Annotated in this window: 52 protein-coding genes (1 of these 52 only partly in view); 26 read left to right on the forward strand and 26 right to left on the reverse strand. The window is 63.6% G+C overall.

Going from position 1 to position 55,983, the window contains the following annotated elements; translation table 11 throughout:
• The first annotated feature begins 372 nt into the window (after nt 1-372).
• The 3 genes from parC to THIDRDRAFT_RS23980 all read left to right on the forward strand — a co-directional run bounded on the left by parC (nt 373) and on the right by THIDRDRAFT_RS23980 (nt 8,864).
• Entirely contained in the window at nt 373-2,625 is a 2,253-nt protein-coding gene (parC, locus tag THIDRDRAFT_RS16420; RefSeq protein WP_007042009.1) for a DNA topoisomerase IV subunit A, read from the forward strand.
• A 407-nt stretch (nt 2,626-3,032) separates the two neighbouring features.
• Nucleotides 3,033-4,142: a response regulator gene (locus THIDRDRAFT_RS16425; RefSeq protein ID WP_007042010.1), complete on the forward strand. Its 1,110-nt coding sequence runs from the start codon at nt 3,033-3,035 to the stop codon at nt 4,140-4,142.
• A gap of 78 nt (nt 4,143-4,220) precedes the next feature.
• The gene (locus THIDRDRAFT_RS23980; protein WP_007042011.1) at nt 4,221-8,864 is read left to right on the forward strand and encodes a PAS domain-containing sensor histidine kinase; all 4,644 of its coding nucleotides are present in this window, start codon (nt 4,221-4,223) and stop codon (nt 8,862-8,864) included.
• 38 nt (nt 8,865-8,902) lie between these two features.
• On the opposite strand, the gene THIDRDRAFT_RS16435 is transcribed toward THIDRDRAFT_RS23980, so the two are convergent.
• The 15 genes from THIDRDRAFT_RS16435 to THIDRDRAFT_RS16510 all read right to left on the reverse strand — a co-directional run bounded on the left by THIDRDRAFT_RS16435 (nt 8,903) and on the right by THIDRDRAFT_RS16510 (nt 21,989).
• Nucleotides 8,903-9,334: a DNA polymerase III subunit chi gene (locus tag THIDRDRAFT_RS16435; RefSeq protein ID WP_007042012.1), complete on the reverse strand. Its 432-nt coding sequence runs from the start codon at nt 9,332-9,334 to the stop codon at nt 8,903-8,905.
• Between the two features lie 151 nt (nt 9,335-9,485).
• A complete protein-coding gene (locus THIDRDRAFT_RS16440; RefSeq protein ID WP_007042013.1) occupies nt 9,486-10,166 on the reverse strand; it encodes a YdcF family protein in 681 nt (226 codons plus the stop codon).
• Nucleotides 10,163-10,954: a glycosyltransferase family 2 protein gene (locus THIDRDRAFT_RS16445; RefSeq protein WP_007042014.1), complete on the reverse strand. Its 792-nt coding sequence runs from the start codon at nt 10,952-10,954 to the stop codon at nt 10,163-10,165. The genes THIDRDRAFT_RS16440 and THIDRDRAFT_RS16445 overlap by 4 nt, the downstream gene beginning before the upstream one ends.
• Nucleotides 10,951-11,670 carry a 3-oxoacyl-ACP reductase FabG gene (gene fabG, locus THIDRDRAFT_RS16450; protein WP_007042015.1) on the reverse strand — a complete coding sequence of 240 codons (720 nt, stop codon included), beginning with the start codon at nt 11,668-11,670 and terminating at the stop codon, nt 10,951-10,953. Before fabG ends, THIDRDRAFT_RS16445 begins: the two co-directional genes overlap by 4 nt.
• Entirely contained in the window at nt 11,667-12,104 is a 438-nt protein-coding gene (locus THIDRDRAFT_RS16455; protein ID WP_007042016.1) for a hotdog family protein, read from the reverse strand. Before THIDRDRAFT_RS16455 ends, fabG begins: the two co-directional genes overlap by 4 nt.
• Entirely contained in the window at nt 12,098-12,934 is an 837-nt protein-coding gene (locus tag THIDRDRAFT_RS16460; protein WP_007042017.1) for a beta-ketoacyl synthase chain length factor, read from the reverse strand. Before THIDRDRAFT_RS16460 ends, THIDRDRAFT_RS16455 begins: the two co-directional genes overlap by 7 nt.
• On the reverse strand, nt 12,931-14,121 hold the full coding sequence (locus THIDRDRAFT_RS16465; protein WP_040845157.1) for a beta-ketoacyl-[acyl-carrier-protein] synthase family protein: 1,191 nt from the start codon (nt 14,119-14,121) through the stop codon (nt 12,931-12,933). Before THIDRDRAFT_RS16465 ends, THIDRDRAFT_RS16460 begins: the two co-directional genes overlap by 4 nt.
• A 67-nt stretch (nt 14,122-14,188) precedes the next feature.
• Nucleotides 14,189-16,543 (reverse strand): MMPL family transporter, encoded by a 2,355-nt coding sequence (locus THIDRDRAFT_RS16470; RefSeq protein WP_007042019.1) that lies wholly within the window; start codon nt 16,541-16,543, stop codon nt 14,189-14,191.
• A 103-nt stretch (nt 16,544-16,646) separates the two neighbouring features.
• A complete protein-coding gene (locus tag THIDRDRAFT_RS16475; RefSeq protein ID WP_139058781.1) occupies nt 16,647-17,339 on the reverse strand; it encodes an outer membrane lipoprotein carrier protein LolA in 693 nt (230 codons plus the stop codon).
• Nucleotides 17,329-18,222, reverse strand: coding sequence for a lysophospholipid acyltransferase family protein (locus THIDRDRAFT_RS16485; protein WP_007042021.1), 894 nt, complete (start codon nt 18,220-18,222; stop codon nt 17,329-17,331). Before THIDRDRAFT_RS16485 ends, THIDRDRAFT_RS16475 begins: the two co-directional genes overlap by 11 nt.
• Nucleotides 18,219-18,503, reverse strand: coding sequence for an ApeI family dehydratase (locus THIDRDRAFT_RS16490; RefSeq protein ID WP_007042022.1), 285 nt, complete (start codon nt 18,501-18,503; stop codon nt 18,219-18,221). The genes THIDRDRAFT_RS16485 and THIDRDRAFT_RS16490 overlap by 4 nt, the downstream gene beginning before the upstream one ends.
• Nucleotides 18,500-19,828: an AMP-binding protein gene (locus THIDRDRAFT_RS16495; RefSeq protein ID WP_159105425.1), complete on the reverse strand. Its 1,329-nt coding sequence runs from the start codon at nt 19,826-19,828 to the stop codon at nt 18,500-18,502. The genes THIDRDRAFT_RS16490 and THIDRDRAFT_RS16495 overlap by 4 nt, the downstream gene beginning before the upstream one ends.
• 14 nt (nt 19,829-19,842) lie before the next feature.
• Complete coding sequence (locus tag THIDRDRAFT_RS16500; RefSeq protein ID WP_007042024.1) at nt 19,843-20,112, reverse strand: phosphopantetheine-binding protein; 270 nt, start codon at nt 20,110-20,112, stop codon at nt 19,843-19,845.
• Nucleotides 20,113-20,140: 28 nt separating this feature from the next.
• The gene (locus tag THIDRDRAFT_RS16505; protein WP_007042025.1) at nt 20,141-20,905 is read right to left on the reverse strand and encodes a class I SAM-dependent methyltransferase; all 765 of its coding nucleotides are present in this window, start codon (nt 20,903-20,905) and stop codon (nt 20,141-20,143) included.
• A 118-nt stretch (nt 20,906-21,023) separates the two neighbouring features.
• Complete coding sequence (locus tag THIDRDRAFT_RS16510) at nt 21,024-21,989, reverse strand: chorismate transformation FkbO/Hyg5 family protein (protein WP_050984749.1); 966 nt, start codon at nt 21,987-21,989, stop codon at nt 21,024-21,026.
• A 205-nt stretch (nt 21,990-22,194) separates the two neighbouring features.
• Here THIDRDRAFT_RS16510 and THIDRDRAFT_RS16515 point away from each other — a divergent pair, with 205 nt between their 5' ends.
• A complete protein-coding gene (locus THIDRDRAFT_RS16515; RefSeq protein ID WP_007042027.1) occupies nt 22,195-23,100 on the forward strand; it encodes a MipA/OmpV family protein in 906 nt (301 codons plus the stop codon).
• 137 nt (nt 23,101-23,237) lie between these two features.
• On the opposite strand, the gene fabA is transcribed toward THIDRDRAFT_RS16515, so the two are convergent.
• Both fabA and THIDRDRAFT_RS16525 read right to left on the reverse strand, forming a co-directional pair.
• On the reverse strand, nt 23,238-23,753 hold the full coding sequence (fabA, locus tag THIDRDRAFT_RS16520; RefSeq protein ID WP_007042028.1) for a 3-hydroxyacyl-[acyl-carrier-protein] dehydratase FabA: 516 nt from the start codon (nt 23,751-23,753) through the stop codon (nt 23,238-23,240).
• 145 nt (nt 23,754-23,898) lie between these two features.
• Nucleotides 23,899-25,635 carry a proline--tRNA ligase gene (locus tag THIDRDRAFT_RS16525; protein WP_007042029.1) on the reverse strand — a complete coding sequence of 579 codons (1,737 nt, stop codon included), beginning with the start codon at nt 25,633-25,635 and terminating at the stop codon, nt 23,899-23,901.
• A gap of 219 nt (nt 25,636-25,854) precedes the next feature.
• On the opposite strand from THIDRDRAFT_RS16525, the gene THIDRDRAFT_RS16530 reads away from it, so the two are divergent.
• The 4 genes from THIDRDRAFT_RS16530 to ilvC all read left to right on the forward strand — a co-directional run bounded on the left by THIDRDRAFT_RS16530 (nt 25,855) and on the right by ilvC (nt 30,620).
• The gene (locus THIDRDRAFT_RS16530) at nt 25,855-26,925 is read left to right on the forward strand and encodes a PilZ domain-containing protein (RefSeq protein ID WP_007042030.1); all 1,071 of its coding nucleotides are present in this window, start codon (nt 25,855-25,857) and stop codon (nt 26,923-26,925) included.
• 296 nt (nt 26,926-27,221) lie between these two features.
• The gene (locus THIDRDRAFT_RS16535; protein ID WP_007042031.1) at nt 27,222-28,952 is read left to right on the forward strand and encodes an acetolactate synthase 3 large subunit; all 1,731 of its coding nucleotides are present in this window, start codon (nt 27,222-27,224) and stop codon (nt 28,950-28,952) included.
• 39 nt (nt 28,953-28,991) lie between these two features.
• On the forward strand, nt 28,992-29,483 hold the full coding sequence (gene ilvN, locus THIDRDRAFT_RS16540; RefSeq protein ID WP_007042032.1) for an acetolactate synthase small subunit: 492 nt from the start codon (nt 28,992-28,994) through the stop codon (nt 29,481-29,483).
• 120 nt (nt 29,484-29,603) lie between these two features.
• A complete protein-coding gene (gene ilvC / locus THIDRDRAFT_RS16545; protein WP_173364696.1) occupies nt 29,604-30,620 on the forward strand; it encodes a ketol-acid reductoisomerase in 1,017 nt (338 codons plus the stop codon).
• Between the two features lie 89 nt (nt 30,621-30,709).
• Here ilvC and THIDRDRAFT_RS25730 read toward each other — a convergent pair whose 3' ends face one another.
• The 4 genes from THIDRDRAFT_RS25730 to moaA all read right to left on the reverse strand — a co-directional run bounded on the left by THIDRDRAFT_RS25730 (nt 30,710) and on the right by moaA (nt 33,323).
• Complete coding sequence (locus THIDRDRAFT_RS25730; protein ID WP_159105426.1) at nt 30,710-30,862, reverse strand: hypothetical protein; 153 nt, start codon at nt 30,860-30,862, stop codon at nt 30,710-30,712.
• The gene (locus tag THIDRDRAFT_RS16550) at nt 30,859-31,338 is read right to left on the reverse strand and encodes a GGDEF domain-containing protein (RefSeq protein ID WP_007042035.1); all 480 of its coding nucleotides are present in this window, start codon (nt 31,336-31,338) and stop codon (nt 30,859-30,861) included. The genes THIDRDRAFT_RS25730 and THIDRDRAFT_RS16550 overlap by 4 nt, the downstream gene beginning before the upstream one ends.
• Before the next feature lie 155 nt (nt 31,339-31,493).
• Nucleotides 31,494-32,132 carry a GTP cyclohydrolase I FolE gene (gene folE, locus THIDRDRAFT_RS16555; RefSeq protein ID WP_007042036.1) on the reverse strand — a complete coding sequence of 213 codons (639 nt, stop codon included), beginning with the start codon at nt 32,130-32,132 and terminating at the stop codon, nt 31,494-31,496.
• Nucleotides 32,133-32,300: 168 nt separating this feature from the next.
• Entirely contained in the window at nt 32,301-33,323 is a 1,023-nt protein-coding gene (gene moaA, locus THIDRDRAFT_RS16560; RefSeq protein ID WP_007042037.1) for a GTP 3',8-cyclase MoaA, read from the reverse strand.
• Between the two features lie 275 nt (nt 33,324-33,598).
• Between moaA and THIDRDRAFT_RS16565 the strand changes: the two genes are divergently transcribed.
• Both THIDRDRAFT_RS16565 and THIDRDRAFT_RS16570 read left to right on the forward strand, forming a co-directional pair.
• Complete coding sequence (locus THIDRDRAFT_RS16565) at nt 33,599-34,663, forward strand: extracellular catalytic domain type 1 short-chain-length polyhydroxyalkanoate depolymerase (protein ID WP_007042038.1); 1,065 nt, start codon at nt 33,599-33,601, stop codon at nt 34,661-34,663.
• A gap of 95 nt (nt 34,664-34,758) precedes the next feature.
• The gene (locus tag THIDRDRAFT_RS16570; RefSeq protein ID WP_007042039.1) at nt 34,759-35,298 is read left to right on the forward strand and encodes a cytochrome b; all 540 of its coding nucleotides are present in this window, start codon (nt 34,759-34,761) and stop codon (nt 35,296-35,298) included.
• 172 nt (nt 35,299-35,470) lie between these two features.
• Here THIDRDRAFT_RS16570 and THIDRDRAFT_RS16575 read toward each other — a convergent pair whose 3' ends face one another.
• Entirely contained in the window at nt 35,471-36,904 is a 1,434-nt protein-coding gene (locus tag THIDRDRAFT_RS16575; protein WP_007042040.1) for a transglycosylase SLT domain-containing protein, read from the reverse strand.
• Nucleotides 36,905-37,082: 178 nt separating this feature from the next.
• Here THIDRDRAFT_RS16575 and THIDRDRAFT_RS16580 point away from each other — a divergent pair, with 178 nt between their 5' ends.
• Genes THIDRDRAFT_RS16580 through dnaQ form a run of 3 tightly spaced genes read left to right on the forward strand, consistent with a single transcriptional unit; the run spans nt 37,083 to nt 39,001 of the window.
• Nucleotides 37,083-37,847: a class I SAM-dependent methyltransferase gene (locus THIDRDRAFT_RS16580; protein ID WP_007042041.1), complete on the forward strand. Its 765-nt coding sequence runs from the start codon at nt 37,083-37,085 to the stop codon at nt 37,845-37,847.
• Complete coding sequence (gene rnhA / locus THIDRDRAFT_RS16585) at nt 37,840-38,301, forward strand: ribonuclease HI (RefSeq protein ID WP_007042042.1); 462 nt, start codon at nt 37,840-37,842, stop codon at nt 38,299-38,301. The genes THIDRDRAFT_RS16580 and rnhA overlap by 8 nt, the downstream gene beginning before the upstream one ends.
• Entirely contained in the window at nt 38,282-39,001 is a 720-nt protein-coding gene (dnaQ, locus tag THIDRDRAFT_RS16590) for a DNA polymerase III subunit epsilon (RefSeq protein WP_007042043.1), read from the forward strand. Before rnhA ends, dnaQ begins: the two co-directional genes overlap by 20 nt.
• A 33-nt stretch (nt 39,002-39,034) precedes the next feature.
• Here the strand turns inward: dnaQ and fnr are convergent, their stop codons facing one another.
• Nucleotides 39,035-39,796, reverse strand: a complete 762-nt coding sequence (gene fnr, locus THIDRDRAFT_RS16595; protein ID WP_040845165.1) for a fumarate/nitrate reduction transcriptional regulator Fnr — start codon at nt 39,794-39,796, stop codon at nt 39,035-39,037.
• 277 nt (nt 39,797-40,073) lie between these two features.
• Between fnr and THIDRDRAFT_RS16600 the strand changes: the two genes are divergently transcribed.
• The 13 genes from THIDRDRAFT_RS16600 (at nt 40,074) to THIDRDRAFT_RS16660 (ending at nt 53,699) form a co-directional block, all read left to right on the forward strand.
• On the forward strand, nt 40,074-41,717 hold the full coding sequence (locus tag THIDRDRAFT_RS16600) for a CTP synthase (RefSeq protein WP_007042045.1): 1,644 nt from the start codon (nt 40,074-40,076) through the stop codon (nt 41,715-41,717).
• Nucleotides 41,714-42,550 (forward strand): 3-deoxy-8-phosphooctulonate synthase, encoded by an 837-nt coding sequence (gene kdsA, locus THIDRDRAFT_RS16605; protein WP_007042046.1) that lies wholly within the window; start codon nt 41,714-41,716, stop codon nt 42,548-42,550. Before THIDRDRAFT_RS16600 ends, kdsA begins: the two co-directional genes overlap by 4 nt.
• A 292-nt stretch (nt 42,551-42,842) precedes the next feature.
• Nucleotides 42,843-44,183, forward strand: a complete 1,341-nt coding sequence (locus THIDRDRAFT_RS16610) for a GGDEF domain-containing protein (protein ID WP_007042047.1) — start codon at nt 42,843-42,845, stop codon at nt 44,181-44,183.
• Nucleotides 44,184-44,271: 88 nt separating this feature from the next.
• Nucleotides 44,272-45,066 carry a TIGR01458 family HAD-type hydrolase gene (locus THIDRDRAFT_RS16615; RefSeq protein WP_007042048.1) on the forward strand — a complete coding sequence of 265 codons (795 nt, stop codon included), beginning with the start codon at nt 44,272-44,274 and terminating at the stop codon, nt 45,064-45,066.
• A 160-nt stretch (nt 45,067-45,226) separates the two neighbouring features.
• Nucleotides 45,227-46,504 carry a phosphopyruvate hydratase gene (gene eno / locus THIDRDRAFT_RS16620; RefSeq protein ID WP_007042049.1) on the forward strand — a complete coding sequence of 426 codons (1,278 nt, stop codon included), beginning with the start codon at nt 45,227-45,229 and terminating at the stop codon, nt 46,502-46,504.
• Between the two features lie 64 nt (nt 46,505-46,568).
• A complete protein-coding gene (gene ftsB / locus THIDRDRAFT_RS16625; protein ID WP_007042050.1) occupies nt 46,569-46,862 on the forward strand; it encodes a cell division protein FtsB in 294 nt (97 codons plus the stop codon).
• The gene (gene ispD / locus THIDRDRAFT_RS16630; RefSeq protein ID WP_007042051.1) at nt 46,859-47,566 is read left to right on the forward strand and encodes a 2-C-methyl-D-erythritol 4-phosphate cytidylyltransferase; all 708 of its coding nucleotides are present in this window, start codon (nt 46,859-46,861) and stop codon (nt 47,564-47,566) included. Before ftsB ends, ispD begins: the two co-directional genes overlap by 4 nt.
• A 175-nt stretch (nt 47,567-47,741) precedes the next feature.
• A complete protein-coding gene (gene ispF, locus THIDRDRAFT_RS16635; RefSeq protein WP_007042052.1) occupies nt 47,742-48,221 on the forward strand; it encodes a 2-C-methyl-D-erythritol 2,4-cyclodiphosphate synthase in 480 nt (159 codons plus the stop codon).
• Nucleotides 48,214-49,278, forward strand: coding sequence for a tRNA pseudouridine(13) synthase TruD (gene truD, locus THIDRDRAFT_RS16640; RefSeq protein WP_007042053.1), 1,065 nt, complete (start codon nt 48,214-48,216; stop codon nt 49,276-49,278). The genes ispF and truD overlap by 8 nt, the downstream gene beginning before the upstream one ends.
• Before the next feature lie 133 nt (nt 49,279-49,411).
• Nucleotides 49,412-50,329: a response regulator gene (locus THIDRDRAFT_RS16645; RefSeq protein ID WP_007042054.1), complete on the forward strand. Its 918-nt coding sequence runs from the start codon at nt 49,412-49,414 to the stop codon at nt 50,327-50,329.
• Between the two features lie 65 nt (nt 50,330-50,394).
• Nucleotides 50,395-51,837 carry a TldD/PmbA family protein gene (locus THIDRDRAFT_RS16650; RefSeq protein WP_007042055.1) on the forward strand — a complete coding sequence of 481 codons (1,443 nt, stop codon included), beginning with the start codon at nt 50,395-50,397 and terminating at the stop codon, nt 51,835-51,837.
• Nucleotides 51,834-53,153, forward strand: coding sequence for a TldD/PmbA family protein (locus tag THIDRDRAFT_RS16655; protein WP_007042056.1), 1,320 nt, complete (start codon nt 51,834-51,836; stop codon nt 53,151-53,153). Before THIDRDRAFT_RS16650 ends, THIDRDRAFT_RS16655 begins: the two co-directional genes overlap by 4 nt.
• 90 nt (nt 53,154-53,243) lie before the next feature.
• Nucleotides 53,244-53,699: a BLUF domain-containing protein gene (locus tag THIDRDRAFT_RS16660; protein ID WP_007042057.1), complete on the forward strand. Its 456-nt coding sequence runs from the start codon at nt 53,244-53,246 to the stop codon at nt 53,697-53,699.
• 118 nt (nt 53,700-53,817) lie between these two features.
• On the opposite strand, the gene THIDRDRAFT_RS16665 is transcribed toward THIDRDRAFT_RS16660, so the two are convergent.
• The 3 genes from THIDRDRAFT_RS16665 to THIDRDRAFT_RS16675 all read right to left on the reverse strand — a co-directional run.
• Nucleotides 53,818-55,233, reverse strand: a complete 1,416-nt coding sequence (locus tag THIDRDRAFT_RS16665) for a PhoH family protein (RefSeq protein ID WP_007042058.1) — start codon at nt 55,231-55,233, stop codon at nt 53,818-53,820.
• Between the two features lie 97 nt (nt 55,234-55,330).
• Nucleotides 55,331-55,804, reverse strand: a complete 474-nt coding sequence (locus THIDRDRAFT_RS16670; protein WP_007042059.1) for a peroxiredoxin — start codon at nt 55,802-55,804, stop codon at nt 55,331-55,333.
• Nucleotides 55,805-55,903: 99 nt separating this feature from the next.
• Nucleotides 55,904-55,983: the 3' end of a glycine cleavage system transcriptional repressor gene (locus tag THIDRDRAFT_RS16675; RefSeq protein WP_040845148.1), read on the reverse strand. The gene runs 460 nt beyond the window's last position; the window shows 80 of its 540 coding nt (coding positions 461-540); the start codon falls outside the window, past its right edge; it ends in the stop codon at nt 55,904-55,906.

Below are 55,983 nucleotides of genomic sequence, written 5' to 3' on the forward strand. Positions count from 1 at the left end.
CCGATGCTGTGCTGTTCCTGGCCTCGCCGCAGGCGCGTCTGGTGACCGGTGCCACGTTGAGCGTGGATGCGGGATACGCCTTGGGTTGAAAGCGACCAGCGACCAGCGGCCAGCAATTATTTTTGCTCAATTTAACCGGGAACCCCGGTTAAATTCACACATTCCAAAGGCTGGTAGCTGGTAGCTGGTAGCTGGTAGCTGGTAGCTGGTAGCTGGTAGCTGGTAGCTGGTAGCTGGTAGCTGTAGCTGGTAGCTGGTAGCTGGTATCTGGTAGCTGGTAGCTGGTAGCTGGTAGCTACCCCACAGTTTGTCCTTCGCGGCGCCTTGCCGCATCATGCCCGCCCTGTTTGCGATCGGATCCATGAATCAACCATGACGGAAACCCTGACCTACAACGCCGAGGGTCTCGAACGACTCCCACTGAAGGATTTCACCGAGAAGGCCTACCTGGACTATTCCATGTACGTCATTCTCGATCGTGCCCTGCCGTATCTGGGCGATGGGCTTAAGCCGGTTCAACGGCGCATTCTCTACGCCATGTCCGAGTTGGGGCTGTCGGCGGCGGCCAAATTCAAGAAATCGGCCCGGACCGTCGGCGACGTGCTCGGCAAGTTTCATCCGCATGGCGATTCGGCCTGCTACGAGGCCATGGTGCTCATGGCCCAGTCCTTCAGCTATCGCTATCCGCTGGTCGACGGACAGGGCAACTGGGGTTCGTCCGACGATCCTAAGTCGTTCGCGGCCATGCGCTATACCGAATCGCGCCTGACGCCCTATGCCGAGCTTCTGCTCGGTGAGCTGGGGCAGGGCACGGTGGATTGGCAGCCGAACTTCGACGGCACCCTGAATGAGCCGCTGCTGCTACCAGCGCGTCTGCCCAATCTGCTGCTCAACGGCACCACCGGCATCGCGGTCGGCATGGCCACCGACATCCCATCGCACAACCTCAGAGAGATCGCGCGGGCCTGCATCCATCTGCTCGACCATCCAGAGGCGAGCGTGACCGATCTGATGCGTTTCGTGCCGGGGCCGGATTTTCCGACCTCGGGCGAGATCGTCACCCCGCCGGAGGATCTGCTCAAGCTCTACCAAACCGGCGGCGGCAGCGTGAAGCAGCGCGCCCGTTATGAGATGGAGCACGGCGATATCGTCATCACGGCCTTGCCCCATCAGGTTTCGGGCAGTCGTGTGCTGGAGCAGATCGCGGCCCAGTTCAATGCCAAGAAGCTGCCCATGATCGAGGACTTCCGCGACGAGTCCGACCATGAGTATCCGATCCGATTGGTTATCGTGCCGCGTTCGAACCGGGTGGACGTCGAGCGTCTTATGTCGCACCTGTTCGCGACCACCGACCTAGAGCGCAGCTATCGGGTCAACATGAATCTGATCGGGCTCAATGGCCGTCCGCGCGTTATGGATCTGCGCGAGATGCTGGCCGAGTGGCTCGTCTTCCGCACCCAGACCGTGCGCCGTCGTCTGCAGCACCGCCTGGAAAAGGTGCTGGAGCGCATGCACCTCCTGGAAGGGCTGTTGATCGCCTTCCTCAATCTCGACGAGGTGATCCGTATCGTCCGGACCGAGGACGAGCCCAAGCCGGTTTTGATGAAGCGTTTCGGTCTGAGCGACGACCAGGCCGAGTACATCCTCAATACCCGTCTGCGCCAGTTGGCGCGGCTTGAGGAGATGAAGATCCGGGGCGAACAGGATGCGCTGGCCGTCGAGCGAGCCGAACTGGAACGTCTACTGGGCGATGCTAAGGCGCTCAACCGCTTGATCCGCGACGAGATCGCCGCCGATGCCGAGAAGTATGGCGATGATCGTCGCTCGCCACTGATCGTCCGGACGGCCGCCAGCGCGATCGACGAGACCGAGCTGGCGCCGAGCGAGCCGGTGACGGTCGTGTTGTCCGAGAAGGGGTGGGTGCGCGCGGCCAAGGGGCACGACGTGGATGCCGAGGGGCTGAGCTATCGCTCGGGCGACCAATTCCTCGGGGCGGCGCGGCTGCGCAGCAATCAGACCGCCGTCTTCCTGGACTCCACCGGGCGTAGTTATTCGCTTGCGGCGCACACGCTGCCCTCGGCGCGCGGACAGGGTGAGCCCTTGACGGGCCGGCTCGATCCGCCACAGGGGGCGCGATTCGTCGCCGTGCTGGGCGACCGGCCCGAGGCGCGCTATCTGCTTGCCAGCGATGCCGGCTATGGCTTCATCGCCCGGTTCGAGGACCTGCTGGCCAAGCCCAAGGCTGGCAAGGCGGTGCTGACCTTGCCCAAGGGGGCGGGGGTCTTGATGCCGGTTTCGGTGGGCGACTCGGCCGGGGCGCGCTTGGCGGCCGTGACCAGCGGCGGACATCTGCTGGTCTTCCCGGTGACCGAGCTGCCCGAGATGGCGCGTGGCAAGGGTAACAAGATCCTCGCGCTTCCGGCCGCCGCCGACGAGCGGATGATCGCGCTCGCCGTGGTGCCCGAGGGAGGCAGTTTGGTCGTGCACTCGGGTAAACGCACCCTGACCCTCAAGCCGGCCGACCTGGAGACGTATCGGGGCGAGCGTGGGCGTCGCGGACGTCTGCTGTCGCGCGGATTTCAGCGGGTCGATGCATTGGAGACCGTCGCACTCCAGGATCCGTGATGTGGATCTCGCTTTCTGCGCGTTGCGCGAACAACAAGGCGCGATGCCTGTAGGCTGGCGTTCCATGCGTTCTCGCGCGGTCGGGCCTTGCCCCTTTGGGCTTCCGCGCTGGCCGCCTTTTCTATAATGGAGAGGATGCCTGAGGCGGTTTCATCGAAAGACTGTACCGACTCGTAGAACGTGGCGGGAACACACCGCATCGGTTGCGAAAGATGCGGTTCGCGCGCTCGCTGCATCCGCATCTACGGGGAGGTTCTTTTCTGGGGACTGTCTTGGTCCGGATTCGGGCCAGGGCGTTTCGGCACGGCTCCGGGGAAGCACGTTATGCGCGCGATCTTCACTCGGTGGCAGGGCTCTCGATCCAGCCGCGCGGACGCACAATGAGCGCATGCTCAGGAGCAATTCGGATGACGGATGCAGCATTGCCGACAATTCTGATCGTCGATGATTCGCCGGAGAACCTCACGGTCCTGAGCGAGCTTTTGCAACCCGAGTATCGAGTGCGTGCGGCGACCTCTGGCGAAAAGGCGTTGCGTGTCGTTGCCACTCCACCGCGACCGGACATCATCCTGCTCGACGTCATGATGCCCGGCATTGACGGCTACGAGGTCTTCTCGCGTTTGCGCAGCGACGAGCGCACCAGTGACATCCCCGTGATCTTCGTCACCGCCATGGATAGTACCGATGCCGAGATCCACGGCCTGGACGTCGGTGCCGTGGACTACATCGCCAAGCCGATCGTCCCGCCCATCCTGCGTGCACGCGTGCGTACTCAGCTCGAACTCAAGCAGGCCCGCGATTGGCTCAGGAATCAGAACAGCTATCTGGAGGGCGAGCTGCTGCGGCGCATGAAGGAGAATCTGCTGGTCCAGGATGTCAGTATTCATGCCTTGGCACATCTGGCCGAGATTCGCGATCCTGAGACGGGCAACCATCTGCGCCGCACCCAGGGCTATGTGCGCGCCTTGGCGAACCGGTTGCGTCATCATCCCAAGTTTGCCCATTTCCTCACCGACCACATCATCGAGCAATTGTTCAAATCGGCCCCCTTGCACGACATCGGCAAGGTTGGCATTCCGGATCATATCCTGCTGAAGCCCGGAAAGCTGACCCCGGAGGAGTGGACGATCATGAAGACCCACGCCAAGCTCGGCAGCGATGCCATCGAATACGCCGAGCGCGATGTCGACCGGCCGGTCGAATTCCTCGTGCTGGCCAAGGATATCGCGCATTATCATCATGAGCGCTGGGATGGAACCGGCTATCCAGACGGCTTGGCCGGCGACGATATCCCCATTTCGGCCCGACTGATGGCACTTGCCGATGTCTTCGATGCCCTCATCTCACCGCGTGTCTATAAGCCGCCCATGACATTTCAAGAGGCTCGGGACATCATCCTCGCCGGGCGCGGCAGCCATTTCGATCCGGACGTCACCGACGCCTTTTCTCAGGCCTACGACGAGTTCCGCGAGATCGCCAAACGCTACACTGAAACCGAGAAGGTCTCGCTGGGTTGATCGTCGCCGGTTCTTGCGTGCCGGCACAGGATGGGTACGCAAGAGCGTCTTGGTGCGGGATGAGCGCATGGAGAGTTCATGAGCAGCGATTCGGATTCGCAGATATCCCATATCCCCCGGGGCGGCATTGTCCTGGTCGTTCTCGTTTATGCCGTCTTCGCTGGCGCTTGGATCCTCTTTTCCGATCCGTTGCTGGGCTGGCTGCTCAAAACGCCGGGCCGCTTCATTTTGATTAGCAGCCTCAAGGGTGGCGTTTTCGTGATCGTCAGCAGCGGACTGCTCTATGTCGTCATGAGGCGTATGTTCCGGCGTCCTTTCGTCGGATCGGGAAACGAACCCCAGGGTTCTCTGACCCTGCCGATGGTCCTGCTCTCCGTCGCCGTCCTCTCCTTCACGGTGGGGGCCATCCTGCTCGATGTTCGGCAGCACAAGGAGAGCACGGCCGAGAACCTGAAAACGATTGCCGAGCTCAAGACCACGCAGCTGGCCGACTGGCTGGACGAGCGTCATGGAGACGCCGAGTTTCTACGCTCCAGCATGAGCGGATCTGATCGATCCCTCCTGCTGGGCCTGGAGCAGGGTGAGGCGGTGGTCGGTAACATGCATCTGCTCGACCGAATGCGCGAGTTTTCCCATCTGAACTCCATCTCCAATGTGGTGGTGACAGATCTGAAGGGCGAGGTACTCTTGGCCTCCGAACCGCTATCGCATCCGCTGTCGTCGCGTCTGGTGCGCGTTATCGGAGAGGCATCCACGTCTCAGGCCATCTCGCTGTTCGGACCCTATTGGGATCGGGAGGGTCGTGTGCATCTGGATTTCATCGTCCCGCTACCGGCTGAGTCCGCAGACACTCCGGGCCTGGTCGTGGTGTTGCATAGCGATCCGGCCGCCTATCTCTATCCCGCTCTTCAGATCTGGCCGCTGCCGACCCAAACCGGTGAGACGCTGCTGTTTCGGGTGGAGGGGGATCAGGTCCAGTTTCTCAATCCGCTGCGTCATCGGGACGATGACGCCGGTCTGTTTTATCTGCCCTTGAAGGACGAGCGACTGCTGGCGGCCAGGTACGGACGGAACGGTCGACTGTTGGGAACCGGTCTCGAGGGGTTGGACTATCGCGGCGCCCCCGCCATGGGCTATGCGATGGCGGTGCCTTGGACCGATTGGATCCTGCTGGTCAAGGTCGATCTCGCCGAGGTCTATGCCGATGCGGTCGGGAGTGGGATCTGGATCGCGCTCGCAGGTCTGTTGGCGCTTCTCATGGTCACCAGCGGTGCCTTCATGCTGCGCCAGCGTCAGCAGCTCGAATGGGCCGAGCGGCTGCACAGGTCCCAGAGCGAGCGACTGAACGCGCTGAATCTGCTCGACGCGATCGTCGACGGCTCCAGCGATGCCATCTTTGCGAAGGATCTTGAGGGTCGCTACATCCTCTTCAATCAGGCGGCGGCGGATTTCGTCGGTCGCGCCTCGGAAGAGGTCGTCGGTTTCACCGACGACGCGCTCTTTTCGTCCGAGCAGAGCGCCCGGATTCGTCAGCACGACCGTTCGGTGATCGAGGCCGGCTGCATCCAGAGCTTCCACGAATATCTGGACACGGCTCAGGGTCCACGCGCCTTTTTGGCCATCAAGGGGCCGTTGCTCGACGCCCAGGGAACCGTCATCGGGATGTTCGGCGTCTCGCGCGACATCACCGAACTCGACCGCATCAATCGTGAACTCTCCGAGGAGACGGCGCGTCGTCAGGCGCTGATCGAAAGCTCGCGCGATGGCATCCTGGTTCTGGATCAGTCCTATCGGATCATCGAGGCCAACGGACGTTTCGCCGAGATGCTGGGTTATGCGTCCCAGGAGGTGGTCGGTCTGGGAATTTGGGATATCGATACGCGTTTTTCGGAGCGGGAGATTCGTGAGCGGTTCGTCGACCACTCCAGTCCGCACGTCCAATTCGAATCCCGTCATCGTCGCAAGGACGGCTCGGAGTACGACGTCGAGGTCAGCACCAGCAGTGTCGTCTGGGGGGTGGATAACCTCGTCCTCTGTATCTGCCGCGATATCACCGATCGCAGACGTGCCGAACAGTTGCTGCGCGACACCAACCAGCTCCTGGCCGAGATGAGCTCCATCGCTCACATCGGTGCCTGGGAGTTCGATTTGGTGACCGGTGAGGGCACCTGGACGGACGAGGTTGCCCATATCCATGGCCTGGATCCCGATCATCCGACGAATTTGCAATTGGGATTGAGCTTTTTCGAGGGCGAGCAACGCGATCGGGTCGAGGCGGCGATCGAGGCGGTCGTGAGCCAGGGTCAAGCCTACGATCTGGAGCTGGAGCTGCACGCGGCGGACGGGCAGGTCAAATGGGTCCGGAACATCGGGCGTCCGGTCTATGAGGATGGACGGATGGTGAAGGTGCGTGGGTCCATACAGGATGTCACGGAGATGAAGCGCGCGAGCCAGGAGATCGAACGTTACCGGCATCATCTCGAGGAGTTGGTCGATACACGCACCGCCGAGCTGCGACGTCAGAGTCAGTCACTGCGCGCCATCATCGACAATATCCCACACATGATCTGGTTGAAGGACCGCGACGGACGTTTCCTGGCGGCGAACCGGGCGATGGGCGAGGCGATGGAGCGGCCCATCAATGAGCTTATCGGCAAGACAGACCTGGATCTCTGGCCGATTTCGTTTGCCGAGCGCTATCGAGCGGACGACGACAGGGTGATGGCATCGGGGCAGCGCATCACGGTCGAGGAGTCCTTTCCGAACCAGTCCGAATCCTTCAACGAGACCCTCAAGGCGCCCGTGCTCGATGACGACGGCAGCGTTTGGGGGACGGTCGGATTCTCGCGCGATATCCGTGCCCAGAAAGAGACCGAACGCGCGCGCGAGGCGGCGCGTGAGGAGGCCGAGGCGGCCAACCGCGCCAAGAGCACCTTCCTGGCCAATATGAGCCACGAGATTCGCACCCCCATGAACGCCATCGTGGGACTGACCTTTCTACTGCGTCAGGGCGGCGTCACGCACGAGCAGGCGGATCGTCTCGCCAAGATCGATTCGGCCGCCCAGCACCTGCTATCGATCGTGAACGATATCCTGGATCTCTCCAAGATCGAGTCCGGTCGGCTGGAACTGGAACAGACCGATTTCGCCCTGTCCAGCATCCTCGATAACGCCTGCTCCATGATCGCCGATCAGGCGCGCTCCAAGGGCGTGGCGATCGAGGTGGATCCGGGCGACGTACCCAAATGGCTGCGGGGCGACCCGACTCGACTGCGTCAGGCGCTGCTCAACTATGTCGGTAACGCCATCAAATTTACCGATCAGGGGCGTATTTTGCTGCGCTGTCGTCTGGTGGAGAAACGCGAATATGCGTGTCTGGTTCGGTTCGAAGTCAGCGATAGCGGGATCGGGATCGCTTCCTCGGAGCTGCCCCGTCTCTTCTCGCCCTTCGCTCAGGCCGACGTCTCGACCACGCGCAAGCATGGCGGAACCGGATTGGGGCTCGCCATCACGCGTCGTCTGGCGCTGCTCATGGGTGGCGATGCTGGTGTGGCCAGCGAGCAGGGACGTGGAAGTACGTTTTGGTTTACCGCTAGGCTCGGGCTGGGCCATGCCGTTTCTGCGGAGGCGAAGCCGAGCGAGCGGGACAACGCCGACGCCGTATTGCGAGCGCGCTATTCCGGGGCGCGTCTGCTGCTCGTGGAGGACAACTTCATTAACCAGGAGGTTGCGCTGGAGCTGCTCCATGCCGTCTCGCTCTCGGTGGACATCGCAGAGAACGGTCAGGAGGCGGTCGAACGGGTCGGGAGCGGTGACTATGCATTGGTGTTGATGGACGTTCAGATGCCTGTCATGGACGGCTTGGAGGCCACCCGTCGGATTCGTGCCGCAGGTACCCATGCTGGCCGACCGATTCTAGCGATGACGGCCAACGCCTTCGATGAGGATCGTCAGGCCTGTCTGCGCGCGGGCATGGACGACTTCGTCCCCAAGCCGGTCGAGCCGAGTGCGCTCTACGCGAGTCTAGTGAAATGGCTGAGTCAGGATGCCGGCGAGGCCGATGCATCCAATGGGATGCCGGTGGATGCTGAGTCAGCAGCGGCTGGTGCGGTCGACTCGTTCGTTGGCATCGAGGGGCTCGATACGGTGCGCGGACTGGCCGCAGTACGCGGACAGACGCGGGTCTATCGGCGTTTGCTCGGACTTTTTGCCCAGTCCCACGGCGCAGATATGGAGCGGCTCTCTGCATTCCTGGAGGCTGGAGAAATGCACGAGGCGCGCCGGCTTGCCCATGCGCTCAAGGGGGCCTCGGCGACCCTTGGGGCCGATCGGTTGTCGGGATTGGCCGCCGGGATCGAGACTGCGTTGCGCCAAGGCGCGGACAAGGAGGATCTCGAAGCGAGTATCCGCGAGGCGGATCTGGTCATGAAGCGGCTGGTGGAGTCGATCGAGACGTTCGGCGAGCGTTCGAGCACGTTCGAATCGGTCGTCGCCGATTCGGAGCGTCTGCATTCCGTTTTGAACGAACTGGAGACGCTCTTGTTGGAGGACGACAGCCGGGCTGTGCAGTTCGCTCGCGATTCGCGCCTGTTGCTGCGCGAGGGGCTCGGCGAGACCTTCGATGGTCTGATGAGCCAAATCGAGAGTTTCGATTTCGATTTCGCCCTGGCGGCCCTGCGCGCGGCACGGCATCTCGTCGATCCCGATCTGCCCGCCAAGTAGGTGCGAATTTATTCGCACTTCCGGCGTTGGCTCATGCGCTAGAGCTGAATCTGATGATGTCTCAGCGGATGTCCCTGGTCGCGGTAGTACCTGAATCGATCGCGACCGGCGGCGCGCAGGGTGGGGTCCAGATCGACCAGATCGCAGACCCGATCGAAGCGCGTGAAGAATCCGGGCACCTCTCGGCCCAGGTTGAGCAGTACCTGGACCTCCGTCTCGGGACGTCCGTCCTCGGCGATCAGAATGGGGGTCAGTTCCTGATCGACCTTGCCGACCAGTCCATGCGGCAGGAAGCTGTCCTCACGATAGGTCCAGAGCAGTCGGTCGAGATGGCGTGCCTCATCGCGGTTCGGGCAGTGGATGAGCAGGCGCAGATCCTGGGCGCGGATGCGTTCCGCCAGACGGCAGGCGACCTGGAAACGGTCGCCTCGGCTCGTGGGTTTCAGGCTGTAGAAGTCGATTTGGGGCATTGACGTCGCTCGTGGGTCGTGAGGATTGCTTGAGGGGAAGCTTTCAGCCTCCAGCGACCAGCTTCCAGCCAGACTTCACAGCTGCGGATGCGGCTCATATCTAGCCACTGCTGGAAGCTGAAGGCTGGAGGCTGGAAGCTTCCCCCCCCCATCATGTCACGCGCGCCAACATGCGCCGGTTGCGGGTTATGGTCGCCCATTCCTTCCCGACCACGAACCAGAGACAGAAGAAGCCCTCGCGCGCCAGTTGGACGAGGGTCGCTGCTCGATGGCTCAGTCGTGGCTCGGCCGGTTCCAGCCGATGGCGAAGTCCCAGGCTGGCGGCCATGAGCCCGAGCCGGGCCAGGTGGTAGCGGTTCGAGACGATCAGGAATCGCGCCTGACGGTCGTTTTCCCGGTTGGCCAGCTCGCGCAAATTGCGCAGGTTGGTGAGCGTGTTGCGCGATTGACCTTCCAGAATCAATGACAGGTCTGGATTTATCACGCTGAGTTCTAGATAGTCGGCCCCGGCCTGCGCCTCGCTGAGGGTAGCATTCGCCGTCCTGCCCCCAAGGATGGCCAGTCGTCCGGCGAACGGTGGGCGCGCGAGGGTTGCTGCACGATCGAGCCGTTGGCGGAAATCGGCGTCGGGTCGATTGCCGATCAGGCGCTTGCCCGGTACCACCAGCCAGCCGCTGTTTTCCGTACGTGAGGCGTGGACTGCTCGGGCGGTCCCGATCACGCGTTTCAGCCAGTAGAGATAGGCGAGTCCGAAGGTCGCAAGGACGACGGCGACGGTCAGTGTGATGGTGAAGAGTCCGTCCCAGTCGAGCTGGCGCGGATTGGGCGTCACGGTGAACTGCCCTCGCGCTGCTCTTCAAGTGGCTGCAGGTCCTGGCGTAGCTGTGGCGGAGGCAGGCGCATGAGCGAACGCCAGAGACCGAGCGGGTAGAAGCTGCGGCGCGCCAGCTTGGCGGCAACCATGCGTACGATGCTCGACGTGTCCTTGAAGGCGCGGTAATGGCTGGGACGGGCGTTCGGATGGTAGAGGGTCGCGATAGGGATGGCGAAGGTGAAATAGCCTTGGCGAGCGGCGTCGATCAGGATCTCGCTCTCGAAGGCGAATCCGGCGTCCGGGCGTGGGTTGGTGGCGAGTCGGTCGACGAGCGGTCCCGGATAGAGCCGGAATCCCGACTGGGTGTCGCGGATGGCCTGTCCGCAGGCCCAGGAGATCCAGAAGTCGGCGAATGCATTGGCGAAGCGGCGCAGCGGTGGTGCCTGCTCGCGACTGTGCAGACGCGCCGCGATCAGGATGCGCTCCGGGTACTCCTGCGCTCGGGCGGTGAGGCGGGGGATGTCCTCGGGTCGATGCTGTCCGTCGGCGTCGATGCTGATGATGTGGCTGGCACCAGCCGCCCGGGCGTGCCGCATTCCGCGCAGCAGGCTGGCGCCTTTGCCTTGATTGTCCGGGTTGTTCAGACGGATGAGCGGCAGGTCGGCGATGGCGGCGGCGGTGCCGTCGGTCGAACCGTCGTCGACCACGACCAGCCGTTCGATCGGTTGCTCCAGCACCCGCAGACAGATATCGCGGATGCTCGCGGCCTCGTTGAAGGCCGGTACCACCACCCAGATGCGGTTCATGTCATGGCTCCATCGAGACAGATGACCTGGCCCGATAGATAGCCCGAGTCGCCGCAGACCAGATAGGCGACCAGATCGGCAACCTCCTCGGGACGCCCCGCGCGGCGCATGGGGACCAGTCGCTCGATGGCGGCCCGGTCGAAGAGTGCTCGGGTCGATTCGCTGTCGATGATGCCGGGCGCGATGGCATTGACTGTGATCCCGCGCTTGGCCAGCTCGCGCGCGAGCGATTTGGTGGCACCGTGCAGACCGGCCTTGGCCGCGGCATAGTTGGTCTGTCCCTGGTTGCCGAGCACCCCGGAGATGGATGAGATGTTGACGATGCGTCCCCAGCGGGTGCCCATCATGGGCAGCAGCAGCGGCTGGGTGACGTTGAAGAAGCCGCTCAACGAGACGTCGACGACGGACTTCCAATGTATGAAGTCCATTCCGGCCATAGGGGCGTCGCGATGGATGCCTGCATTGTTGACCAGGACCTGAATCGGGCCTTCGCTCAACAGGTCGTCCAACGCACGCTTGCTGTCCTCCGGGTCGGTGACGTCGAAGCTCACGGTGGATGCGTTCCCGCCAGCGGCTGCGATTTCCTCGACCAATGCCTCTGCACGCTCCATCCGGCGATGGGTGTGGACATGGACTCGGAGCCCCTCGGCGGCCAGTCGGCGCGCGATGCGGGACCCGATCTCGCCGGTTGCGCCCGTGACCAGTGCCCGTTTCATTCTGTCTCCTGGCGTTGCGCCATGACGGTGAGGCGACCGCTGGACAGTCGCTGCTCGCCGTCCTGTATTTCGAAGCGATAGATAGCGTCCTGCTCCGATCCATGAAGCCGCGTCACCCGGATTTCCAGCGAGCCGTCCAGATCCGAGAGCGGATCGGACGGGAGCTCGACCTGGGATGCTGCGACCAATAGGGCTGGAGTCGGCGGGGCTCCCCGTGCGCGCGCTCGAAGCCCTCCGTGCAACGCGCAGGCCTGTCCGGCATATTCGATGACGTGGGCTACTGCAATGACCCCATCGGTTCGCAGCGGGTTGTCGGTTCCTCGGTGCGAGTGCGTTCGAGCGATCAGTCCATCGGCGTCCCAGGACAGCACCTCGTCGATGAGGCACATGTCGCCCGCGTGCGGGATGAGCGCGCGCAGCGCGTCGCTCAGCATGGAGCTTCACTCGGCATGGGTTGAAATCCAAGGTCGACAGACAGAACGGCACCGTCGAGATAGGGCAGCCGCACCTTGCCCGCGCGTTGCTGGGCGATGGCCTGTAGCAGCGGCAGAACGCGTGCGGCCGGATTGCCCGCACGCATGGACTCCAACGCCGGGGACAGTGCATGCGTTTCGTCCTCTCCTTGCGGATCGGGGGCCGTTATTGGATCGAGCGCCATGCGCGCCAGCGCGGTCTGGCTCCGGTCCCGTGCGAGCAGCAAGGCGCAGGCGAACGGTGTCTCGAAATGCCGATGGATGTCGAGCGTCGGCGGTCCGGGAAGGTCGTAGGCCACCAGCAGGATCTCGTCGCACTCGGTCGCGAGCTGTGTGGCGCACTCCAGAAGCCCGGCGGACAGTGTGGCGTCGCCCGCTGCCAGGCTGGTCGATGGGGACATACAGCCGCTGCCGATCGACCAGTATCCGGCTGCGGCGTTGTGCACCGAGTTGTGGAAGAGGGTCGGCGAGAGCGCGACCGGTTGTTGTGCGATGCCCTCACAGAGCCGGTCGATCAGGCTCAGGTCGCCATCCGAGGAGGCGAAGACGCTGGGCAGATGGGTGAGATCCGCCGCGATCGGCTCGATCGCCTGTCGCGCCGCCTCCATCGCCAGACGGGTCGGCGGCGTCGCGCGGCGGCGCTCGTTGGGCGGCAGCAGCAGGGGGGCGAGCGGCGGCAGTGGGGCCGGCTGGTACTGGATCTCGCCGCGCAGGATGGCCGCAGTCGTGGTCCAGTCGGTCAGGCCGGGTGCAATGACACCGATCGATCGGATCAAGATCGGGGGGATCATCGCGGATACCCCAGGACGAGCGAGGCGTTGGTGCCTCCGAAGCCGAACGCGTTGGTCATGACGATCTGGGGGCTGAATTCGAGGCCCGTCTCCAGGACGTCCAGTGCCAGATCCGGATCTTGGACGCCACGATTGAGGTTGGCGGGCAGGAAGCCCTGTTTCAGCGCCAGCAGACAGATGACCGCCTCGGTTACCCCGGCGGCACCCAGCGTGTGTCCGGTCCAGCCTTTGGTGCCGCTGGCGCGCGGCGGGCGGGTGAAACATTGGGCGATGGCCCGATCCTCGGCACGGTCGTTGGCCGGGGTTCCGGTCGCGTGCAGATTGAGATAGTCGATCGCCTCGGGGGGGAGGCCGGCACGATCGAGTGCGGCGCGCATGGCCAGCGCGGCGCCCAATCCGTTCGGATGGGGCGACGAGATGTGATGCGCGTCGCTGCTCTCGCCGTAGCCGAGCAGCGCGGGACGGCTCGGGCTGGGTGGGAGGCGTTCGAGCAGCACGAATCCGGCGCCCTCGCCGAGCGAGATGCCGCGCCGGTCGCGCCCCCAGGGCTGGCAGGGATGAGGCGAGAGCAGCTCCAGCGAGGCGAATCCATGGAGCGTGGTGGAACAGAGCGTGTCGGTGCCGCCGACGATGGCGGCATCGCAGAGTCCCGACAGCAGATGACGGCTGGCGGTTGCGAAGACCTTGGCGCTCGACGAGCAGGCGGTCGAGACGACCTGGGTCGGGCCGCTGATCCCCAGTCGGGTGCGGCAGAAGGCGCCGAGCGAGAAGTTGCTGTGGGTTTGATCGAAGCGCAGGTCGTCGCCCAGATCCTCGTTGCCGGACAGGGTGCGACGGCGGTAGGCCGCCTCGGTATGTTCCAGGCCCGAGGTGCTGGTGCCGAGAAAGAGACCGATGCGCTCGGGTCCGTAGCCCGCGCGGACACGCTCGACCTCGCGATCGAATCCGTCCTGTTGGAGCGTCAGGTTGGCGAGCCGGTTGTTGCGGCAGTCGAACGCCTGGAGTCCGTCTGGCAATGGGGCCGATTCGAGGTCGGGGACGCGTCCGATCCAGGTGTCGAGCGCAATGCCGGGGAGGTCGCAGTGCGTCAGGCCCGAACGCGCCTCGCGGAGCGCCTGCAGCGAGGCCGAGCATCCGAGTCCCAGTGCGTTGACGAGAGTGAAGGCGGTGACGCTGAGGGGCTCGATAGACATCTGACTCTGCACGGAAAGACAAACACGTTCGGCGCGCATCATAGCAGTTTGTGCTCGCGCCTCAACCGCTCAGACTCGGCCGTCGAGGGCGTGCCAACAGGAAGGTGGCCGGCAGCGCCAAGCCGATGCCGAGCGCGGTGGTGAGACCGATGGCGTGCAGCACCGGGATGCTGGACAGGGCGAGCAGTCCGAACATGAGCAGGCTCGAGAGTGCCGAGAGGGCGACGGCGAAGGCGGCCCGCGCGGATTCGGCCGGATCCGCGCATCGGCGGCTGAGAAAGAGGCTGTAATCGATGCTGAGTCCGAGCACCAACAGCAGAGAAACCAGATGGAAGAGGTTGATCGCGCCTTCGATGGCCAGCAGCAGGCCGTAGTCGAGGACGAGGGTCAGGGCGATGGGCAGGATCACCCTCAGTGTGCGTCCCTGACGGCGGACACCGAGCCAGATGAGTACGCCGATGAGCGCGGCGGCGAGCGTCAGACTGTTCAGCGTCTCCCGGATGAAACGGTCGATCAGTCCGGCGCTGGTCTCGCGCAGGTCGAGATAGCGCAATCCGCTGGCGGGATCGAGCGACTGGAGCGCGGCGATGGCCGCCGGATGATCGGCTCCGATCAACGGGATGAGTCCCACCCATTCAGCGTCGAAGGGCTGGAGCAGCGTCTCAAGTCGTTCGCCGATGGGCGTTCCTTTCAGGTCATCCGGTGTCAGCGGCGTCTGGGCGTGCGCCAGATCCAGGTCGTCCAGAAAGGGCGCGAAGGCACCGGTGCGAAATGGCAGCCCGGCGACGGCCTGATCGAGTCGCCGTTGCAGCTGGTCCCGGGTCGGTAGCTCGGATTGACGGGCGCGCTGGGTGGCTTGGCTGGGCAGGATCCGCGTGGGTGTGTCGAAGCCGGCGATGAGGCTGGCGTCGACCAGTCGATTCAGTTCGGTGCTCGATGACTCGATGCGTTGCAGCACCTGTTCGGGATTCGTGCCGACGACGAAGAGGATCTGCGCCACCTCGGGTGCGCCCAGCTCGGCGCGCAGACGTTGGTCCAGGGCGATCTCGGACCTGGGGACCGTGCTGAGACGCGAGAGATCGCTGCTCCAGGGATCTGGATGAAGCGCCAGCAGCGCGGTCAGGAGTCCGGTCAGGCCGAGCGCGATGAGACGGGCGGGGCAGCTGTCGAGGGTCGGTAGACGGTCGAGCAGGCCGGGCAGGGCACTGGGCGCCTTCCAACGGTAAGGCTCCGGGAGCAGGGCTGGCAGCAGAAACCTGGAGCAGGCAGCGGCGCTGGCCAGCCCGGCTCCGGCGAGCACCCCCAGCTGGGCCAGTCCCTCGAATTCGGCCAATGCCAGGGCCGCGTATCCGCAGACCGTGGTGACGACCGCGAGCAGCAGGCTCGGCCCGATCCCGCTCAGGCCTCCGATGTCCCCATCCCGGCGCTCGGTGTGCACGAAGATGTGCACCGGGTAGTCCATCGCCACACCCATGAGGGTTACGCCGAGTGCCAGGGTGATGCCCTGGATGGAGCCGAAGGTCAGGACGACGGCGGTGGTGCCGATCAGGATGCCGGTCGCCAGCGGCAAGGCGCCGATCAGCACCAGTCGCGGCGAGCGGAAGGCGGCGAACAGCAGGGTCGCAACCACCAGTGACGCGGCGGCGCTGAGCCAGGTCGTCTGGGTCTGGATGGTCTCCTGCGATCCGATGGCGAAATAGCCCGGTCCGCTGATCGCCAGATGCAGCTGCGCGCTGTCGGCGAGCGCGGCGAATCCGGTTCGAACGGCTGTGACGGCCTCGGCCTGGGCCGCCAGGTCCGATGCCTGGGCGCGCGTCTCGGCCAGCAGCAATGCCTCGCGACCGTCTTGTGAGACCCAGACGCCGTGCCGCTGGTGTGGTCTGGTGGGCGGTTTCAGTCCGAGCAGCAAGGCGCGCAAGCAGCCGGTCGGGTCTCGGGCGATGAGCGATGTGTCGATCGGCGGCATGGGACCGGCCAGCTCATCCAGGCGCCGTTCGAGCGCACGACGCAGACCTTCCGTGCCGAGATCCATCTGACAGGGTTCTCGCGGGCCGATCAGATAGCGGTGCGCGAGCGCCGGCGCCAGAGCGTCCGCCTCGAAGGTCTCCGAACCGTTGGCGACACGCCGAAAGCGCCCGCTGGCATCGAGCGCGGCGCTCAGTGCCCGGCTGGCGTCCGCCAGACGCTCCGGATCCAGATCGCCCTGGAGCGCGATCAGCAGGGTCCTGGCGGCGATCCCCTCGCGCAACTGGTTCAGCAACAGATGTTCCTGGAGGGTCGCCGTGCGCGGCAGGAACATGGAGAGGTCGCGATGCAGCGTCGTCTGGTTCAGGTTCCAGAGCATCAGAAGCAGCAGGCAGAGTAGCCAGACGGCGAGCAGAGGGCCGGTTCGCGGGAGGCGCATGCGGGGTGCCATCAAACCAGTCTCGAGGTCTTCGTCTCTTGCGAGAGCGCTTTGCAACCTGGGCAACGGATTGAAGCGTTTGGTGTCCCTTGCCAGTCGATGGCCGTTGGGGCGTTCACTGCGTGCTCCGGCAGTCCTTATCCGGCCCAGAGCACGCCAGCAGTCGCTGATTGCTCAGTCGCATGCTGCGTCGGTCGCCGTTGCCTTCCACGATCTCCAGCCGATCGATCCGGTTCTCGACTCCCGTGATGCGAATCGTTTGGACGATGTTGCCGATACCGCGCTCGCGCGGGGTGAGCGCGAGTGTCCAGCTGTCCGTTCGGGGTTGGTAGTCAAGTTCGAAGTGTCTGCGCAGTCGATCCAGGTTGCCGGCGAAGGTCGCCCTCAGTGCCAGCACGACACTGGCGAGAGCGGCCTGATCCGAGATCATGAACTGGGCTTTGCTGTCCCCTTCGATCACCTCCACGCGATCCCCATCGATATGGACGGCATCGCCCCGGTCGCTGGTCTTGCTCAAATGGTCGGGGGCCTGGTAGCGGAGATGGCCGCGCGATTCAAGTGGCTGGTCGAGCAGCGAGAGCTCGACCGTCTCGCGATACTCGGCCTCGACCTGGGTCACCTGGGCGAGCGAGCGCATCCGTGTCTCCAGGTCGATCGGCGCGGCGATCGGGTCCGCCGTGCACAGCAGGAGTCCGATGGCGGCCATGGCGACTGCGGCCAAGGGACGTTGGCGTCGGCGGCCAATGCTGGGTCGACACCAAGACGCTTGGCTGGATCTGGGTTGGTTCTCCAGCCGATCAGGTTTCATCCCAGAAGTCATAGAAGTTGAACCAGTTGTAGGGTGCCTGGCGGGCGTGGTGTTCGAGCCGCTCGGCATAGCGTTGGGTCCATCGCTCCACGGCCTGGGCGCGCTGACCGCGATTCGGGGCGATCACCTCGGTGAGGGGTTCGAAGATGACGTCGTAGCGGTTGCCGCCGCGATAGAGCCCGAAGAAGAGCACGACGGGTGCGCGGGTCGCGGCCGCGAGCGTCATGGGGCCGATCGGAAGGCGTGCCGGTCGGCCCATGAAGTGGTAGGTCAGGGTGCCTTCGTTCGTTCTGGCTCGGTCGCCGAGCAGTGCCACCATGCAGCCCAGGTCCAGACTCTCCTTGACCTGCAGCAGGCTTTCCGGGGTGCCGAGCGGGATGATGGTCGCGGCGGCCTGCGGATTGAGCGCGTGCAGGATCTCGGTGATGACCTGATTGTGCTCGGGGACCATGAGCACCTTGAGCGGCAGGTTGCGGCGTCCGATGGCCAGGGCGCGCACCACCTCGAAGCTGCCCAGATGCGAGCCGAGCAGCAGGAATCCCTGTCCCGCGTCGATGCGTTCCAGGACGCACTCGGGGTTGTGCAGCCGGATATCGAGCAGGTCCTCGCGGCCCGAGAGCAGAAACAGCCGGTCGAGGATGGTCGCCGCGAAGCAGTGGATGTGACGGGCGACGTCGAACAGGCTCGCCGCTCGGCCGAGCGCGCGGTTCAGATAGAGTCGGGAGGCGATGCGCTGCGGTCTGGCCTTGATGAGGAAATAGAGCGTGATGGGGTAAAGGAAGGCTCGGGCCACCGGGCGTCCGAGACGCAGTCCGATCCAGCGAATCAGCCGCAGCGATGCGCGCGATCCGCGCTCGTGTTGGGCGGTCCATTGCAGGCTCATGGCGTGATGGTCAGACGTCCGGCACAGATGCTTCGGCCGCTCTGGAGACAGCGGAAATCCAGTGCGCGCCCGTCGCGCGCCGGGCCGAATTCGACCTCTGCCTCGCGTCCCGGGATCAGAGGATGCTGGAATTTGATGAAATCCAGATGGCTAGAGCCGGTTGGGCAAAGGGCGAGGATGCGTTCGAGGATCACCGAGCCCGGAACCATGGGGGTCCCGGGGAAGTGTCCGGCCAGTGCCGGGTGATCTGCCGGGACGCTGAATCGGATCGCGCGTGTCATGTCTTCCGCCCCTCCTCGGATTTCAGGAGTGCGAGCAGCCATTGGTGGGGCGTCTTGCCGACCTCGTTGCGCGGCAAGGCATCGACGAAGAGGATGGGGCGCGGAATGAAGACCGGGTCGATCTGTTCGCGCAGCCGGGCGATGAGTTCGGCGCGATCGAGTCCGTGCGCGACCAGGATGGCGGCGAGACGGCTGGGCGATGGATCTCGGTCGTCCGGGACCAGGATCACGCCCTCGCGCACGCCTGGGATGGCGTTCAGCGTGCGGTTGAGATCGGCGAGCGAGGCGCGTTTGCCGCCGATATTGACCATGTCGCTGCCTCGGCCCAGGAGCCGGAAATGGGTCTCGTCGATCAGCTCCAGTCGGTCGTTGAGCGGGATGCTGCCGGGCAGGAAGTCGGCCTCGACCTGGGTCCGCTCGGCGTCCAGCTGGGTGGCCCGGACACCGTCGTACCACTGCCAGATCGGACCGGCGACGGTGCGGCGGCTGGCGATGGACCCGGCTTCGGTACAGCCGTAGATCTCGTTGACCTGGGTCGAGAACGTCGACTCGACCGATCGCGCCAGGTCGGTGTCGAGCGGGGCGGTGGCCGAGATGACGCGGTCGATCTCGGGCCATTTCAGCCCAGCCTTGAGGCAGGCGCGCAGATGGACGGGCGTGGTCACCAGGATGCGCGGACGGCGGGTTTCGGCGAGGGCGCGACGAACGTCCTCGGGGAAGAAGGGACGGCCGGCATGGGCGGAGGCGCCGGTCGCCAGCGGGATGAAGACCGAGAGTTCCAGGCCGTACATATGCTGCGGCGGTACGGTGGCGACGATGTTGGTCTCGGGTCCGATGCCGAAGCGTTCGGCTGCGCGCAGCGAGCAACGCATCTGGTCGCTCCAGCGCTTGGCGTGCGGCTGGGGCGTGCCGGTGCTGCCGGAGGTGAAGGCGATGATGGCGTCCGCTCGATCGGACAGATCGGGGACGCGAGCCGGTTTCAGATCCGCGGGGTCCGGTTCATGGATGTTGTGATGTGGCAGGCTCGGGTCCGTGGCCTCGCCGTCCGAGAGCGTCACGCAGCCCGGATAACGCTCGGCGATTCCACGCACGGTGGCGTCGAGCCGGTTGGGCGGCAAGAGTGTGGGGATGTCGCGCACCAGGGCCGCGCACAGCGACAGCATGAAGCGATAGCGATCCTCGCAGAGATTGATGAGGTGCGTCGCCGGCGGTAGTCGCTCTGCGATCAGTGCGACCTGGGAGAGGAATGTCTCGCGCGAAATGGTTCTGCCCTCTCGCCAGGCGATCGGTCCTCCCCGCCGGTGGGCGGGCATAAGCGCATTCACGCGAGGATCCCCCATCAATGCGTGCGGTTGGCCGCGATGTGGGCGCAGAGATCGCGTAGCGAGGCGAAGATGGAGCGGACGTTCGGGTCCTGGGAGCTGATGGTCACGCCGTATGTTTGGGTGACGGCCAGCGAGAGCTCCAGGGCATCGATCGAGTCCAGCCCCAGGCCGTCGCCGAACAAGGGGGCGGTGGGGGAGATCTCCGAGACCTGCATGCCATCGAGATGCAGGGTCTCGATGATCAGTTGAGCGACTTCTTGTTCGAGTGGTGCAAGCGTTTCCAAATTGACTTCCTTAAAGGCCTAATCCGAGTCAGAGCCCCGGTTTAAGCGCTGTGTATTCGTTCATGATGGCATGGAGGACCGATCGCTTGACGGCGGAGAACCCCGATGCCTTCAGGGCGGTCTCGATGGTTCTGGGAGGAACGCACCGATCGACCGTATCCCAATAGTATTGCATCAGGCGTCGCGCATCCGTGCGACCTGTCACCAGGACCGCCAGCGAGGGCACCAGATGCTTGAGATAGAGGCGTGTCATACGGTAGCCCAGCGGCGAATCGGGCGGCACCATCTCCAGCAGCAGGAGTCGCCCACCCGGCTTGAGCACGCGAAGATATTCGTCGAAGGCCACCCTCAGATCGCAGACATGGCGTAGCGCGTAGCCCATGGATATGAGGTCCACCGAGGCGTCTTCGAGCGGCAGCGATTCGGCGATACCGCAGGCGCGGTTCTCGACGCCCCGTTTGCCCGCCTGTTGGAGCATCGGCAGGCTGGGGTCGATGGCGATGACGGTGCCCTCGGGACCGACCAGTTCCGAGGCATGTCGGGCCAGGACCCCGGTGCCGGTGGCGATGTCGAGCACCCGGTCTCCGGTCCGAATGCCGGCGCGACGCAGTGCCTCCAGCCGGTAACGCTCGCCGGTGCCGAGGCTCATCCAGCGGTTGATGCGGTCGTAGCTCGGCGCGGTCTGGTCGAAGAGCTGGCGAATATAGGGAACGCGCTGCTCGCGGCCGGCGTAGTGTTCGTCCAGGACCGGGTGGGGCGGGAGCTCGGCGGATGGCGTCTTGGTGCGAGTCATGGCGATGGCTCTTGGCTTGGCGGACGCAGGCGGCGTATGGGGGCGCGTCGCATGGGAGTCGGTTCGGTTCGGCGGGACCCGGAGGCCATGCCTGGCCTGTCCGAGGAGGCTCGACGGTTCAGTTCGCTGCGACGCATGGCTCAAGCACGCCCTCGATCTCGATCGCGAGATCGCGCCGACAGATCGCGCCGCGCAGATACTGGATCGCGGTCGCCGGCCCGCACCAGTGGCGCAGGGTCGGCTCGATCCAGTCGATCTCGTGTGGGGCGCGGACATAGACGCGGAGCAGATCCGGGCGACGTCCTCCGGGTGCTCCGGTCGCCTCGATCAGCGTCTCCAGATTGCGCAGCGTCTCGGTCAGTTGCGCCTCGGGCTGATCCGGGTGGTTCGAGGCGTGTCCCACGACGCTCGCCGTGCCCGAGAGGAAGAGCCTGTCCGACAGGCCGCCGGCGCCCCGCATGGCGCGCGCAAAGTAGGGTGGTCGGATGCCGTACTCTGGTGGATAGCGATAGGCCGGGACCTGGCGAGGATTCTCGACCGCCGTCCCCGGCGAGCGTGCGAACAGCCCGTAGACCAGGAGCCCCCCGCAATGGGTGCCGATGGCGCTGGCGGCCGGGATGCGCTCGATTCCGAATCCGGCGCGGTCGAAGGCGTTGGCCCGACCGGTGCTGAACGCCCGGTAGCCGTCCTGTCCGTCGGCCGGGTCGTGGATCGCCTCGACGAGGTTCCAGAGGCGCAGCGGATGCGGATAGCCGCGCCGAGCCGTCAGGTCGAGCATCTCCGTATAGAGTGCCTCGGTCGTTGCGGCGAGTGCGTTGCGGTCGGTGTCCTCGATCAGTCGATGGGCCAGCATCAGGTCCTCGCCTTCCACAAAGCCCATGCCGCCCTCCCAGCCGAGATCCTCGATTCGCTCGACGCCCCAGTGCTCGAGCGGTTGGCTCGGCCCTAGTGGAGCGAGACCGACGGTCAGCGCGCGCGGATCCTCCGAGCGCAGATGTCGGTGGCCGAAGCGAATCTGGGCGAAGGTGCGTGCGTCGAGTGGAGTGGGCTCGACACTGTCCGCGATCCGATATGACAGTATCATCTGGTGCGGTGTCGCGGCCTTGGGGCGGGAGCTGTCGTTGGCATGATCGCGGTCTGTTCTGAGTGAGTTCGACAGGTTCCTTGGGCCGTCCGTCATTGCGCCAGGCCGCCTGACGGGGACGGCGGGAGTCTACGCATAGCGCTGATTCGCATCAAGGTAATCGGCGGTTGGGTTTTTGAATGCGGCTGTTGTCCGGGGGGATGGAATGCGCGTGTTGGTCGAGGTCGTTCGTAAGGCGAGGCGGACCGTTCGGGTCTCCTGGCATGGCTCTGGGAGGACGGTTGAAAGCGGGCTTTTGGTCCTGGTGCTGCTCGGTGCGGGTGCCGTCCAGGCCGCGCGCGAACCGCTGTGGGAGGTCGCGCTCGGTGGCGGCGCACTCACCTTGCCCGACTATCGCGGCGCGGGCCAGTCCAATGGCTACGTCTATCCATTCGTCCTGCCCTATTATCGCGGCGATGTGTTCAAGTCGGACGAGAACGGCATCCGTGGGCTCTTCTTCGAGTCCGAGCGCATCAAGCTGGATGTGAGTTTGGACGGGACCGTCCCGGCATCGAGCAGCGACGATCCGGCGCGTCGCGGTATGGACGATCTGGATCCGACCTTTCAGATCGGCCCTATGTTTCGCTATCTGTTATGGGATCGCGAGGATCGGAATCGTTCGTTGAGTCTCAACCTGCCGGTTCGCGCGGCCTTCGCCGTGGGGAGCGGGCTCCAGCACATCGGTTATACCTTCTATCCCCATCTCACCTATCGACAGGATCTGGACCTGCTTGGAGAGCGCTGGCGGGTGCGTCTGTCGGGCGGTCCCATGCTTGGGACCGAGAGCCATCACGACTATTTCTACCGCGTCTCCAGTCGGGACGCGACGCCCGGGCGCGCGGCCTACGATCCTGACGGCGGTTATGGGGGCGTGCGGATGATCGGGACCCTCTACCACCGTCACAAGGATTTTCTGGTCAATGTCTATGCCATGTACGACTCGGTCGATGGGGCCGTCTTCGACGACAGCCCGCTGGTCCGGCGCGACAGTGGTGTGACCTTCGGTTTCCTGGTGAGCTGGTTTCTGTTCAGGTCGGACCGGACGGTCGAGACGGGTGGTCTGGATTGGTGAGGCGCGGGCCAGAAGGGCCGCTCCCGAATCGCATCTGTTCGCCGCCTGAAGCCGAGCGCCGCTCGATGCGGAAACGCTCGGCAAGATTCGGTGCCCCCCGGAGTCGGCTCATGCCTCATCCGGGCTACGGGGCTCGATCAGAAGCCGTCGGTGGAGGTGAAGAGTCCGACGCGCAGGTCCTTGGTGGTGTAGATGGTACGTCCGTCGACCTGGACGACACCGTCGCCGATGCCGAGTACCAGCTTGCGGCTGATGACCCGCTTTATGTCGACGTGGTAGGTGACCTTCTTGGCGGTCGGAAGCACCTGGCCGGTGAATTTGACCTCGCCGACGCCGAGCGCGCGTCCATGTCCGGGGTTGCCGATCCAGCCTAGATAGAAGCCGACCATCTGCCAGAGCGCGTCGAGACCCAGGCAGCCGGGCATCACGGGGTCGCCGGGGAAGTGGCACTCGAAGAACCAGAGGTCGGGGCGGACGTCGAGTTCGGCGATGATTTCGCCCTTGCCGTTGGCGCCGCCGAAGTTCGCGATGCGCGCGATGCGGTCCATCATCAGCATGTTCGGGGTTGGCAATTGGGCATTGCCTGGGCCGAACATCTCGCCGTGGCCACAGGCCAGGAGTTGATCGCGGTCGAATGAGGCTTCTTTGTTCATGTGATCCTTGTGTTCTTCAAGTGGTTGGCGTTTGGCTTTCCATGCCCTTGCGTAGCGGAATCGCTGCCAGGTTGTGGGTCATTCGTCTCGAATTCCCGACCTCGTCTGCGCGGATGTCGCAGTCTCCGCGCAGGCGCAGCTCGTCTCAGGCGGCGGTGTTGTACGCGGCCTTCAGGCGTTCCTTGAGGAAATCGACGATCTCGGCGATGGGGATGAGCTGCATTTCGGCATCGGTGCGGCCTTTATATTCGATGACGCCATCGTCCAGCCCTTTGTCGCCGACAACGACCCGGTGCGGGATGCCGATGAGTTCCATATCCGCGAACATGAAGCCCGGGCGCGCATCGCGGTCGTCGAGAAGGACCTCGATGCCGGCCGCCTGGAGATCGGCGTAGAGTTGCTCGGTCGCCTCGCGCACCCGATAGGATTTGCCGAGCTTCATCGGCAGCAGCGCAACCTCGAAGGGGGCGATCGGGGCGGGCCAGCAGATACCGCGCTCGTCGTGATGCTGTTCGATGGCGGCGGCGACGACGCGCGAGACGCCGATGCCGTAGCAGCCCATGGTCAGTGTGGTGGCCTTGCCGTCCTCGCCCAGTACCGTGGCATTCAGTGCCTCGCTGTATGTGCGACCGAGTTGGAAGATGTGTCCCACCTCGATGCCGCGCGCGATGGTCAGGGTTCCCTTGCCGTCGGGGCTGGGGTCGCCTTCGACGACGTTGCGCAGATCGGCGATCTCTGGCAATGGCAGATCGCGTCCCCAATTGAGGCCGAACCAGTGCTTGCCGTCCTGGTTGGCTCCGGCGCTGAAGTCGGCGGTGACGGCGACAGTGCGATCGGCGATGCAGGGAATGGTCAGATCCTTGGGTCCGAGCGAGCCTGGTCCGGCTCCGATCGCGGCACGGATCTCCTCTTCGGTGGCCATGCGCAGGGGCGAGGCGACCTGGGGCAGCTTTTCGGCCTTGATCGGGTTGAGTTCGTGGTCGCCTCGCACCAGTAGGGCGATCAGATCGGCGTCGATAGCCTCCGAGGCTGCGACCACCAGCGTCTTGACCGTGTGCTCGATCGGCTGTTGGAATTGCTCGACCAGATCGGCGATGGTTCGGGCCTTGGGTGTATCGACCAGGCGAGCCTCTTCGTTTGCTGCGGGCAAGGCGTTCGCGAGGGCCACGGCCTCGGCCAGCTCGACGTTGGCGGCATAATCGCTCTCGGTCGAGAAGGCGATGGCATCTTCGCCCGAGGTTGCGAGTACGTGGAATTCGTGCGAGGCGTTGCCGCCGATGCTGCCCGTGTCCGCCTGCACCGGGCGGAAATCGAGTCCGCAACGGCTGAAGATGCGACAGTAGGTCTCGTGCATCTTGCGGTAGGTTTCGGACAGGGATGCCTCATCCAGATGGAAGGAATAGGCGTCCTTCATGAGGAACTCGCGTGCGCGCATGACGCCAAAGCGCGGGCGGATCTCGTCGCGGAATTTGGTCTGGATCTGATAGAAGTTAACCGGGAGTTGCTTATAACTTCTCAGTTCGTTACGCGCCAAGTCGGTAATGATCTCTTCGTGCGTCGGGCCGAAACAGAATTCGCGTTGGTGGCGGTCGCGCAGACGCAGCAGTTCCGGTCCATATTTCTCCCAGCGCCCGGATTCTTGCCATAATTCAGCTGGTTGGACCGCAGGCATGGCGACCTCGAGCCCGCCCGCCCGGTCCATCTCTTCGCGCACGATGCGCTCGACCTTGCGCAGGACACGCAGGCCCAGAGGTAGCCAGGTGTAGAGCCCGGCTGCTAGCTTGCGGATCATGCCCGCGCGCAGCATAAGCCGGTGGCTGGCGATTTCGGCGTCCGCAGGGGTTTCTTTGATGGTCTGTAGAGGAAACTGAGAGGTGCGCATGGCGACGGCCGTCGATCGGGGAAAACGCGAGAGTCTATTGTCCAACGCAGATGGACACAACTCTCTGACCTCTGCCAGTCCCTGTGACGCTCGGGTCGGGTCGGCGGGTTCGACCCGAAGAGGGCTTTTTTAGAAAATACTTGAAATTTTGGATGCGGTTAAGGTACACGCATTGGTTGAAACGCGATGAGGCATCTGGATCAAGGACACCACGCCATCATGCAACAGAGTATTCGCACTATGAACCATTCGGAGTCGGGTGAGGTCGCCCCAGATCGGCGTACGCAGGCGCGAATCGAGGTACGGATCCCGGTCAAGGTCACGCTTCCAGGACAGGAAGGCTCGATCACGGGAGTGAACGAGGATATTTCCTGGGGTGGGGCCTTGCTGCGGATTCCGGGTCCTCTCCCCAAGGTCGCGGGCAATATACGACTCGTTTATCCCTGGAAGCAGGGCGACAACATCACGATCGAGGGGAGGATGCTGCGCGCAACGCCGCTCGACGACGGTCGCCACTATGAGGTCGCGGTTCGGTTCGTCAGTCTCTCTCCCCGCAGTCAGTCGCGTCTGGTGAAGCTGCTCAAATTGCTGCGCAACGGTCGTCAGTCGACCGAGGGCTCGGATACGATAGATCTCGTCCGCGAACTCGAGGTCGAGGTGAACGATGCCGATAACCTACGCGGTATGCTCAAGCAGATTGCCAGGGGGCGGCATTCACTGACCGTGTTCGATGCCTACGAGCCCAATCAGAGCATCAGTCTATCGATCGTGGGAACCAAGAATCTGCCAGGTATCCGACTTCGGGCACGCGTGATCCAGGTGGAGAAATCTCACGCCAAAGGTTTCGAGTGGGCCGAGCTCTATACCTTGCTGCTTGGTTTCGAGCATCCAATAAAGGCGCTCAGGGCCAGCGTCAAGATGTTGCTCGAACAGCTTCCTGCGGAGCGCGAAAGCTCCCTGACGTCGGAGGCGGCGCCGGACTGGCTGAAGGCGACGCCTTTTGCGCATCCCACGGTTGCGGACCGAGCGCGCTTTTCGCTGCAAAGCAATGCCTTGAGCACCCTCGAAGCCGATTATCCGGAGGCGTTGAACCACCTCATCGTCGGTTGGGGTGACGTCGAGATGTTCGAGTCTCTGTTTCGGGATTTGACCTTGGGGGATCAAGGATTGCCCGGCGGTTGGCCGCCCGATGCTTGGGCCGAGTTGGAGATGCTTCAGGACGTGCACGACCTGTCCTATGGGAAGTCTTCCGACCGCAAGGCGCTCCTGAAAGGCGGCCGGATCACCTGAAATCCTGTGGTCTCCGTGGGGCTGGACGTTCGTAGGTCGCCTGGTGGCGCTTGACCCTCGGTTGCGATCGCGGTAAATTCGGACTCTTTTTCAATGTTTTTCCAAGCTCCTCCTCGACCGGAAAAACCGACTCTTCCTCCGCCGTCTTACGGGCCTCGCCGATCACCGGCTGGGCCGCTCGTGGTGTGTTGGAGGCATGAGCCGAAGAAGTCGCCGAGGGGGAGGCTGATCGGAGGTCGCGAAAGGTGGCACTGACTGGAGCGGAACCAGATGGGGCGAATGTGACGGCGGCTGGCATGGAGTTGAGCGGGGGCGAGATCGTCGTCCAAGCGCTGCTGGACGAAGGGGTCGAATACGTCTTCGGCTACCCGGGTGGTTCGGTCCTTCACATCTACGATGCCCTGTTCAATAAGGGTGGGGTCAAACATATCCTCGTCCGGCACGAGCAGGCGGCGGCGCATGCGGCCGACGGCTACGCGCGCTCGACCGGCAAGTGCGGCGTCTGTCTGGTCACCTCGGGGCCGGGCGCGACCAATGCCGTCACCGGCATTGCGACTGCCTATATGGATTCCGTCCCCATGGTGGTGCTCACCGGCCAGGTGCCGACGCCCTTCATCGGTAGCGACGCCTTCCAGGAGGTCGATACCGTCGGCATCACGCGTCCCTGCGTGAAGCACAACTTCCTGGTCAAGGATGTGCGCGATCTGGCGGAGACCATCCGCAAGGCCTTTTATATCGCGACCACGGGCCGTCCGGGTCCGGTGGTAGTCGATATCCCCAAGGATGTGACGGATCCCAACGTCAAGGTGCCCTACACCTATCCCAAGGACGTCAAGCTGCGCTCCTATAGTCCGGTCGAGCGCGGGCATCTTGGGCAGATCCGGCGGGCGGTGGATCTCATGCTCGAGGCGAAGCGCCCGATCTTCTATACCGGCGGTGGCGTGGTGCTGGGAGAGGGATCGGCCGAGCTGAGAGCCTTGGTCCAGGCGACAGGATTCCCCGTCACCAGTACGCTCATGGGGTTGGGGGCCGTTCCGGGAACGGACACGCAGTTCCTCGGCATGCTCGGCATGCACGGCACCTATGAGGCCAACATGGCGATGCACGAGACCGATGTGCTGATTGCCGTCGGTGCGCGCTTCGACGATCGAGTCACCGGCAAGATCGAGCATTTCTGTCCGCACGCAAAGATCGTCCACATCGACGTGGATCCCTCATCGATCTCCAAGAACGTCAAGGTGGACGTGCCCATCGTGGGGCAGGTGGCGAGCGTGTTGGCCGATATGTTGCGCCTGTATCAGGAGCAAGCCACGAGTCAGAGGGCCTCCCAGCTCGCTGACTGGTGGGCCAAGATCGCCGAATGGCGGCGTGTCGAGTGCCTTCGTTATGACCAGGATCCGGCGGCGGCCATCAAGCCGCAGTTCGCGGTCGAGACGCTCTACAAGGTGACTCAGGGCGAACTCTATCTGGCCTCCGACGTGGGTCAGCACCAGATGTTCGCGGCCCAGTTCTATCCCTTCGACGAGCCGCGCCGCTGGATCAATTCCGGCGGTCTGGGCACCATGGGATTCGGATTGCCGGCGGCGATCGGGGCCCAGCTCGCCCATCCTGAGGCGCAGGTCGCCTGCATTTCGGGCGATGCCAGCATTCTCATGTGCATCCAGGAGCTTGCGACCTGTCTGCAGTATTCGCTGCCGATCAAGGTGGTACTGCTCAACAATGGCTACATGGGCATGGTCCGTCAGTGGCAGGAGCTCTTCTACGAGAGCCGCTACTCTCAGTCCTACGTGGACGCCCTGCCGGATTTCGTGAAGCTCGCCGAGAGCTTCGGGCATGTTGGGATGCGGGTCGAACGCCCGGGCGATCTCGAGGGCGCTATGCGCGATGCCTTCGCCATGAAGGATCGTTTCGTGTTTATGGACGTCTTGGTCGATCCGACGGAAAACGTCTATCCCATGATCGTCGCGGGCAAGGGGCATCACGAGATGCAGTTGTCGCCTGGCCTGTCCGACCGCGAGTTGTCCTGAGCGTCATCCCCACATAGACCGAATACGAGATCTGAGCCAATGAGACACATCATTGCCGTGTTGCTTGAGAACGAAGCCGGTGCGCTCTCGCGCGTCGCCGGGCTTTTCTCGGCCCGTGGCTACAACATCGAATCTCTAACCGTCGCGCCTACCGACGATCCCACCCTGTCCCGCATGACGCTGGTGACGACCGGGAACGACGAGATCGTCGAGCAGATCAAGAAGCAGTTGAACAAGCTGATCGATACGGTGAAACTGCTCGACCTGTCCGAGGGGCCTCACATCGAGCGCGAGATGATGATGGTCAAGGTGCGTGCCGAGCGCGAGGACCGCGAGGAACTCAAGCGCCTTACAGACATCTTCCGTGCCAAGATCATCGATGTGACGGATACCAGCTACGTGATCGAGCTGACCGGTGCCTCCAGGAAACTCGATGCCTTCATCGATACGCTGCCCGGCGGGGCGATCATCGAGGTGGTTCGCTCCGGGCCGACCGGCATCGCGCGGGGCGAGAAGGGACTCGTCCTCTAAACATATCCATCGTCCGCAGACGCAAAGGTCCGACCCGCTCCCGTGGTATGTCAACGGGCATTGGGCAATGGCATCGATGCATGCGGATCGTTTCATTCCAATGGGATCCAGCAAATGACCATTAACGTGTATTACGACAAAGACGCCGATCTCTCCCTGATCCAAGGGAAGAAGGTGACCATCATCGGTTACGGCTCGCAGGGCCATGCCCACGCCAACAACCTCAAGGACTCCGGCGTCTCCGTCACGGTCGGTCTGCGTCCCGGCTCCACGTCAGCGGTCAAGGCGACCAATGCCGGTCTCACCGTCAAGTCGATCGAAGAGGCGGTCGCCGAGGCCGACGTCGTCATGATTCTGGCCCCTGACGAGCATCAGGGCGCGCTCTACCGCGATCAGGTGGCTCCCAACATCAAGCAGGGCGCCGCTCTCGCCTTCGCCCACGGCTTCAACGTCCACTTCGGCCAGATCGCTCCGCGAGAGGATCTCGACGTCATCATGATCGCGCCCAAGGGGCCTGGTCACCTGGTGCGTTCCACCTACACCCAGGGTGGCGGCGTGCCGAGCCTGATCGCCGTCTACCAGGATGCCAGCGGCCAGGCGCGCGACATCGCCATGGCCTATGCCTCGGCCAATGGTGGTGGCCGCGCCGGCATCATCGAGACCAGCTTCCGCGAGGAGTGCGAGACCGACCTCTTCGGCGAGCAGGTGGTGCTCTGCGGCGGTCTGACCTCCCTGATCCAGGCCGGTTTCGAGACCCTGGTCGAGGCCGGTTATGCGCCCGAGATGGCTTACTTCGAGTGTCTGCACGAAGTGAAGCTGATCGTCGACCTCATCTACGAGGGCGGCATCGCCAACATGCGCTATTCCATCTCCAACACCGCCGAGTACGGCGATCTGACCCGCGGTCCGCGCGTCATCACCGGCGAGACCAAGGCCGAGATGAAGCGCGTCCTGGGCGAGATCCAGTCCGGTCAGTTCGCCAAGGAATTCATCCTGGAGAATCAGGCTGGTGCCGCCTCCATGAAGGCCATGCGTCGTCTTGGTGCTGAGCACCAGATCGAAGAGGTCGGTGAGCGCCTGCGCGAGATGATGCCTTGGATTCGCGAGAAGAAGCTGGTCGACAAGACCCGCAACTGATCGCACCGGTTGCGCCGGCTCTGGTCGGCGCTCCGAGCATCCGAATGGCCGCCTTGCGCGGCCATTTGCGTTTTCAGGAGGGGGCAGGGTCAGGCGACGCGCGTGAGGCGTCGGGCGGGCCGCCGCTGGGGGTTCGGCGTGCGTTGACCGCGCGAGTCCTGCATGGCCTGGGTGGCGCGCTCGAAGATCGCTTGGGCCTCGATGCCCTCTTGCGGATAGAGGGCGTAACCCATATCGTTCAAGACCTGCAGCAGAGCTCCCTTCGCCATGATGGGTTTTTGGCGAGGCGCTTGGTGAGCCGGTCGGCGACACCCTGGGCCTTCGGCGGCTCCATGATCCCTTCCAGAATGACGGCGAACTGGTCGTCTCCGATCCGTGCGACCGTGTCGGTGCTGCGCACCCCGGTGCGGAGTTGTTCGGCGTACTTGCCGATGACCTGTTCCGCGACGCCGTTGCCGTAACGCTCACAGATGGACTCCAGATCGTCCATTTTCAGCAGGAGCAGGGCGAACGAGCCGCGATGGCTGCGGTGATACCTGATGGCATCGGTCAAGCGATCGAAAAAGGCCTTGCGGTTGATGAGGCCGGTCTGTACATCGTAATCGCTGGCGCTTGGTGTGCGGCGAGGTGTCAGGTTCCTCGTTGAGCGGTTGTCGCGCTGCGAATCGGGCGGTTCGGCCTGCATGCTGTCGGGATTGGGGGAATTCGGTCCAACCATCTTGTCCTCATCATCGTGGACGGCGTGTCGTTATGTGTTCGGCATCGGCCCAGGTTCAACTATTGTCGCATCGGTGGGCATCTGACAGAGTATATGAAAAAACCGATAGGATAATGAGATTCTTCCTCTCGCAAAGGTGCCGTCGATGATAACGATCAAGCCTTGATGAAGGACATGAATTCGGCGCGGGTGCGGGGGTCCTCGTCGAAGGCGCCTCGCATGGCGCTCGAGACCGTCGTGCTGCGCTGTTTCTGCACTCCGCGCATCATCATGCAGGTGTGGCTGGCCTCCAAGACGACCGCGACGCCGTGCGCTCCGAGATGCTCCATCAGGGCGTCGGCGACCTGATTGGTCAGGCGTTCCTGGACCTGCAGTCGGCGGGCGAAGACGTCGACCACGCGTGCGATCTTGCTCAGTCCGACGACCTTCCCGTTGGGCAGATAGCCGACGTGGGCGTGCCCGAAGAAGGGCAGCATGTGGTGCTCGCACATGGAATAGAACTCGATGTCCCGCACCACGACCATCTGTTTGACGTCTTCGGCGAAGACGGCTCCCTTGATGATGTCCTCGGCGGACAGGCCGTAGCCGCTGGTCAGGAAGTCCATCGCCTTCGCGACCCGTAAGGGTGTGCGTTTCAGTCCCTCGCGATCCGCGTCCTCGCCGATTTCGACGAGCATGCGCCGGACCAGATCCTCTTTCAGTGGGTCGTAGACCTCCTCGTTGGACTCGGGTTCGAAACTGGTTGCGTAATGGCTGTGTGCCAGTACCTGAGACAGCTTGGACTTCTCTGACATGCGATGGCCTCGATATCCTTTGCGCTCGCTACGGGGCGGCCTTGTCCGTCCCCGAACGGCTTCCGTTGAGTGCTCGAATGCAAAAATTGGGGCAATTCCGCAAAAGGGAATCGGACCTGACACTACGAATCGGCAAGGCGGGTCGGATTGGGTTGGGTCGGTTTTCGCTCATCCGCCGGTGGCGTTCATGTGGCGTAACACAAGGGGTTGACCGGAGAGGTTGAAGTCGTGGCCGCGCGGTTTCAGGTCCATCGCGGAGACGATGGTCTGTTTGACCGGCGCATCGTCGCAGGGGTTGGCCCGTAGCGCGCGTCGGAGGTCGACCGAGTGCTCTTGTCCCAGACAGAGCAGAAGCCGTCCCTCGGCGGTCACACGGACGCGATTGCAGTCGCCGCAGAAATTATGGCTGTGGGGCGAGATGAAGCCGACCCGGGTCTCGGTCCCGGCGATGCGGTAATACTTGGACGGACCGCCGGTGGTTTCGGTTGTAGGCAGCAGCTCGAATGCCCGTTCCAGATCGAGGCGGATCGCATCGCTCGGATAGTAGGCCTCGGCCCGGTCATGATCGGCGATAACGCCGAGGGGCATCTCCTCGATGAAGCTCAGATCGATGCCCTGGTCGATGGCGAAGCGGGTGAGGTCGAGAATCTCGTCGTGGTTGCGGTTCTTGAGGATGACGCTGTTGAGCTTGATACGCTCGAATCCGCAGCGGATAGCCGCTTCGATTCCGTCCAGTGTCTTGTCGATGTCTCCGAGCCGGGTAATGCGTCTGAAGCGCTCGGGCTTGAGCGAATCCAGGCTGATGTTGATGCGTTTGACCCCGGCGTTCTTCAGCGCCTGGGCGTGCTGGCGAAGCTGGCTTCCGTTGGTGGTCAGTGCCAGGTCGCGGATCCCCGGGGTTTCGCCGAGTCGCTCGAAGAGCCAGGTGGCGTTGCGGCGGACCAGGGGCTCGCCGCCGGTAATGCGGATGCGAGTGACGCCGAGTTCGCTGAAACAGCGGCCGAGTCGTGCCATCTCTTCGAGTGTGAGCAATTGGTTGCGCGGCAGGAATCTCATGTTCTCGGACATGCAATAGACGCAACGCAGATCGCATCGATCCGTGATGGATAGACGGACGTAGTGAATGCGCCGGCCGAAGCGGTCGGTCAGCTCGCCTCCCGCATCGATGCTCTTTCGGGTGGATGGGCTCATGTGCTCGGCGCTCCTCGTCCCGTCGGCTCGGATGGCCGATCATGCTTCTATTCGGTGTCGTTCAGGGCCGTTTACTCTCGCAGGACTTGAGGTCGGCAGCAACCCGAGGAAAGGGTGGTTTTGTCCGGCTCGCTCGGTTGGCTCTGCGCTGCGTCGATTGGGGCTCTCGTTGACCCGGTGAAGGCCATGCTCTAGCCTGCCGTTTCGTCCTCGGGCTTGGGCTCGGGATTTCTGGCGGGCGGCGAGCGATCGCCGTATCAATCGGACGCGTTCCCATGAAAGATTCCTGGAAGGCCGCGATGCAGGAGGCCGCTCGGTTGACTCGAGCCGGTCAGATTGCCGAGGCGACCGCGCTTATCGGACGTGCACTGAGCAAGGATTCGTCCACTCCCGAGCCTGGCGACGCTTCGGGTTCAGTGATCGATGGCGAGTTCGAGGTCGTTCAGGATGCGCGCGCGCCGGCATCGCCCGAATCTTCGGGTTGGTCGTCCGGGACCTTCGCGAACGCATCGGGTGCGCGCGACTATCGGCTTTTTGCGCCTCCGCCCGACTCGCGGGCAGAGGCTCCGCGTCCACTGTTGCTCATGCTTCATGGATGTACGCAGGATCCCGATGATTTCGTGGCATCGACCCGAATGCAGGCGCTGGCTTTGGAGCAGGGTGTGTATCTGCTGTGCCCGGCGCAGTCCGTTGCGGCCAATTCCAACCGCTGTTGGGGTTGGTTCGAAGAGACGAATCAATCGATCGATCAGGGGGAGCCGGGAATCATTGCCGGCCTGGTTCGCCAGATTCTCTCCACCCATCCGATCGATAGGCGCAGGGTCTATGTCGCGGGCTTTTCGGCCGGCGGGGCCATGGCGGCGACCCTGGCTGCGCTCTATCCGAACCTCTTTGCGGCAGCGGGCGTTCATTCGGGGGTGGCCCATGGTGCGGCACGCGATCTCATGTCCGCATTGGTCGTCATGCATCAGGGTGCGCCGGCGGTGGATGCAAGCCAGGGCTTGGGGGGCGAGCCCGTGCCCATGATCCTGTTCCAGGGCGACGCGGACGCAACGGTGCATCCGAACAACGCCGCGCGTTTGATCGCGCAGGCCGGTTTCGTCGTCGGCGGCCCCGATGAACGGCCGGCGGAGCAGGGGCGCGTGCCTGGCGGCTACGCGTATAGCCACTGGGTCTACGCCGATCCTGCTGGTCGTCGTTGCGCCGAACGCTGGTCGATCCATGGCGCCGGTCACGGCTGGTCGGGCGGCAGCGCCCTGCACGCCTTTACCGAGCCGCGAGGACCGGACGCCTCGCGCGAGATCCTGCGATTCTTTCTTGAGCACCCCAAGGGCGGTTGATCGCGCGCCGGGGAATCGAGTCGGGCCAAATAGTGTTTTGCACAATCCCATGTAAGAATCACGGTTTCCTGATACTCAACATGAGGTATTCGTCCGTGAGTCAAGATATTAAGGTCGCGCGTTATGGCCTGGTCGCACAGGGGTTTCACTGGCTAGTGGCCCTGCTTCTATTGGGCCTCTTCGTCACCAACAGTCTGCGGGAGGCAGCGCCCGAGGCGTCCGAGCTGTTCTGGCTCCGACTTCACATGTCGCTCGGTATCCTGGTCTTTCTGGTGACCATCGCCCGGATCGGCTGGCGCAAGATCGTCCCTCCGCCGGCGATGCTGGATGCGCCTAAGTGGAGCCAGTTCGCGGCCAATGCGGCCCACGTTCTGCTCAACCTCGCAACCTTGCTGGTTCCCATCTTTGGTTATTTGCGTGTCGCCTCGAAGGGCTATGCGGCTGATTTCTTCGGCGCTCAGATTCCGTCTATCACGGGTGAGATGCACGCTCTGCACGAGCTCATGGAGAACGTTTTCCATGGCGAGCCGATGGAACTCTTCCTCTATGCGCTGATCGCGCTGCACGTGGTCGCGGCGCTTTGGCATCAGTATGTTCTGAAGGACAACGGGCTTCGGCGCATGTTGCCTTGGTAGGCCGTTGCGGCGATGGGGTCTGTGGAGTCCGTTGCCGCGACAGCGTACGGATGTCTGGAGGCGGTGCGAGGCGAGCGCCGATGCGCCGTCGAGAGAAGGGAGTGAGGCCGATGGATCGCTTGACGAAGACGCGCCACTCTCGGCGTTTTCGTCAAGCGATCGCTCGGTCGGATTAGCTGGATCCGTTCGCGGTGCGGCGATAGATGCGTACCGTATCACCCGGGTTGAAGCGTTTCTCCACGACCGGGTTCCAGCGGCGGATATCGGCGGTCGTCACCCCGTAGCGACGGGCGATGGCCGAGATGGAGTCGCCCTTGCGCACGCGATGGGTGAGCACGGCGGAGGTCCGCTTCTGGGTTGGGATGCTCAGGGTCTGTCCGGGCAGTAGCGGGTCGCGAACCGACATGCCGTTCCGGTCGGCCAGGGTCTTGAGATCCAGTCCGTGTCGCAAGGCGACCGAGGCCAGTGTCTCGCCGTTACGCACGACGTGATCCTTGCTGTCGAGCATGGATTCGTCGACGAAGCTCGGTTGGCGCTGATGGACTCGGACCGCGACTCGCGAGGACATGGAGCCGGTCACCACCGGTATGACGTCGATCTTCGAGGACTTGGCGCTGATCTTGGATCCCATCCCGGCGGGAACCATCAGCTGACGTATCGATTGACCGCTCTTGATCTTGAGGGCTGGGTTGAGCTGACGCAGTACGGCGAGATCGACCCCGCTAGCGGTTGCCACCTTGACCAGATCCATGGGCTCGCGACTGCGGATGACCTCCATGCCCGGCCGGTCGGGGATGCTCGGCAGGTGCTGGCCATATTTGCGGGCCTCGGCGACCAGTCGTGCGTCTGCGAGGATCTTCGGGACGTAATTCTTGGTTTCGGCGGGCAGGTCGAGCGACCAGAAATCGGTGGGCTTGCCCTTGCGGCGGTTGGCGGCGATCGCCGATTCGACGCGTCCCGGGCCGCAGTTGTAGGCGGCCATCGCCAGTTCCCAGTCTCCATCGAAGCGACGGCTGAGCTGCTCGAGATATTTCAGCGCGGCACGCGTCGATGCGACGACGTCACGACGCTCGTCATAACCTCTATCCAGTCTCAGGCCCATCTCCCGCGCCGTGTAGGGCATGAACTGCCACATGCCACCAGCGGCCTTGGGTGAGGTTGCTGCGGGGTTGTAGCGGCTTTCCACATGCGGCAGAAGGGCGAGTTCCATCGGGAACCCGCGGCGCTCGATTTCGGCGACGATCTGAGGCAGATAGGGCGAGGCGCGTTTGGAGAGCTTTTCGAGATAGCGCGGATCGCGTCTGAATCGCTCCAGCGTGCTGTCGATGCGAGCGTTCGCGTGGAGGTTGAGCTGCATCCCTGCTCGAACCCGTGACCAGAGATCCCCTTTGCTGCCTCCCTGGGCCAACTTGGCGCGTCCGGAAACGGAGACGTCGCGAGCGGGCTTGACGAATCCGTATTCGCGAGCCGAAACGGTGCCGGCGTAACTGCCGTAAGGTTGTTCGATCGTTGAGACATCCGTTCGGTTCGCGCAGCCCAGCATCAGGGGCAGGGCAAGGACAGCCAGCGCGCAGGCTACGCGTCCGACAAGGCTGGCTTCAGTCATGGTAACCCCGACTTGAAATTATGTAACTACCTGTTTAAGCGAGTATTATGATTTTACGCGTGCCATCATACGCAAAGGGGCGGCCTAATTCCAGGTTTGCCGCATGGCTTGGGTCTCTTCGGCAGCACGACAGACGTGTCGATCCTGGGTACCATGTGCGGTCTCAAGAGGCATCCTCATGATCGTTTCCACTCGTCAGGAATCCCCGTTGGCCCGCTTGCCAGACTGGTATCGCTCCCCGCTCGGACAGGAGGTGGCGAGGCTTGAGTGTGCCTGCGTGCAGGGATTGCTCAACACCACCTTCGGCTACCATCTGGTGCAGATCGGCGCGACGGAGGTCTTTCGGGACGTCCTCGCCGCCAGCCGCATCCGGCACCGCGTTCTCATGCCGTTCGAGTCCGCGCCTGGTTCCGAGGGTTCTCGGGTCATCGGCTCGGTTCAGCGGCTTCCGTTCGCCTCCGACAGCATCGACGCCGTGCTCCTGCCGCACACGCTGGATTTCGCTTCCGATCCCCAGGGGGTTCTGGAAGAGGTCGAACGAATCCTCATTCCCGAGGGACGGGTCGTGATCGTGGGATTCAATGCCTTGAGCTCCTGGGGCGTCCGTCGTCTTCTCTGGCGCTCCAAGGGGCGGATGCCCTGGTGCGGCCGCTTTCATCGTCCCGGACAGGTTCGGGATTGGCTGTCGGCGCAGGGCTGCGATCTGGAATGCTGCGAATACAGGATGTTCCGCCCACCGTTGGCGAGTCTCCAGGGCCCTCGTTGCGGTGGGCTCGACCTTATGGGGCGACGCTTCTGGCCGATTCTGGGCGGCATCTATGTGATGCGCGCGGTCAAGCGAGTCGCCACCGTCACGCCTTTGCGCCCGCGTATGGCTCAGGCTTCCGCTTTGCTATCGGGCCGCGCGGTCCGTCCGACGACACGAGGAACAGGTCATGTCTGATTGCGTTCAGGCCTTCACCGACGGCGCCTGCAAGGGCAATCCCGGCCGGGGAGGTTGGGGTGTGCTGCTGCGCTGGGGCGAGGTGGAGAAGGAGCTGTTCGGCGGCGAGCGCGAGACCACCAACAATCGCATGGAGCTGATGGCCGTCATTGCCGCCCTGGAGTCGCTGACCCGTCCGACCTGTATCGAGATCACGACCGACTCCCAGTACGTCAAGCGTGGTGTCGGCGAGTGGATGCCGCGCTGGAAGCGCAACGGTTGGATGACCGCCGGTCGCCAGCCGGTCAAGAACCGCGACCTCTGGGAGCGCCTGGATCGGGCGCTGGGCGCGCATCAGGTCGGCTGGCACTGGGTCAAGGGGCATGCTGGGCATGCCGAAAACGAGCGCGCCGACCGTCTCGCCAACCGAGGCGTCATCGATCAGGAGGGCAGTCGTGCGTCAGATCGTTCTTGATACCGAAACCACCGGTCTGGATCCGAAAGAGGGGCACCGCATCATCGAGATCGGCTGTGTCGAGGTGGTCGACCGCCGCCTGACCCGCAACAGCTTCCATCAGTACATTCAGCCCGACCGCGAGATCGACGCCGAGGCGATCGAGGTGCATGGGATCACCAACGAGTTCCTCGCCGACAAACCGCGCTTCGCCGAGGTGGCCGAGTCCTTCGTGCGTTTCGTCGCGGGCGCCGAACTCATCATCCACAACGCACCCTTCGACGTCGGCTTCCTCGATCACGAATTCAGGCGCTGGCGCCCGGATGCGCCCTGCGTCGCCGATCTGTGCGCGGTGACGGATACCCTCGCGATGGCGCGGCGGCTCCATCCCGGGCAGCGCAACGGCCTGGATGCGCTCTGCAAGCGCTACTCGGTCGACAACTCGCACCGCGAACTGCACGGGGCTCTGCTCGACGCCGAGATCCTCGCCGATGTCTATCTCGCTATGACGGGGGGGCAGGTGGCGCTGCACCTGGGGAGCGAATCGCGGGAAGAGGATGGTGGCGGCTCAGGCGTGGTGCATCGCGGCCGCATCGACCTAGGGCGTCCGTCGCTGCGGGTGGTGCGTGCCGACGATGTGGCCCTGGAGGCGCACGCGCGGCGCCTGTCGGCCATTCAGTCGGCCTGCTCCGATGGCTGTCTCTGGCTCAAGGACGCCTGAGTCTTTGCCCTGAACGTTGCGCCCAGGCGCCCCTCAGGTCTGCTGTTGCTGCTGGCGGCGTCCCTGTCCCGAGCCGCCGACCAGGGATTCGAGCGCGGTGAGATCGAGCAATTGGATATGCTTGCGGTCGACACGCATCAGGCCGTCTTCCTGAAAGCGCGTGAAGAGTCGACTGACGGTTTCGACCGCAAGACCGAGATAGTTGCCGATCTCGTGCCGTGACATGCTGAGATAGAAGTCGGACGGCGACAGTCCGCGCTTGTGCAGACGTTGCGACAGGCTCAGCAGGAAGGCGGCCAGGCGTTCCTCGGCGTTCTTCTTGCCGAGTAGCAGCAGCATGTCCGTGTCCTGTGCGATTTCCTTGCTCAACAGCCGGTACATCTGATGCTGAAGGCTCGGGATGATCGAGGTGAGTTCTTCGAGACGGCTGAAGGGAATCTCGCAGATCGCGGAGGTTTCGAGTACCTTGGCCGAACAGGCATGGGCATCCTTGTCGATGGCGTCCATGCCGATGATCTCGCCCGGCAGGTGGAAGCCGAGTACCTGCTCCCCGCCCTCCGGGCTGGGCGCGAAGGTCTTGACCGATCCGGTCTTGACGACATACAGAGAGCGGAAGCGATCGCCCTCGCGAAACAGGAAGTCGCCCCGATGCAGGGGCCGGGTTCGTTTGACGATGTCGTCCAAACGCTCGACGTCCTCTGCAACCAGGCCCATGGGCAGGCATAGAGAGGACAGCGTACAATTTTTACAGGCGACACGGATGGTTTCTAGAGAGATCACTTTTCGCTGATTCAATGCGCCGCCCCTTAGACTGACATCGACGGTAGGGTTTTCATTCTGCTGTTTGATCTGGATCAAATATTAGCATTTTGTAACCTGATCCACGTCAGAATACAAGGGCGGCATTCCGTGTACGAAGGCTTTTCGGCTCCAGATACCTTTCGTCGCTCGGCGCCTGATCGCGGCGATTCCAGGCCTCAGTTGATCGCGCGCTCGATTGAGCCGATGCGGCGATTTTGGTAGTTTGTCCGGGCATTCGGGCTATCACCCTCGACCCTCCTTTTGTTTCCCTATGACTAAGTATATTTTTATCACCGGCGGTGTCGTTTCATCGCTGGGTAAAGGCATTGCATCGGCTTCGCTCGGGGCATTGCTCGAAGCGCGTGGCCTCAAGGTCACCATGATCAAGCTGGATCCCTACATCAACGTGGATCCGGGCACCATGAGCCCCTTTCAGCATGGCGAGGTCTATGTCACGGACGATGGCGCCGAGACCGACCTCGATCTGGGCCACTACGAGCGTTTTCTGCGCACCCGCATGGGTCGCAACAACAATTTCACCACGGGCCAGATCTATGACAGCGTGCTCCGCAAGGAGCGGCGCGGCGACTATCTGGGCCGTACCGTGCAGGTCATTCCGCACATCACCGACGAGATCAAGCAGAGCATCCGTCTCGGAGCCGAGGGCGCGGATGTCGCCATGGTCGAGATCGGCGGCACCGTCGGCGACATCGAATCGCTGCCCTTCCTGGAGGCGATCCGTCAGATGCGCGTCGAGGAGGGTCGCGAGAACGCGCTCTTCATGCACCTGACCTTGGTGCCCTTCATCCGTACCGCCGGCGAGATCAAGACCAAGCCGACCCAGCACTCGGTGAAGGAGCTACGCTCCATCGGTATCCAACCCGATATCCTCTTGTGCCGCTCCGAGACGCTGTTGCCGGACGAGGAACGGCGCAAGATCGCGCTCTTCACCAACGTCCCCGAGAACGCCGTCATCTCGGCGGTCGACGCCGACAATATCTACCGCATTCCGCGCTTGCTGCACGCCCAGCAGCTCGACGATCTGGTCGTGCGTCAATGTCATCTCGACGTGCCCGAGGCGGATCTCTCCGAGTGGGACCGGGTCATGGAGGGCTTCGACCATCCAACCCGCAAGGTTCGCATCGGGATGGTCGGCAAATACATGAACAACACCGAGGCCTACAAGTCGTTGTCCGAGGCACTCGCCCATGCCGGCGTGCGCACCGGAAGCAAGGTCGAGGTGCTCTATGTCGACTCCGAGGAGATCGAACAGCACGGGAGCGACTGTCTGGAGGGGCTCGATGCCATCCTGGTTCCCGGCGGATTCGGCGAGCGTGGGATCGAGGGCAAGATCGCGGCCGCCCAGTATGCCCGCGAGAAGCGCATTCCCTATCTCGGTATCTGTCTCGGCATGCAGATCGCGGTGATCGAATACGCTCGCCATGTCGCGAATCTGGAAGGTGCCCACAGCACCGAGTTCGATCGCCAGACCCCGCATCCCATCATCGGGCTCATCACCGAATGGCGCGATGAGACCGGCAAGGTCGAGACCCGCAGCGAGACGACCGATCTCGGTGGAACGATGCGGCTTGGCGGACAGAACTGTCGTCTCGAGCCCGGCAGCCTGGCGCGTTCCGTCTATCACATGCCTCAGGTGCGCGAGCGCCATCGGCATCGTTACGAGTTCAACAATCGCTATCTCCACCAGATGCAGGATGCCGGCATGCGCTTTTCCGGCTGGTCGCTGGATAGCCGTCTGGTCGAGATCATTGAGATCCCGGATCACCCCTGGTTCATCGCCTGCCAGTTCCATCCCGAGTTCACATCGACGCCGCGTGACGGACATCCGCTGTTCGAGGGCTTCGTCCGTGCGGCATTGGTCCACCAGGAGAAGACCGGAGGCATGGCGGCATGATGCAACTGGCCGGCTTTGAGGTCGGGCTCGACAAGCCCCTGTTTCTGATCGCCGGCCCTTGCGTCATCGAAAGCGAGACGCTGGCCCAAGAGACCGCCGGCGCGTTGAAGGAGATGACCGATGCGCTCGGCATCCCCTTCATCTTCAAATCCTCCTTCGACAAGGCCAACCGCTCCTCGGTCGGCAGCTTTCGCGGGCCGGGTCTGGACGAGGGGCTGCGCATTCTGGAGTCGGTCCGGGACCGTATCGGTGTCCCCGTGTTGACCGACGTCCACGAGGACACCCCGTTGGCGGAGGTCGCGGACGTTGTCGACGTGCTCCAAACGCCGGCCTTTCTCTGTCGTCAGACCAACTTCATCCGCGCCGTGGCGAGCCAGGGCAAGCCGGTCAACATCAAGAAGGGGCAGTTCCTGGCGCCTTGGGACATGCGCCATGTGGTCGAGAAGGCGCGCTCGACCGGTAATGCGCACATCATGGTCTGCGAGCGCGGGGCCTCCTTCGGTTACAACAATCTGGTCTCCGACATGCGTGCGCTTGCCGTGATGCGCGAGACCGGTTGTCCGGTCGTCTTCGACGCGACCCATTCGGTGCAATTGCCGGGCGGGCAGGGCGATCGCTCGGGCGGGCAGCGCGAGTTCGTGCCGGTTCTGGCGCGTGCGGCCGTCGCCGCCGGGGTCTCCGGTGTCTTCATGGAGACCCATCCCGACCCCGACCGGGCTCTGAGCGACGGACCCAATGCCTGGCCGCTGGGGCGCATGCGCGAGTTGCTCGTGACCCTGATCGAGATCGACCGTTTGGTGAAGTCTGCCGAGTTTGCCGAGTCGACCCTCTAAAGCAGCATCTGTTGCCGCTTTGGGGGGAATCGCGGGCACGCGATATTTCGGCTCGGTGAGGTCGAGCCTCGAACACTCTAGGTGATGATCCTTGCGCACAAGCGCCTGGGAGTGGTGATGTGACTTTCCGGGACGGCCTTAACAGATACGCTGGTGCGTTTCCTGATAGTGTCGTGCCGTTGGCTAGTATCGGGAATGCGTTGCTGAATGTCTTGGTCCGTGCGGATCGACTCCCGATTTTCTCTTCAGCTCCGTATCGATTTGGAGCACTGATCATCGAGAGCCGTTTCAGATGCCATCGCCATCTGCTCGAACCCTCGTGTCGACCGGTCGTCACTTCCTCGGGTTGATTCCCGGCGTTCAATCCGCCGGCGCCTGCGAGCCGGACCTGGGCGCGCGTATTCGCGCCGAACGGATCGCCGTGCTCTTCGCTAACACGGGCGCGGCACTGACCGGCAACCTGCTGGTGGCCGTGTTGGCGCTGGTTGTCGCATTTCCGCTGATGCCGGCGAGCTTATTGGTGTCTTGGTTCGCTGTTTTCATGCTGATCGCTCTGGTTCGCGGTTGGATGGCTTGGCGGTACAACCGATGGTCGGGCGATCGGCGGCCCTCTGCGGATGTCTGGGTGCGCGCCCTGTTTTTCGTTCTGGCCTTCCAGAGTGTCTGGTGGGGCGTCTTCTGCGTCTTGCTGATACATTACGCCAATCCATTTCAGGCCGTTTTCGCGCCCTTCATTATCGGTGGAATGGTGGCTGCTGCGGTGGCGACCCTGGGCTCAGTGAGGTCGGCCTACCTGGCGTTCACGCTGCCGATGGCCGTCTCCTTGGTCGGTGTGCTGATTTGGCAGGGAGATCATGATGCCCTGTTCATGGCTGGATTTTCGATCGCCTTCGAGATCACCATGATCGTGACGGTCTGGCAGGTGAGCGCGATCGTCAGTCGCAATATCGAGCTGAGGATTCAGAACGAGCATCTGGCCGGCTCATTGGCCGCGACCAACGAGGAATTGAGCGAGGTCAACCGGGATCTCGCCCGCGAAATCGAGGAGCGTAAGCGCGCGGAGGCGCGTAGCGACTTCCTGGCGACCCATGATGTGCTCACGGGGCTTCCCAATCGTCGCACCCAGTCGGACCGCTTTGCCCAGGCCGCTGCGCGGGTTTCGCGCTCGGGGGGGCTGGTCGCGATACTCTTCGTCGATCTCGATCGCTTTAAACAGGTGAACGATGCTCTGGGGCATGCGGCTGGAGATCGTCTCCTGTGCTTGGTCTCCGAGCGGTTGCGTCATGCTCTGAGAGGTGGCGATTCGGTCTGTCGGCATGGCGGGGATGAGTTCCTGGTTCTGGTCGGCGAGGCGGCCGATCGCGCCACGATCGTTCAGGTTGCGGAGCGCATTCTGGAGGCGGTCTGCGCGCCGATCGATCTGGACGGGCAGTTGGTGCAGATCGGCTGCAGCATCGGGATCAGTCTCTATCCGGATGACGACGACGCGTTCGAGCGCCTGGTCGTTCATGCCGATCAGGCGCTCTATCGCGCGAAGGGTCAGGGTGGATACGCCTATCGCTTCTTCGCGCCCGAGCCGATCCTGTCCACGGGGTTCGGATTGGCTGCGGGCGGCGGCGAAACGGTGGTCTGAACGCGCGCGCGTCCGTTGGGCTTGAAGGCAGTCCGCTTCGCCCTACAGTCTTGACTTCAGATCCAGGGTTTGAGGCGAGGTGAAGACGATGGCAACTCACATTCGTGCATTCCTGATCGATATGGACGGCGTCCTCTACGAGGGCGAGCGCGCCATTCCCGGCGCGGCCGAGGCGCTCGATTGGTTGAGGCGCGAAGGGCTTCCGTACCTCTTCGTGACCAATACCAGCTCGCGTCCGCGTTCCATGCTGGTCGAGAAGCTCGCCGGTCTCGGGATCGCGGCCGAGCCCGGCCAGATCCTGACCCCACCAGTCGCCGCTGCAGGCTGGCTGGCCGCTCATGTCGAAGGTCCAATCGCGCTCTTCGTCGCGGAGGGGACCGTCTCGGATTTCGCCGAACTGCCGCTGGCCGATCCGCAAGGCGAGGCACCAGTCGGCGCGGTGGTGATCGGGGATCTCGGCGAGGGTTGGAGCTTTGCCAGGCTCAATCGGGCCTTCCGTTGTCTGATGCGCTCGAATGAGTCTCGTTTGGTCGCACTCGGTATGACCCGCTACTGGAAGGCCGAGGACGGTCTGCGGCTCGACACGGGGCCCTTCGTCGCCGCGCTGGAGCAGGCGACCGGGCGGTCCGCCGTGGTGCTGGGCAAACCCGCCGCGCCCTTCTTCGAGACCGCGCTCTCGGTGCTCGGGGTCGGTGCCGATGAGACCTGCATGATCGGTGACGATCTGAGGGGCGACATCGGCGGCGCCCAAGGCGCGGGTATGCGCGCTCTGTTGGTCAGAACCGGAAAGTTCCAACCGAGCGATCTCGGGCAGCCGATTCGTCCCACGGCCGTGATCGATTCATTCGCCGATCTGCCGACCTGGTTCGCGGCTTCGCGGTGATTGGGGGCGGCTGCCAGCCGCCAGCGAATGCGTGGCTCTCCGGTGACGGCCGCGCTGATGCGCTAATCTGTCCGCTGGGGCCCTTATCTCCGCTGAAACGGCGCACGTCACCCCAGGGCGGGTTAGAATCCTCCTCTCGAATCTTGAGGAGTCATCAAACATGTCTGAAATCGTCGATGTCCGTGCCCGTGAAGTGTTGGATTCCCGTGGAAACCCGACCGTCGAGGCCGACGTCATCACCGCAGACGGGGCTATCGGGCGCGCCATCGTTCCGTCCGGCGCCTCCACCGGTTCGCGCGAGGCGCTGGAGCTTCGCGACGGCGACAAATCCCGCTTTGGCGGCAAGGGCGTGCAGACAGCGGTCGCCAATATCCAGGGCGAGCTGCGCGATGCCATCATCGGCATGGAGGTTGCGGACCAGAAGGGACTCGATCAACGCATGATCGAGCTCGACGGTACCGACAACAAAGGTCGACTCGGGGCGAACGCGCTGCTCGGTATCTCCTTGGCGTCGGCCCATGCGGCGGCTCAGGAGAAGGCGCTGCCACTGTTCCAGTCGCTGTCCGCCGGCCCCTACCGTCTGCCGGTCCCCATGATGAATATCATCAATGGCGGCGAGCATGCCGATAACAGCGTCGACTTCCAGGAATTCATGATCCTGCCGGTGGGCGCTGGAAGCATTCGCGAAGCGGTTCGCTACGGTGCTGAAATCTTCCATGCCCTCAAATCCGTGCTGCACGGTCGTGGCTTGGCCACCTCGGTGGGCGACGAGGGCGGCTTTGCCCCTGATCTTGCCTCCAACGAGGCGGCGATCGAGGCAATCCTGGAGGCGATCGAAAAGACGGGCTTCAAGGTCGGCTCCGACATCTATCTGGGTCTGGACGTGGCCGCCTCCGAGTTCTACGAGGACGGCAAGTACGTGCTCAAGGGTGAGGGCCGCACGCTCGATTCGGACGGCATGATCGACCTGCTCGACGCCTGGGTTTCCCAGTATCCCATCCTCTCGATCGAGGACGGTCTGGCCGAGGGCGACTGGGACGGCTGGAAGCGCATGACCGACCGCCTGGGCGGCAAGGTGCAGATCGTCGGCGACGATCTCTTCGTCACCAACACCCGCATCCTTCAGGAGGGCATCGACAAGGGCGTCGCCAACTCCATCCTCATCAAGGTCAATCAGATCGGTACCTTGACCGAGACCCTGGAGGCCATCGCCATGGCGCACAACGCCGGCTATACCGCCGTCGTCTCGCACCGCTCGGGTGAGACCGAGGACACCACGATCGCCGATCTGGTGGTCGCGACCAGTGCTGGGCAGATCAAGACGGGCTCGCTGTCGCGTTCCGACCGCGTCGCCAAGTACAACCAGCTGATGCGCATCGAAGATCAGTTGGCCGGTGAGGCCCTGTATGCGGGTCGCTCTGCCTTTAAATGGCTCTGATACCCTGTCATGGGGGATCGCGTTGTCTCGCTGATCCCTTTCTCTGATCGCCATAGGCCTGGATATGCGTTGGCTGATCGCCATTTTGGTCGTCCTTCTGGTCGCCCTCCAGTACCGGCTCTGGGTCGGCGAGGGTAGCCTCGCCGAATTGCACGCCCTCAAACAGGAGATCGCTCTCCAAGAGGACGAGAGCAAGCGCCTGATTGCACGCAACCAGGAGCTACAGGCCGAGGTCGAGGATCTCGGCGACGGATTGGATGCGGTGGAAGAACGGGCGCGTAGCGAACTCGGTATGATCAAACCCGGAGAGATCTTCATTCAGGTCATTGAGGCGCCCACGCCGGAGGTCGCCAAATGACGGGGCATCCTGCACTCTGGGCGGTGTTGCCCGCTGCCGGCGTCGGACGCCGCATGGGCAGCGCAGTCCCCAAGCAGTATCTCGATCTGGCCGGTCGCGCGGTGATCGATCACACCCTGGATCTCTTCGTTGCGGATGAGCGGATTCGCGGTGTCGTGGTCGCGCTGGGGCTGGAGGATGCCTATTGGGGCGATACCTGCTACGCCGATCACCCCAAGGTGATGCGCGCCCCCGGCGGGGCGGAGCGTTGTCATTCGGTACTCAATGCGCTGGCTGCGCTCGACGGCCGCGCCGACGATGCCGATTGGGTTCTGGTGCACGATGCCGCTCGGCCCTGTCTGCGGGTCGCCGATCTGGATCGTCTGATCGACGCCCTGATCGACGACCCGGTGGGCGGTCTGCTCGGCATCCAGGTGCGCGATACCATGAAGCGTGCCGGGGATGGTGGGCGTATCGCGTCCACCGTCGACCGCTCCAGTCTCTGGCATGCCTACACGCCGCAGATGTTTCGCCTCGGATTGCTGCGGCATGCACTGCGGGATGCCCTGGAGGCCAACGACCTGGTGACGGACGACGCCTCGGCCATCGAGCGTCTCGGCCAGGCACCGCGTCTGATCGAGGGGCATGCGGACAACATTAAAATCACCCGGGCCGAGGATCTTCCCCTGGCCCGTTTCTACCTGCAGCAGCAGGGACGTATTTGACGGAGCCTCCAGCTTCCAGCTTCTAGCTGCCAGCTTCCAGCCATCAGCTTCGGGGTGCCCTCTCCTCAGCGCTTCATTGCCCGGCTTCGGTCATGGACAAGGGCAATGGGCGAGTCCCCGATGACGGTTGGAGACTGCAGCTGAAGGCTGGGGGCTGGCGGCTGGAGGCTGACACATGCTTATCGGACAGGGCTTCGATGCCCATCGTTTCGCGCCGGATCGTCCGCTCATTCTGGGCGGTGTCGAGATTCCTCACGACCAGGGGATGCTGGCCCATTCGGACGGCGACGTCCTCATCCATGCGCTTTGCGACGCCTTACTCGGTGCCGCTGGACTGGGCGACATCGGGCGTCATTTCCCCGATACCGACGCGGCCTTCGCGGGAATCGACAGCCGTATCCTGCTGCGTCGCGTCATGGAAAGCCTTGTCGAGCGTGGTCTTTCGGTGCGCAATGCTGACCTGACGCTCATCGCTCAGCAGCCCAAGCTGTCCCCCTATATCGACGCCATGCGCGAGGTCCTGGCCGGCGATCTTGGCTGTTCGGTCGCGCGGGTCAACGTCAAGGCGACGACCATGGAGAAGATGGGATTCACCGGGCGTGGCGAGGGGATTGCGGCCTCGGCGGCCGTGCTCCTGAATGAATCCGATGACTGAGATCCCGTCTCCACGCTGGACGCGTTTCACGGCCCTGCCAAGGGTCTATGGCGGCCCACTCGGAAGCGGTCGGTTGCGCGCGCTCCCCGAGGATTTTCAGGTCGAGGAGCGCCTCGGTTTCGAGCCGGACGGCGAGGGCGATCATCTCCTGCTCTGGGTGCGCAAGACTGGCGCCAATACCGAGTGGGTGGCACGCAAGCTGGCCGCCTTGGCCGGGGCGACCCCGTCGGCGGTCGGTTATGCCGGACTCAAGGATCGCCACGCGGTCACCTGTCAGTGGTTCTCGTTGCCGCGTCCGCGTGAGTCGCTGCCGGATTGGTCCGAGCTGGCGCCTCTGGGGATCGAGGTGCTGGAGGTGCATGCCCATCGGCGTAAGCTGCGTCGAGGGGCGTTGCAGGGGAACCGCTTTCGGATCCGGGTTCGCGACTGCCACCTCGACGCGGCTCGGCTGTCCGAGCGGATCGCGGCGATCGTCGAGCGTGGCGTTCCCAACTATTTCGGCGAGCAGCGGTTCGGACGCGAGGATGGAAATCTAGTCCGTGCGGGTGAGCTCTTTTCCGGTGCGGCACGGCGTGTTCCGCGTCATCTACGTAGCCTCTGGCTGTCTGCGGCGCGTTCTCAGATCTTCAACGAGGTGTTGGCCAGACGCGTCGAGCGCGGCGATTGGGATCGTCCGCTGGACGGCGACTGTCTCCAGCTCGACGCCAGCCATTCTTTCTTCGTTGCGGAGCTGATCGACGAGACGCTCGACGAGCGCGCACGGCGCATGGACGTACATCCGACCGGTCCCCTTTGGGGTGCGGCGATGCCGCCGAGCCTCGGTATTACGCGCACGCTCGAAGAGTCGGTCGCCCGTGAATTCGACGATTGGGCGCTGGGGCTCGCGACCTTCGGCATGGAGCAGGAGCGCCGTGCGCTGCGTCTTGGTGTGACGGATCTTCTGGGCGAGCTGCAAGGCGACGATTTGGTGCTTGAATTCTCCCTGACCTCTGGTGCCTATGCCACGGCCGTGCTGCGCGAATTGATCGATTGGACGCAGGATCGATCCGAGGACTGATCGAGAAAGCCTTGCTGCGTGCGCCATGTTGTCTGCTGGATTTTATCGTGTGGTGTCCCAATTCACGGTTCGAGGGAACGCGAAGGAGGGCTAAGGTTTTGCGTGGAAAATCCAAAACGAAAGGGCGTGTGACATGGCTAGGTTGTTGATCGTCGATGACGAGCCCATCAATCTCGAAATCATTGCGCATTGTCTCGGTGACGATCACGCCTTGAGCTTTGCCCATGACGGACTGGAGGCCTGGCAGATACTGCAATCGGAGCCGGACGTCTTCGATGGCGTCATCCTCGATCGCATGATGCCGCGCATGGATGGTATCGACGTGCTGCGTCGACTCAAAGCCGATCAGCGCTTCAGGGATGTCCCGGTCATCATGCAGAGCGCGGCCGACAGCTCGGAGGAAGTCGCCGAGGGATTGGCGGCCGGTGCCTGGTATTACCTTGCGAAGCCCTATTCGACCAAGGCGCTGACCAGCATCCTCGCCGCCGCGCTGGACGACCGGCGCAGCCGGCGCGATCTCGCGCGCCTGGGCTCGGAGATGAAGGGCATGCTCTCCATGACCCGACAGGCGACCTATACCTTCCGCGATCTCGATGATGTCTCGATGCTGGCATCCGTGCTGGCACAGGCCTGCTCTCATGCGGAGACGGTTTCGATGGGCCTCTCTGAGCTCATGCTCAATGCCGTGGAACACGGCAATCTGGGCATCGACTATGCCGAGAAGGGCCGGCTGATCGAGGCCGGGGACTGGCAGGCGGAGGTGGAGCGGCGTTTGGCCGACCCGGCTCAGGCCGATCGTGTTGCAACCATCGAGTTCCGTCGCGAGCCCGACCATCTTTCCTTCCTCATTACCGATCAGGGAGCTGGATTCGAGTGGGGCAGCTATCTGGATCTGGACACCGCGCGCGCCTTCGACAGCCACGGGCGCGGGATTGCGATGGCGCGCCATCTGGCCTTCAGCTCGCTCGAATACCTCGGCTGCGGCAGCCAGGTCAGGGTCACGGTCGTCCCGGTCGAGGAGGGTGAAGAGGGCGGCCAACCTGACCCCTAGGTTGACAAGCGGGGCGCGTCTGACGAAAGTCGGTTCATTACAAGCCAGACGGACGCGCTCGAACCATGGAACTACTCGACGACATCGCTGAACGTTTTCGTTCGCGGGCACCCTCCTGCGATTACTGGACCCTGCGTCTGGTCGCCGAGGAGTCCGACCATCTGGAGGTGCGACAGGGCGTGGTCGAGCCCAGCGTCATCGCCTCCACGCTGGGCGCGATGGTCACGATCGTCACCGCTGGCGGGGTCGGTTATGGCGCCACCAGCGATCTCAGCCCCTCTGGCCTAAGCAGTGCCGCCGAGCGCGCGGCAGACTGGGCTCGCATGCACGCGAGTCACGGTCTCTTCGAGGCCGATCTCTTTCCGCGCAGCGCGACGGTGGCCGATTATCGCTCCCCGGTCTCCGAGCCGTGGAAAGGAATGTCGGTCGCGGACAAGCTCGATCTGCTGCAGCGGGCCGACGCGGCGCTCGACATCGACGAGCGGATCCTCGACTGCTCGGCCTGGATCACCCGCAGCCGGCTCAAACAGCTCCTGGTGACCAGCGACGGCGGGCGTATCGCGCAGCGATTCGAATACGTCTTTCCCGGACTGCTGGCCGTCGCCAATGCCGGCTCTCAGACGCAGCGCCGCCACGGTGGCGGTGCGGACAGCGTGCAACAGGGCGGGCTGGAGCGTCTGGCCGCCGCGCGTTTGTTGGAAGAGGCTCCGCGCGTCGCGGAGGAGGCCATCGCTTTGCTTGACGCCCCGGAATGTCCCTCCGACACCCGCGACCTCATTCTGCTGCCCAATCAGATGGCGCTGCAGATCCACGAGAGTATCGGCCATCCGCTCGAACTGGACCGGATCCTCGGTGACGAACGCAACTATGCCGGGACCAGCTTCGTCACGCCCGGCATGTTCGGCCGCTATCGCTATGGGTCCGATTTGCTGGATGTCACCTTCGATCCCACGGTACCTGGCGAGCTGGCCTCCATGGTCGCCGACGACGAGGGCAACGCGGCCGGTCGCCGCTATCTGATTCGGCGCGGCATCCTGGAGCGACCGCTCGGCGCTCCGCTGTCCCAGGCGCGTGCCGGTCTGTCTGGCGTGGCCTGCAGCCGCGCATCCAGTTGGGATCGTCCGCCCATCGATCGCATGGGCAACATCAATCTGGAGCCGGGTGAGGGGAGTCTCGAGGACCTCATCGCTCGGGTCGAGCGCGGTGTGCTCATGGATACCAATCGTTCCTGGTCGATCGACGATAGTCGCAACAAGTTCCAGTTCGGCTGCGAGCTCGGGCGTCTGATCGAGGACGGCCAGCTGACCGGCCTGGTGCGCAATCCCGGCTACCGAGGGATCTCGGCCGAATTCTGGCGCAGTCTGGATGGGGTCGGAGGTCCCGAGACCCGCGAGGTCTGCGGTGTCGCCAACTGCGGCAAGGGCGAGCCGAATCAGGCCATCTTCGTCGGACATGCCTCGCCGCCGTGTCTGTTTCGCGACGTTGCCGTCTTCGGGGGTGGTGAATGAACCAGGAGTACTTTCAAAAACTGGCCGAGCGTCTCTTTACCCGATTGGAAGGCGAGGAGATCCTCTTTTGCTCGTTGGGCGGCGAGACCTCCGACTTCGTTCGCCTGACCCGTAATCGTATCCGGCAGGCGGGGAACGTGCATTCGGCCGCCCTGGGGCTGACGCTCATCTCCGGCGCGCGCCAGGCCGAGGGCAGCTGCGATCTGGCCGGCGAGTCCGGTCCTGATCTGTTGCGGGCCATCCGTTTGCTCCAGGCCCTGCGTAAGCGCATCGGGCATGTCCCGGAGGACCCCTATCTCAACTACTCGACCGAGCCGAGCGAGAGTCAGCGCCGAGTCGAGGCCGAGCTGCCGCCGGTCGAGGAGGCGTTGGCCGAGCTGATCGGCGCGGCCGAGGGGCTGGATCTGGTCGGAATCTGGGCGAGCGGGGAGATCCAGGAGGGATTGTCGAGCTCAATCGGTCATCGTCACTGGCATCAGAGCAACAGCTTCAATCTGGATTGGAGCTGTTATCTGGAGTCCGACAAGGCGCTCAAATCGGGCTACGGCGGATTCCGTTGGGATTCCTCTGTCCTGCGCAGCAAGTTGGGCGCCATGCGGGATGCCTTGCACGTGATGGCGCAGCCAGCCGTGACCATCGCGCCGGGTCGCTATCGCGCCTATCTGGCGCCGGCGGCCGTCCAGGAGCTGATGGAGATGTTGGCCTGGGGCGGATTCGATCTCAAGAATCATCGCACCCAGCAAACGCCTCTGCTCAAGCTGATTCGGGGCGAGCGACATCTGGATCCGAGGATTTGCATCCGCGAGGAGTCGTCGCGCGGTCTGGCGCCGGCCTTCACAGCCGAGGGGTTTCTGCAGCCCGACTCCGTGGCGCTGATCGAGCAGGGCCGTCATGCCGAGTGCCTGGTCGATGCCCGCAGCGCCAAGGAGTACGGTGAGTCCGTGAATGCCGCCGGAGCGTCGCCCGAGTCGCTCGCCCTGGATGCGGGCGATCTGTCGCTCGCGGATGTCCCCGCCCGACTGGATACGGGGCTCTATATTGGCAATCTCTGGTATTGCAACTGGTCCGACGCCAACGACTGCCGCGTCACCGGAATGACCCGTTTCGGTACCTTCTGGATCGAGAAGGGCGAGGTCCAGGGGCCGGTCAAGGTGATGCGGTTCGACGACAGCCTCTATCATGTGCTGGGCGATCGGCTGGAAGCTCTGACGCGGGATCGAGAGCTCATACTCTCCGCCGATACCTACGACGGGCGCTCGACGAGCAGCGCCTTGCTGCCTGGGTTGTTGGTGTCTGGGATCGACCTGGCGCTTTAGGCGATCAGCAGAAACCGTTTCCTCGGAGCGCCGATCGCGAATGATGCCGACCTATCCCCGGTGACTTGGGATCCGTTTTTGGAGGGAATCATGGAAAACTGCCGCCTCATCTATCGCAGCACCTGTCAAGACGGCTTTATCGACAACGCCGATTTGCGCGACCTTATCGCAAAGAGCGCCGAGAACAACCGGGCCGCTGGGATCACCGGCATGCTGATCCTGAGTGGCGACCAATTCCTGCAGGTACTGGAGGGGCCGGCGCAAGCGGTCAACCAGCTCTATGGGTTCATCATGGCCGACGGGCGTCATCAGGATCTGAGGCTAATCTCTTATGAGCCGATCGCGGAGCGCTATTTCGACGACTGGGGCATGTCTCTGGTCGATCTCTACGACCTACCCAAGCCGGCGCGTGATCTGCTGGAACACAAGTATTCGGTTCGTGACGGCGCCATTCTGATTCCGGAGCGGCTCCACGAGGTCTACGCGCTGCTGCTCGACGCCCGTTTCCTGTGCCAGGGACGGCCTTGGGAGGACGGGGCGGACTGAGGGGGGGCTCGCGGCGCGAGGGCGTTTTCATCGGGCCTTGTTGGCCCGTCCTCGTACCGGAGCGGATCCCGGAATGCTCGGACGGCGCCAACCGGCGAAAGATTTTTTGGGTGTCGCCCTACAACTCCTGAGAGGCGAAGTCGGCGAGTCGCGAGCGTTCGCCGCGCATCAGTGTGATGTGCCCGCTGTGCGGCCAGTTCTTGAAGCGGTCCACCACATAGGTCAGGCCGGAGGTGGTCTCGGTCAGGTAGGGCGTATCGATCTGGCTGATATTGCCCAGACAGACGAACTTGGTCCCAGGTCCGGCGCGGGTGATGAGCGTCTTCATCTGCTTGGCGGTGAGGTTCTGGGCCTCGTCGAGGATGATGTATTTGTTGAGGAAGGTGCGTCCGCGCATGAAGTTGAGCGATGAGATGCGGATGCGATTGCGGATGAGATCGTTGGTCGCGGCTCGACCCCACTCGCCGCCCTCGGGTTGGGTGAGTACCTCCAGGTTATCCATAAGGGCGCCCATCCAAGGCGTCATCTTTTCCTCCTCGGTGCCGGGCAGGAAGCCGATGTCCTCGCCGACCGGGACCGTGACGCGGGTCATGATGATCTCGCGGTAGAGACCGCGATCGAGCACCTGCGCCAGCCCGGCGGCCAGCGCGAGCAGCGTTTTGCCGGTTCCGGCCGAGCCGAGCAGGGTGACGAAGTCGAGCTCCGGATTCATCAGCATGTTGAGCGCGAAGTTCTGCTCGCGGTTGCGCGCCGTGATGCCCCAGACATTGCGGCGCGGGAGCCGGTAGTCCTCGATCAGCTCGATGACGGCCTCGGTGTCGGAGCGCTTCTCGCGCACCATCGCCTCGAAGCTGGCGTCCTCGCTCAGGGCGAGACATTGAGCGCTGTACCAGTCGGCGACATCCGGTCCGATGACGCGATAGAAGGTGCGTCCTTCCTCCTTCCAGGCGTCGAGGTTCTTCTCGTGACGCTCCCAGAAGTCCTCAGGCAGGATCTCGAGCCCGGTGTATAGCAGATCCGCGTCGTCCAGGACCTGATCGTTTGAATAGTCCTCGGCCGGTATACCGAGCACGGCGGCCTTGATCCGCAGGTTGATGTCCTTGGAGACGATGATCACCTGACGGTCGCTGCGCAGCTCGCGCAACGCCTGGGCGGTGCCCAGGATGTTGTTGTCCGGTGTGCTGCCGGGAAGTGAGTTGGGCAGCTTGAGATCGAGCGGCTCGGTTTGGAAGAAGAGGCGTCCCGTGGCGGGGCTGGCGACGCCGCCGCTCGTACCGGATTGCATAAGCTCTAGTCCGGCGTCGATTTCCTGCTTGTCCGCGTCGACCATCAGTTGATCGAGGAAGCGACTGACCTGGCGCACGTTGCGGGCGACCTCCGACATGCCCTTCTTGCCGTGGTCGAGTTCCTCCAGGACCATCATCGGCAGGAAGATGTCGTGCTCCTGGAAGCGGAAGAGCGCAGTCGGGTCGTGCATCAGCACGTTGGTGTCCAAGATGAACAGGCAGGGCTTGTCGTTTTCGCGCTTGATCATGGGGTGCCGGGGGATCGGTTGGCCGTCCTGAAGGACTGGCGTGGGACTGGCGGCGGAGCCGGCCCGATGCCGGCTTCAGGGGCTGGCGTCGAAAAGGTCAGCGTCCGGCGAGTTCGCGTGCGGCGCTCAGAACCTCATCGACGTGGCCTTTGACCTTCACATGGCGCCATTCGCGTTGCAGGACGCCCTCGGCGTCGATCAGGAAGGTGCTGCGCTCAATGCCCAGGCTCTCCTTGCCGTACATCTTTTTGAGCTTGATGACGTCGAACGCCTGGCAGAGTGATTCGTCCTTGTCCGAGATGAGATCGAATGGGAATCCCTGCTTGGCCTTGAAGTTTTCCTGGGCCTTGATGCCGTCGCGCGAGGCGCCGAGGATCAGTGTGTTGGCCTCGGCGAAGGCGTCGGTGGCGTCGCGGAAGTCCTGTCCTTCCTGGGTGCAGCCGGGCGTGCTGGCCTTGGGGTAGAAATAGAGGACGAGTTGCTTGCCCCGGTAATCGGAGAGCTTGATGGTCTGGTCGCCGGTGGCCGGCCGTTCGAGATCTGGGATCGTTGCACCGATAGCGGGAGGCATGGTCGAGGGCTCCGAATTCAGCTCGTCGTCGAAACGAGGAGGGCGCCGCGCGGATCCGCCGAGGGTCCGGGTGGGGACGTCCTCCCCGGGTTGAGTGGATCAGCCTTTGAGCGGCTCCAACACCGCGTCCAGATTGAGTCCGTCGCAATAGTCCATGAATTCCTCGCGCAGACCCGCGA

It is taken from the genome of Thiorhodococcus drewsii AZ1 (assembly GCF_000224065.1).
Lineage (GTDB): Bacteria > Pseudomonadota > Gammaproteobacteria > Chromatiales > Chromatiaceae > Imhoffiella > Imhoffiella drewsii.

What these genes read in the sequence shown, in the direction of transcription:
- THIDRDRAFT_RS16600 (WP_007042045.1), top strand. Translation starts at nt 40,074, where the DNA reads ATGACTAAGTATATTTTTATCACCGGCGGTGTCGTTTCATCGCTGGGT.
- THIDRDRAFT_RS16565 (WP_007042038.1), top strand. Translation starts at nt 33,599, where the DNA reads ATGAAAGATTCCTGGAAGGCCGCGATGCAGGAGGCCGCTCGGTTGACT.
- THIDRDRAFT_RS16505 (WP_007042025.1), bottom strand. Translation starts at nt 20,905, where the DNA reads ATGACTCGCACCAAGACGCCATCCGCCGAGCTCCCGCCCCACCCGGTC.
- THIDRDRAFT_RS16475 (WP_139058781.1), bottom strand. Translation starts at nt 17,339, where the DNA reads ATGAAACCTGATCGGCTGGAGAACCAACCCAGATCCAGCCAAGCGTCT.
- kdsA (WP_007042046.1), top strand. Translation starts at nt 41,714, where the DNA reads ATGATGCAACTGGCCGGCTTTGAGGTCGGGCTCGACAAGCCCCTGTTT.
- ilvN (WP_007042032.1), top strand. Translation starts at nt 28,992, where the DNA reads ATGAGACACATCATTGCCGTGTTGCTTGAGAACGAAGCCGGTGCGCTC.
- fabA (WP_007042028.1), bottom strand. Translation starts at nt 23,753, where the DNA reads ATGAACAAAGAAGCCTCATTCGACCGCGATCAACTCCTGGCCTGTGGC.
- THIDRDRAFT_RS16435 (WP_007042012.1), bottom strand. Translation starts at nt 9,334, where the DNA reads ATGCCCCAAATCGACTTCTACAGCCTGAAACCCACGAGCCGAGGCGAC.
- parC (WP_007042009.1), top strand. Translation starts at nt 373, where the DNA reads ATGACGGAAACCCTGACCTACAACGCCGAGGGTCTCGAACGACTCCCA.
- THIDRDRAFT_RS16550 (WP_007042035.1), bottom strand. Translation starts at nt 31,338, where the DNA reads ATGGTTGGACCGAATTCCCCCAATCCCGACAGCATGCAGGCCGAACCG.
- THIDRDRAFT_RS16650 (WP_007042055.1), top strand. Translation starts at nt 50,395, where the DNA reads ATGGAACTACTCGACGACATCGCTGAACGTTTTCGTTCGCGGGCACCC.
- THIDRDRAFT_RS23980 (WP_007042011.1), top strand. Translation starts at nt 4,221, where the DNA reads ATGAGCAGCGATTCGGATTCGCAGATATCCCATATCCCCCGGGGCGGC.
- THIDRDRAFT_RS16525 (WP_007042029.1), bottom strand. Translation starts at nt 25,635, where the DNA reads ATGCGCACCTCTCAGTTTCCTCTACAGACCATCAAAGAAACCCCTGCG.
- THIDRDRAFT_RS16610 (WP_007042047.1), top strand. Translation starts at nt 42,843, where the DNA reads ATGCCATCGCCATCTGCTCGAACCCTCGTGTCGACCGGTCGTCACTTC.
- THIDRDRAFT_RS16425 (WP_007042010.1), top strand. Translation starts at nt 3,033, where the DNA reads ATGACGGATGCAGCATTGCCGACAATTCTGATCGTCGATGATTCGCCG.
- folE (WP_007042036.1), bottom strand. Translation starts at nt 32,132, where the DNA reads ATGTCAGAGAAGTCCAAGCTGTCTCAGGTACTGGCACACAGCCATTAC.
- moaA (WP_007042037.1), bottom strand. Translation starts at nt 33,323, where the DNA reads ATGAGCCCATCCACCCGAAAGAGCATCGATGCGGGAGGCGAGCTGACC.
- THIDRDRAFT_RS16490 (WP_007042022.1), bottom strand. Translation starts at nt 18,503, where the DNA reads ATGACACGCGCGATCCGATTCAGCGTCCCGGCAGATCACCCGGCACTG.
- THIDRDRAFT_RS16665 (WP_007042058.1), bottom strand. Translation starts at nt 55,233, where the DNA reads ATGATCAAGCGCGAAAACGACAAGCCCTGCCTGTTCATCTTGGACACC.
- THIDRDRAFT_RS16645 (WP_007042054.1), top strand. Translation starts at nt 49,412, where the DNA reads ATGGCTAGGTTGTTGATCGTCGATGACGAGCCCATCAATCTCGAAATC.
- eno (WP_007042049.1), top strand. Translation starts at nt 45,227, where the DNA reads ATGTCTGAAATCGTCGATGTCCGTGCCCGTGAAGTGTTGGATTCCCGT.
- THIDRDRAFT_RS16580 (WP_007042041.1), top strand. Translation starts at nt 37,083, where the DNA reads ATGATCGTTTCCACTCGTCAGGAATCCCCGTTGGCCCGCTTGCCAGAC.
- ispF (WP_007042052.1), top strand. Translation starts at nt 47,742, where the DNA reads ATGCTTATCGGACAGGGCTTCGATGCCCATCGTTTCGCGCCGGATCGT.
- THIDRDRAFT_RS16510 (WP_050984749.1), bottom strand. Translation starts at nt 21,989, where the DNA reads ATGATACTGTCATATCGGATCGCGGACAGTGTCGAGCCCACTCCACTC.
- THIDRDRAFT_RS16470 (WP_007042019.1), bottom strand. Translation starts at nt 16,543, where the DNA reads ATGGCACCCCGCATGCGCCTCCCGCGAACCGGCCCTCTGCTCGCCGTC.
- THIDRDRAFT_RS16485 (WP_007042021.1), bottom strand. Translation starts at nt 18,222, where the DNA reads ATGAGCCTGCAATGGACCGCCCAACACGAGCGCGGATCGCGCGCATCG.
- THIDRDRAFT_RS16455 (WP_007042016.1), bottom strand. Translation starts at nt 12,104, where the DNA reads ATGCTGAGCGACGCGCTGCGCGCGCTCATCCCGCACGCGGGCGACATG.
- THIDRDRAFT_RS16535 (WP_007042031.1), top strand. Translation starts at nt 27,222, where the DNA reads ATGGAGTTGAGCGGGGGCGAGATCGTCGTCCAAGCGCTGCTGGACGAA.
- truD (WP_007042053.1), top strand. Translation starts at nt 48,214, where the DNA reads ATGACTGAGATCCCGTCTCCACGCTGGACGCGTTTCACGGCCCTGCCA.
- THIDRDRAFT_RS16670 (WP_007042059.1), bottom strand. Translation starts at nt 55,804, where the DNA reads ATGCCTCCCGCTATCGGTGCAACGATCCCAGATCTCGAACGGCCGGCC.
- ftsB (WP_007042050.1), top strand. Translation starts at nt 46,569, where the DNA reads ATGCGTTGGCTGATCGCCATTTTGGTCGTCCTTCTGGTCGCCCTCCAG.
- THIDRDRAFT_RS16515 (WP_007042027.1), top strand. Translation starts at nt 22,195, where the DNA reads ATGCGCGTGTTGGTCGAGGTCGTTCGTAAGGCGAGGCGGACCGTTCGG.
- THIDRDRAFT_RS16530 (WP_007042030.1), top strand. Translation starts at nt 25,855, where the DNA reads ATGCAACAGAGTATTCGCACTATGAACCATTCGGAGTCGGGTGAGGTC.
- THIDRDRAFT_RS16575 (WP_007042040.1), bottom strand. Translation starts at nt 36,904, where the DNA reads ATGACTGAAGCCAGCCTTGTCGGACGCGTAGCCTGCGCGCTGGCTGTC.
- THIDRDRAFT_RS16445 (WP_007042014.1), bottom strand. Translation starts at nt 10,954, where the DNA reads ATGAACCGCATCTGGGTGGTGGTACCGGCCTTCAACGAGGCCGCGAGC.
- THIDRDRAFT_RS16660 (WP_007042057.1), top strand. Translation starts at nt 53,244, where the DNA reads ATGGAAAACTGCCGCCTCATCTATCGCAGCACCTGTCAAGACGGCTTT.
- THIDRDRAFT_RS16655 (WP_007042056.1), top strand. Translation starts at nt 51,834, where the DNA reads ATGAACCAGGAGTACTTTCAAAAACTGGCCGAGCGTCTCTTTACCCGA.
- THIDRDRAFT_RS16460 (WP_007042017.1), bottom strand. Translation starts at nt 12,934, where the DNA reads ATGATCCCCCCGATCTTGATCCGATCGATCGGTGTCATTGCACCCGGC.
- ispD (WP_007042051.1), top strand. Translation starts at nt 46,859, where the DNA reads ATGACGGGGCATCCTGCACTCTGGGCGGTGTTGCCCGCTGCCGGCGTC.
- THIDRDRAFT_RS16615 (WP_007042048.1), top strand. Translation starts at nt 44,272, where the DNA reads ATGGCAACTCACATTCGTGCATTCCTGATCGATATGGACGGCGTCCTC.
- fabG (WP_007042015.1), bottom strand. Translation starts at nt 11,670, where the DNA reads ATGAAACGGGCACTGGTCACGGGCGCAACCGGCGAGATCGGGTCCCGC.
- rnhA (WP_007042042.1), top strand. Translation starts at nt 37,840, where the DNA reads ATGTCTGATTGCGTTCAGGCCTTCACCGACGGCGCCTGCAAGGGCAAT.